Below are 55,522 nucleotides of genomic sequence, written 5' to 3' on the forward strand. Positions count from 1 at the left end.
TTATATATAAGATTAAGGAGATGTCAACGTTACATCTCATGTTTGACTTTAAAGGAAACCTCTGAGACACTCAAATGTAAGAAAAGGGTTCAAGCTGCCTTTTGTACAGAAAGGACTTACATTAGAAGAAAAAGAGGTGCAAGTTAATATGGAACTTCGCAAATTAACGATCGACGATTATGAGGCGTGTATGGCGCTTTCCGAGTACGCATTTCAATTTAAGTTAACAGAAGATCAGTTGGAGAAGCGGCGCAAGGAATTCGCTAAGCATAATGTGTTGGGTGTTTATGCGGATGGACAGGTTGGAGCCAAGCTTCAGATTATTCCTTTTCAAACGTATATTCACGGCAGGTCCTTCGAAATGGGGGGAATTGCAGGTGTAGCCACTTGGCCGGAGTACAGACGTAAGGGATGGGTCGCGGGATTGCTGAAATACGCACTAGAAGAAATGAATCGGTATAAACAAAGTGTATCTTTCCTGCATCCGTTTTCATTTTCCTTTTATCGAAAGTATGGCTGGGAAACCTACGTTGAATATAAGAAATATAGATTGTCTACAGCCCAACTGCCGGCCAAGAAGCTGACACCAGGCACGATCAAACGTGGAAATACCGAGCTTGCTGAATTGAAGCAGGTGTACGATGCGTATGCAACGCGCTATAATGGAACCCTCAATCGCAATGATGCATGGTGGGAAAATTCGGTTTATAGCAAAAAAGGTAGTCAGCGCGCTGTATATTATGATGAATCGGGAGCACCTCAAGGTTACGTCCTCTATGAAGTTAAGGAAAGCAAGTTTACCATAGGTGAGTTCGTTCATCTGAACGAAGAAGCGAGACAGGGGCTTTGGACGTTCATTGCCAATCATGATTCTATGATAGATGAAGTAACTTTACAGGCGCCTGCAAGTGATCTGCTTGCATTTCAGCTGGACAATCCGCGGATTAAGCAAGAGGTAGTTCCTTACTTTATGGCACGAATCGTGAGCGTGGAGCAGTTCATTTCGCAGTACCCTTTTGCAAGTCAGGACTCGCCCGTTCAGATTTGGCTTGATGTCGAAGATTCTTACGCTCCGTGGAACGAAGGAGTGTGGGAATTAAACGTGGCTATGAACGGAACCGCTTCAATATGGAAAAAGGCAAAATCGGATGGCGAGGCTCAGCTGAATCAGCCGATTCGTCTTAGTATTCAATCCCTTTCAGCCGTGTTAATGGGTTATCGCAGACCGGCAGAGATGGCACAGATCGGTAGATTGGAAGGGCCAGTGAGCGCAATCCAAGCGCTGGAAAAGGCAGTTCCCAAACGCGAAACCTACTTGCTTGATTTCTTTTAAGCAACAATCTACATCGAATACAACTTCATTCGAGCAGATCCGAAGCGTAATTGGAAGCAATCAGAACTTCTCCCGATGTCTGGGAGAGGTTTTTTTGTGTCAGGCGAATATTTCGTGTAAAATCGTAAAAAATGAATAGTGCCCCCACTTGGCAAAACAGCAAAATATGCTATAATGTATATAAAGTCAAAGAAAGTCAAAGTCAACTCAAGGTTAAATTCGTATGATTTTAATTCTGGAATACGTGTTACTTACCTACGATATGACGTTAGCTTTCTTACTGTTCTCTGATGAAAAGTACCGTAAGTTGGAACACATCATTGGAAGATCAAGGGGATATTCAAGGACCTTCGTGCTTCCTTTGTTCTCCTGTTTAACACTTGAGGTAGCAAGATTCGCTGTTTCTCTGAGTGGTTAAATGGGTGGAGAAGGTGTACTCTGTGGGGGCGTGTGGTCCTTATTGACTTAACGTTTCAGACAGTGGAGGATGATTGGATGCGTAATATCTCTGATATTATTGAACGATATCTGAAGGGTATTTTGCATGAAAGTCCCGAAGGAATGATTGAAATTCAGCGTAATGATCTGGCAGATCAGTTTTCATGTGTACCTTCCCAGATCAATTATGTCATTAGCACCCGTTTCACTCTTGAAAAAGGTTATCTCGTCGAGAGTAAACGTGGCGGTGGTGGATATGTTCGCATACAACGCATTGAATTACCTGCCCAATCCGCCCTGCACAACCATCTGCATCACAGTATTGGTGACGAGATTGGACAGACTGCTGCGGAAGGCTTGATTTATCAACTGGAAGAAGCGCGTTTTTTAAGTAAGCGGGAAGCCGGGTTGATGCGTGCGGCTGTGTCGAGAGAGGTTCTTATGGTCAAACTTCCTTACCGGGATCAAATTCGTGCCAGAATGTTGAAGGCAATGCTAATATCTTTGCTCGGTAAATGAAAACTATCGGGATCAAAGGAGGTACATCTATATGCTGTGCCAAGAATGTAATAAACGTCCGGCTACGCTTCATTTCACGAAAATTGTAAATGGAGAGAAGACGGAATTTCATATTTGTGAATCATGTGCCCGTGAGAAGGGAGAGATGATTCCTGGAACAGCAGGAGGATTTTCCATTCACAACCTGCTATCAGGAATACTTGATTTTGATCCGGCAGGCAAGAGTTCAGGTGCTTCCCCTGCCAAAACGCTGCAATGTGAAGAATGTGGCATGACGTATGCCCAGTTCAGCAAAGTTGGTCGTTTTGGTTGTAGCTCCTGTTATAAATACTTTGACAGCCGTCTGGACCCTTTGTTCAAGCGAGTGCATGGTAGTACATCGCATGTAGGTAAAGTTCCTGCCAGAGCAGGCGGGCGTATTAAGGTGAAGCGGCAAATTGCCGATCTGAAGCAAAATCTGCAGCAGAGCATTGCTCAAGAAGAGTTCGAAGAGGCCGCTCAGATTCGTGACCAGATCCGGGAACTTGAAAAAGAAATAGCTCAAGAGTAAAGTTTGTCATAAGTAGGAGGGAAGCATGATGCCTAATCTGCGTTTTACAGAGAAGGCGCTCAGTGACTGGATGCGCAGTGATGCTACTGATTCGGAGATCGTGATCAGCAGTCGTGTCCGGATCGCACGTAACCTTCAGCATATCCCGTTTCCAATGCTGGCTTCGAGTGAGCAATCGGAAGAGGTGCTGAATAAGCTGAGCGAAGTACTTCAGTACGATGACGTACACGCCTTTGGTGATTTTACTACACTCGATCTGATCGATATTGATGAACTCGACAAGCGTGTGCTGGTGGAAAAACATTTGATTAGTCCAAGTCTGGCGAATGAATCGACCAACGGAGCCGTGATCCTTAGTGAGGATGAATCGGTAAGTATTATGATCAATGAAGAGGATCATTTGCGTATCCAGTGCCTCTATCCGGGGTTCCAGGTCAAAGAGGCCTGGGAGAAAGCTTCCGCAATAGATGATGCTTTTGAAGCGCACGTGGATTATGCGTTTGATGATCGGCGAGGGTATCTGACGAGTTGCCCAACGAATGTTGGAACGGGTGTCAGGGCATCTGTTATGATGCATCTTCCTGCATTGGTCATGACACAGCAGATCGGCCGTATTCTTAGCGCCGTGTCCCAAGTGGGATTAACGGTGCGAGGGATTTATGGAGAGGGTAGCGAGGCGATGGGCAACTTGTTCCAGATTTCCAATCAGATTACACTTGGACAGACGGAACAAGAAGTGATCGATAACCTCCACGGTGTTGTTTTACAGATGATTGGTCATGAGCGTACTGCAAGAGAACGGCTCATTACCGATTCCAGACTGCGTATTACGGATCGAGTGATGCGTTCCTACGGGATTTTGTCTCATGCAGCGATTGTAGACACGAAGGAAGCGGCACAGCGCTTGTCGGATGTGCGGCTCGGCGTAGATCTTGGATTGTTGGAAGGCTTATCGATCCCAGTGATGAATGAGTTGAATGTGATGACTCAGCCAGGTTTTTTGCAAAAAACGTTTGGGGATATGCGTACGGATGAGCGCGACATCTACCGGGCTCAGTTAATTCGTGATACGATCAATGCAGCCAAAAGTTCTGGGTAAACTTTCCTTTAAGCGTTAATATGGGTTTCATGCCGTATCTGCGGCTTTTATATAATAAGCTTCCATCTAGACTGAAGCTACCAATGATTTTATTCGCAGCATGGCTGCAAACAAAAGTGATATGAAGAATACGAAGGGGTATTCAGTTAGATTGGAATCCCTCGTTTTATCCAAAACCATGGAGGTGCAGGAAATATGATGTTTGGAAGATTTACGGAACGGGCCCAAAAGGTGCTCGCACTCGCGCAGGAAGAAGCTGTCCGTCTCGGTCACAATAACATCGGTACGGAGCATATTTTGCTCGGCCTCATTCGTGAAGGTGAAGGCATTGCTGCCAAAGCACTGATCGGCCTGGGACTCGGATTGGAAAAAATTCAGGATGAAGTAGAAACGCTAATTGGCCGTGGCCAAGAGCAACCTACGAACATTGCATATACGCCACGTGCGAAAAAAGTAATTGAATTGTCGATGGATGAGGCGCGTAAACTCGGCCACACCTATGTTGGCACAGAACACATTCTTCTCGGATTGATTCGTGAAGGTGAAGGTGTTGCGGCACGTGTGCTCAATAACCTGGGCATCAGCTTGAACAAAGCACGTCAGCAAGTACTGCAATTGCTCGGTAGCAGCGAAGCTGTTTCCAGCCACAATGGCACACCTGCCAATGTAAGCACACCAACACTGGACAGCCTCGCTCGTGATTTGACGGCGTATGCCAGAGAGAATAACCTTGACCCGGTTATTGGCCGTAGCAAGGAAATTGAGCGTGTTATTCAAGTATTGAGTCGTCGTACCAAAAATAACCCGGTATTGATCGGTGAACCTGGTGTAGGTAAAACAGCAATTGCTGAGGGGCTTGCTCAGAAAATTATTGCAAACGAAATTCCCGAAACATTGCGTGATAAACGTGTAATGACGCTGGATATGGGTTCGGTTGTTGCTGGAACCAAATATCGTGGTGAGTTCGAGGATCGATTGAAAAAAATCATGGATGAGATTCGTCAGGCGGGCAACATTGTCCTGTTCATTGATGAGTTGCACACGCTGATTGGTGCAGGTGGCGCTGAAGGCGCGATTGATGCATCGAACATCTTGAAGCCGGCTCTTGCTCGTGGAGAATTACAGTGCATCGGTGCAACGACACTGGATGAGTACCGCAAATACATCGAGAAGGATGCTGCGCTAGAGCGTCGTTTCCAACCGATTACAGTGGATCAACCATCACCGGAAGAAGCCATTCAAATTTTGCATGGTCTGCGTGATCGTTACGAAGCGCATCACCGCGTGAAAATTACAGATGAAGCGATTGTGCAAGCTGTAAAATTGTCGGATCGTTATATTACAGATCGTTTCTTACCGGATAAAGCGATCGACTTGATCGATGAAGCGGGATCAAAAGTAAGATTGAACTCCTATACAATTCCGCCAAACCTGAAACAATTGGAGAGCCGTCTGGAAGATATCCGTAAGGAAAAAGACGCCGCGGTTCAGAGTCAAGAGTTCGAAAAGGCAGCGGCACTGCGTGATACGGAACAAAAAATCCGTGAAGAGCTTGATACAACGAAAAATCAATGGAAAGAAAAACAAGGTCGTACCGATTCCGAAGTCACTCCAGAGGATATCGCTCAAGTGGTAGCCAACTGGACAGGAATTCCGGTGAACAAGCTGAAAGAAGAAGAGACACAGCGTCTGATGAATCTGGAATCCATTCTTCATGAACGTGTAATCGGTCAGGATGAGGCAGTTAAATCAGTTAGCCGCGCCGTTCGCCGCGCACGTGCAGGACTTAAAGATCCGAAACGTCCAATGGGTTCATTTATCTTCCTTGGCCCTACGGGTGTAGGTAAAACCGAGCTGGCTCGCGCACTTGCTGAAGCAATGTTCGGTGATGAAAATGCCGTAATTCGGATTGACATGTCCGAGTATGGGGAGAAACACTCCACAGCACGACTGGTCGGAGCTCCTCCAGGTTATGTTGGATACGAAGAAGGCGGTCAGTTGACAGAGAAAGTTCGTCGCAAACCGTACTCCGTTGTCCTGCTGGATGAAGTAGAAAAAGCTCACCCGGAAGTTTTCAACATCTTGTTGCAAGTGCTGGAAGATGGTCGTCTGACGGATTCCAAAGGCCGTGTTGTTGACTTCCGTAATACATTGATCATTCTCACATCCAACGTGGGTGCAGAAGCGATCAAACGTAATTCTACTCTTGGGTTCACAGCTGTTGTGGATGCAGGTGCAGATTACGATAATATGAAGGGCAAAGTGATGGATGAGCTGAAGAAAAGCTTCCGTCCTGAGTTCTTGAACCGGATCGATGAAATCATCGTATTCCACTCGCTCGAAGAGAAACACATTGCTGAGATTGTTACTCTTATGAGTGAGGATCTACGTAAACGTCTTAATGAGTACGAGGTTGATTTTGAGCTCACAGATAACGCCAAGGCCTTCTTGGCGAAAGCCGGATTTGATCCTGCTTACGGTGCACGTCCGCTACGCCGGGCGATCCAGAAGCACATCGAAGACAAATTGTCTGAAGAGTTGCTTACAGGTAATGTGACCAAAGGGGATTCCTTACTCATCGACGAAGAGAATGGTGCATTGTCTGTAACGAAAAAGGAAGTAGCAGTTCCATCCAATGAGGAAATTGAAACAAAATAAATATGACGTATGTGGCCGAATGAATTCAGCTAGTCGCATATATAGAAGCTCCCTGGCTTTGGCCGGGGAGTTTTTTTCGTATGTACGAATATATAAAGGGATGTGTGAAGATTTGATTGAGATGAAGCGATATGGATGAGGAACATGTGTAAAGTTTGCGATAATCCTTTACGAAAAATCTCAAACAATGGTAAACTTTTAGTATCCCTGTATGTCAGGGCAACGAGTAAATTTTGTCGAATAATGCAAAATGTTGCTATAAAATAAAAAATCAATAGGAGTGCTGAAGTGGCCAAAGTAAAAACCAAGTTTCAATGTACGGAATGCGGCTATGAAGCCCCCAAATGGTACGGGAAATGTCCTGGCTGTCAGTCCTGGAATTCGATGATAGAAGAAACTGAAACGGTAGTCAAAACACAAGGGAGAAATTCTCCTCTGTTTGACAGTAAAGATAAACCGCTTCCTATCATAGATATAGATAGCGGTCAGGAGCCGCGTGTACAGACTGGAATCGGTGAACTGAACCGTGTATTGGGCGGCGGCATTGTGCCAGGTTCGCTTGTTCTGGTGGGGGGCGACCCGGGGATTGGAAAATCAACGTTGATGCTACAGACTTCTCATGCGCTGACCCACTCGGGGCTACGAGTGTTATATGTGTCTGGAGAAGAATCCGTAAAGCAGACGAAGCTGCGCGCAGACCGTCTCGGTGCTCTTTCGCCGGAGCTGTATGTGCTCTGTGAAACCAATATGGAGCGGGTAGAGGAAGCGGTGGATCAGATCCAGCCGCATTTTCTTGTCATCGACTCCATTCAGACGGTATATCTGCCCGAAGTTACCAGCGCACCAGGAAGTGTAGCGCAGGTAAGGGAATGCACGTCCAGATTCATGCGGATTGCGAAAGGCCGTGGCATTGCAACGGTTCTTGTAGGGCATGTTACCAAAGAAGGTGCCATCGCTGGTCCGCGTATGCTGGAGCACATGGTGGACTGCGTGCTTTATTTCGAAGGAGAGCGGCATCATACGTATCGTCTCCTTCGTGCGGTGAAGAACCGTTTCGGTTCCACGAACGAGATTGGCATATTTGAAATGGGGGAAGATGGCCTTCGTGAAGTGGGTAATCCCTCCGAGTTATTTTTATCTGAACGTCCACTAGGGGTAGCGGGATCTACCGTTGTGGCGAGTATGGAAGGCACACGTCCAATGCTTGTAGAATTACAGGCTTTGATTTCCACGACACACTTCCCCTCTCCTAGGCGGATGGCAACAGGTATCGATCATCATCGATTAAATCTAATTATAGCGGTGCTTGAAAAACGCATGGGTATGTTCCTGCAGACACAGGATGCCTATTTGAACGTGGCTGGAGGGGTGAGGCTGGATGAGCCAGCGATCGATCTGGCTGTGGCAGTCAGCATTGCCTCCAGCTTGAGAGATGTGCCAACCAAGCCGGATGATGTCATCTTTGGCGAGATTGGCCTGACGGGTGAAGTTCGTGCCGTATCGAGGGCAGAACAACGTGTGAAAGAAGCCGCGAAGCTGGGCTTCAAACGAGTTATTTTACCAGAAAAAAGCTTAAAGGGCTGGAAACATCCTCGCGGGATACAACTGATCGGTGTGAATACCGTGGCAGATGCACTAGCGGTTGCTTTAGATTAGGGGGCATAACAAGATGAAGGATTCAAGCCAACTGGACAATATGAATGATTTGTTAAGGCTGATCGCACCAGGTACACCTTTCCGCGAAGGTCTGGAAAATGTGCTGCGCGCCAAGACGGGCGCACTGCTTGTTGTAGGATACAGCCCTGAAGTCATGGAAGTGGTAGACGGGGGATTTTCGATTAACTGTGATTTCTCCCCGAACTACCTGTATGAGCTTGCCAAAATGGACGGTGCCATTATTCTGAGTGAGGATTTGAAGCGGATTTTGTATGCCAACACACAGCTGATTCCGGATTCATCCATCTCTTCCTCAGAGACGGGCATTCGTCACCGGACCGCAGAGCGGGTGGCAAAACAAACCGGTAAGCTGGTTGTTTCCATCTCACAGCGCCGGAATATTATTACCCTGTACCAGGGAACCCTTCGATATTCGCTTAAGGAAATCGGGGTGATTTTGACCAAAGCCAATCAGGCGATTCAAACGCTCGAAAAGTATAAAGCGGTGCTCAAGCAGTCCCTTACGAATCTGAGTGCTTCCGAATTCGAGGAACTCGTTACGATTCCCGAGGTGGTTAATGTTATTCAGCGCACGGAAATGGTACTACGGATCAAAACCGAGATTGAACGATATATTGATGAGTTAGGTAATGAAGGAAGGCTCATTTCGATGCAAATGGAAGAGCTTGTGGGTACTACAGAGGAAGAAGCCTGGTTGCTGTATAAAGACTATGCTCGTGATGACAGTGATGACAAGATTCGCGATATTATCGTGGGCTTAAAAAGATTGTCGGACGATGAGTTGCTTGATGCACATCATATTGTCCGATTGCTTGGTTATCCTTCATCTGCGGCAACATCTGAAGATTCGGTTGCCCCTCGCGGATATCGGGTATTAAATAAGATCCCTCGTCTGCCTAATGTAATTATCCATAACCTGGTGGATCAATTTGAGCAATTACCTCATGTCATCATGGCAACGATTGAAGAACTTGATGAAGTAGACGGCATTGGCGAGGTTCGTGCCCGTACCATCAAGGAAGGTCTCAAACGTTTGCAAGAGCAGATGTTTATTGACAGACAGATGTAGGGATTGCTTATAACGGCTTCTAATGAATGAGGTGAAACAACATGTTAACCAGATTCATTCCAAATCTTTTTACCCTAGGTAATCTGTTTCTGGGTATGCTGGCCATTTTGCTGGCGATTAACGGAAAATACAGTTCGGCTGCGATTATGGTTATCGTTGCAATGCTGCTCGACGGTCTGGATGGACGGGTGGCAAGAGCACTGAATGCACAAAGTGAATTCGGCAAGGAGCTTGATTCGCTATCGGATATGGTTTCATTTGGTGCGGCGCCTGCATTGATTATTTTCATGGTGTCTTTTCAGGATTCCATGCCGATCTTTGCCTGGATCGCAACGGCGGCTTTTCCGATCTGTGGTGCGATTCGTTTAGCAAGATTTAACGTTCGGCCGGGCATTCCGGGGTATTTCACTGGCTTGCCCATTCCCGCTGCAGGCGGTGTGCTGGCTACGCTGTCCCTGTTTCACAAGGATATCGGACCCATTAGCATGATGATTGCTACATTGCTGTTGTCTTATCTGATGGTCAGCTCACTGAAATATCCCAATTTCAAAAAAGTCGGACTTCCCCGCAAGGCGATCTGGATCGCTCCGTGGGTTGTGTTACTTGCGGTTGCACTGGCTGTTTTATTCCCGGATCAACTCTCCAAGCTGATTTTTATTCCGCTGGTGTTATATGCCCTGTATGGCATGAGATACAGTGTAAGAACGGCAGCTTCCCGCAATCGCGCTAAGAAACGCAAGGACAAGAAATCATCACGGTCTTCTGACAAGTAGAATAGGTAGGTACTTAAGTACCTACCACTCGGCAAACTATAAGATCCCTATGAACTCAAAAAATAAAAAAAGCACGTACATTTTTCCTAACAAGGAGTGTACGTGCTTTTTATTTGTATTCTTTGATCTATGACGAAGTAACGAAAGACGATTAGCTAAGACAGATTAAACATCCCAAGCGTCGAACATTTCTGTGATTCGTGAGTTACGACCTCTTCCATGTTGATGTCCAGCAGATTGCAAAGTGCAGACATATAGAACAGGTTCCGCCCCAGCTCGGAGCTGATCACCTCTTTGCAATTCTCACACAATTCACCTTCCACATGCGTTTCCAGCAGGCCCTTGGCTTGAGAAATATCACTCTCGGGGGCATATTTCTGTTTGGTGGCGTGCAGCTCAATACAGCCGCATTCGGTAATGGCTTTGGACACAGCGCGGTTAACAGAGGCTCCGGCTTGTCCCGTTTTCGACAGTACATCAATCAGGCTGCGATGGCGCAGCAACAGTTCGGAAACTTGATCCTGAAAAGCCTGTAAACTTAGCGTACTCATTTTGCCACTCACCTCGGATATGAATTGAATTCATTATATGCCAATAAAAGTCTTACTTTCAACTGACGAGTACAAGATTTCCAAAAACTTCATGCTGACGCGATTAGGTTTTGGATAATTGGATCATACTGGATATGAAAATGAAGAATGATTTGAGGAGGTGCAGGAACTCATGTGGAGAAAAGGCATTTTAACTTTTACTGGATTGTGCGGCGCATGGTTCGGGTACACGGCTTATCATCTGGCAGGCAAGTCCATTCCTTGGATGGCTGAATGGATTCAATCAGCGGGACTGCTGGGTGCGGGTGTATCAACACTGCTGGGAGCAGTACTTTTTATGTCCGTATGCACGATCGGCGGCACAATGATGGCTAACAGATTAAACAGCGGTATTGATTCTTTAGCCAGAATACCCATGAACGAGCTTGCTGCTGGCGCAACAGGCATCGTGGCTGGATTACTCGTAGCATTACTGATGTATCCTTGCCTGGCTTGGCTCGGAACCGCAGGAGAGGTGCTACAAGTGGCCCTCACGGTGATCGCTGCATATTCGGGTTATAGCTTGGCCATGGCCAAGAAAGACGATCTGGCGGCATTCTGGAAGTCGGGACGATGGGGGCACCCTGAGCCTGAAGAAGAGCGAAGACTGGAAGAACATAAAATTTTGGACACCAGCGTCATTATTGACGGCAGAATCGCAGATATCTGCAAAACCGGATTCATCGAAGGCACGATTGTCATCCCGGAATTTGTACTGGAAGAGCTGCAACATATTGCAGACTCGTCGGATCTGCTCAAGCGCAACCGCGGGCGCCGTGGGCTGGACATTTTGAATAAAATCCAGAAGGAGCTTGATGTACAGGTATTGATTTACGAAGGCGATTTCGAAGAAATCTCCGAGGTGGACAGCAAACTGGTAAAGCTCGCTAAAGTATTACAAGGCAAAGTGGTTACCAACGATTTTAACCTGAATAAGGTTTGTGAGCTCCAGGGCGTATCCGTACTTAACATTAATGACTTGGCAAACGCGGTGAAACCAGTTGTACTGCCGGGGGAAGAGATTATGGTACAGATTATCAAAGACGGCAAAGAGCATGGACAAGGCGTAGCCTATTTGGATGATGGAACGATGATCGTGGTGGAAGGTGGACGCGAGTATATCGGCATGATGATGGAAGTGCTGGTGACGAGTGTGCTACAGACGTCTGCGGGACGAATGATTTTTGCCAAGCCGAAACTGTTGGAAAAAGCCCAATAAAAGCGGTATGATGGGTAGTGTATCGTTGTACGATGATGGATATCGATGGAGATATGAATTGTCGCCCGGCGATAAACTGACAGACAAGGCAGGGATTGCGGCATGGATAAAGGGTGGGGCGTTGTCATTGTGGCGGCAGGCCGGGGAACCCGAATGGGAACGACCGAGAGCAAACAGTTTTTGCTGCTGCAGGACAAGCCCGTTTTCATACATACGCTTGAAGTATTTGCGGCTCTGGACGAGATCCGTGAGATGATTCTGGTTACAGGTGCTGCAGATGTTGAACGATGCCTGGAATGGGTAAAAGAATACCAACTGGAAACGCGTGTCCGCGTGATCCCCGGAGGGAAAGAGAGACAGCATTCGGTTCATGAAGGCCTTCGGGCGCTCAGTACCGATGGGGTTCTCGTTCACGACGGGGTGCGTCCTTTTGTGACCCGCGAGCAGATTAGAGAATGTATGGCTGCCGCCGAATCAGGCGAAGGTGCTGTGCTGGCTGTGCCGGTGAAGGATACGATCAAACAAGTGAATGCGGAAGGTATCGTTACAGCGACGCCGGAGCGCAGCAGTCTGTGGAGCATTCAAACCCCGCAGGCTTTTCGTCTTTCTTCCCTGCTGGAGGCTTACGAATCCGCGGAACGCGACGGGTTTCTGGGGACGGACGATGCCATGCTGGCTGAGCGCCAGGGAATGTCGGTTAAGGTTGTGGAAGGCAGTTATACCAACATCAAACTAACGACACCGGAAGATTTACAGTATGCCGCGTTTTGGCTTGAGGGAGAGAAGAAGCGATGATACGTGTAGGACAAGGATTTGACGTGCACCAGTTGGTGGAAGGTAGACCTTGTATTATTGGCGGGGTAACGATTCCTTATGAAAAAGGGCTGCTGGGTCACTCGGACGCAGACGTGCTGCTGCACGCCATCAGCGATGCTATTCTTGGCGCGCTGGCACTTGGGGATATCGGCAAGCATTTTCCGGACACCGACCCGGAATTCAAGGATGCAGATAGCTTGAAACTACTAGAGCATGTATGGCAGCTTGTGAAGGATCGCGGCTATAAGCTTGGGAATATTGATTCAACGATTATTGCCCAGAAGCCAAAGATGGCACCGTATATCCCGCAGATGGCTGAGGTCATTGCCAAAGCGCTGGAAGCGGATGTAACACAAGTGAACGTAAAGGCAACAACAACCGAGCAATTAGGTTTCCCAGGACGGGGAGAGGGGATTGCCGCCCAATCCGTTGTATGCCTGGTACGTGTGTGATATCATCAATCAATTAGAGACGGAGGGAATCATATGAGCACAGAAATTCGGGTGCGCTACGCGCCAAGCCCAACGGGACACCTGCATATCGGGAACGCTCGTACGGCGCTGTTTAACTACTTGTATGCCAAACACAATAACGGAAAATTTATCATTCGTATCGAAGATACGGACGTGAAGCGCAACATTGCGGGCGGAGAAGAAAGCCAGCTGAAATACTTGAAATGGCTCGGGATCGAGTGGGATGAGAGTATTGATGTAGGCGGAGAATACGGGCCGTACCGTCAGACGGAGCGTCTGGATCTGTATCGTAAATACACGCAGGAACTGCTGGACAAAGGTCTGGCTTATCGCTGCTACTGCACGGAAGAAGAACTCGAACAGGAGCGCGAAGAGCAGTCGGCTCGCGGAGAGACCCCGCGTTACTCCGGCAAACACCGTGACCTGACACCAGAGCAGATCGAGGCATTTGAAGCTGAAGGCCGTGTGGCGAGCATTCGTTTCCGTGTACCGGCAGATCGCACATACACATTTAACGACATGGTCAAAGGTACAATCTCGTTCAACAGCAAGGAATCAGGCGACTTTGTCATTGTGAAAAAAGATGGCATTCCCACGTACAACTATGCCGTTGCCGTGGACGATCACTTGATGAAGATCTCCCACGTGTTGCGGGGGGAAGATCATATCTCCAACACACCGCGTCAGCTGATGATCTATGAAGCGCTTGGCTGGGAGCCGCCGCAATTCGGTCATATGACGCTGATCGTGAACGAAAACCACAAAAAACTGAGTAAACGCGATGAATCCGTCATTCAGTTTATTGAGCAATATGATCAGCTCGGCTATCTGCCAGAAGCGATGTTTAACTTCATCTCCCTGCTTGGCTGGTCGCCAGAAGGAGAAGAAGAAATCTTTTCACAAGAGCAGTTGATCTCCATCTTTGATACGAAGCGTCTATCCAAGAGCCCGGCCGTATTTGATACACATAAGCTGGCGCACTTGAATAACCATTACATCAAAAATGCGGACCCTGCACGGATTGCCGAGATGGCTATTCCGCATCTGCAAAAAGCAGGACGTCTGCCTGCGGACCTGTCTGCGGAGCAAAAAGAGTGGGCGTATACGCTCGTACATCTCTATCAGGAGCAGATGAATGCGGCATCCGATATCGTAGAACTGTCCGAAGTGTTCTTCCGTTCCGAAGTTGAACTGGAAAGCGAAGGCGCTGCGGTACTTGCTGAAGAACAGGTTCCAACTGTGCTGAAAGCATTTGCGGATAAAGTACAAGCTAGTGATGAGTTCACGCCAAGCAAAATGGCTGCATTGATCAAGGAAGTGCAGAAGGAAACAGGCTTTAAGGGCAAACAGCTCTTTATGCCAATCCGCGTTGCTTTGACGGGGCAGACCCATGGACGTGATCTCAATCAGACCATTGTGCTACTGGGACGGGATACTGTCACCCAGCGTTTGCTGGCACGAGTGTAACTATTCATTACCTCGACTTATGTAGTTGGATTCTGCTGGTTGTCAGTGCGAAGGCTTTTCGCTATAATAGCAACACAAGGTTGAATTGTCATAATACGTTCATATAGAACAGCAAAGACTGGGAGAAGTAAGCTGATTTGGACAGATCCAGAGAGGATGGCCCCACACAAGAACAGAGATTATATCTGTTCAAGCAAGTGGAGGCTGCGAGTCATCCACTGTCCGGCAGTCTGAAATGCACCCGTGAGCTGCACCGTCGAATCCGGCCCCGCTTCTATTCATCGAATAGAGGAAAACGTCAGGATAGATGGCGACGACTGGTTCCCGTTACCGAGCCGCCAGAGGGCTCATTCCTTTTATTTAAGAGGTGGAATGAGCCAAGCAGAGTGGGACCGCGATTAACGCCTCTGCAGCTTCGTGCTGCAGGGGCGTTTTTTGTTTAGGCGAGTGCGCAAGTATACTACCAAGGAACACGCCGTCCGGCGAACCCGGAGGACGAGAACCGGAACAAGAGGGGAACGAGCATGTTCAAAAAGATCAGATCCGATATCCAGACGGTCTTTGAAAATGATCCGGCCGCCCGGAGTTGGTTTGAAGTCGTATTTACGTATTCAGGGTTACATGCCATATGGGCCCATCGATTTGCTCACAATCTATACAAACGAAGATGGTACTCGCTCGCCCGGTTCGTATCACAGGTTAGCCGGTTTATGACAGGGATAGAGATTCACCCTGGAGCTACAATTGGGGATCGTTTGTTCATTGACCATGGTATGGGTGTTGTTATTGGAGAAACCTGTGAGATTGGTGACGATGTCGTGATCTACCAAGGAGTAACTCTTGGGGGAACAGGGAAAGAAAAAGGAAAGAGACACCCCACGATTGGTAATAATGTGGTTATCTCATCTGGCGCAAAGGTTCTGGGATCATTTCGTGTGGGGGATCAGAGCAACATCGGAGCAAACTCCGTTGTGCTGAAAGAAGTTCCTGCAAATAGCACGGTGGTGGGCATTCCAGGTAGAATCGTCAAACAGGATGGACGAAGAGTGGATCGTCTTAATCAACAATTGCCCGATCCAGTTATCGACTCTTTGCGTAGCATGCAACGCGAAATAGAACGGTTGCAGGAAGAAGTGCGAAATTTGCAAAATACACGGGAATCTGAGAAATGCACATAACTCCATCGATCAACATAAACCATGGAATCAAGTAAAAGTAGTTTAGAATGAAAGGAAAAGTGACTATGACGCTTCAGATTTATAATACGATGAGTCGCACCAAAGAGGAGTTTGTTCCACAAGAGCCTGGCAAAGTAAAAATGTACGTGTGCGGACCAACCGTCTATGACTACATTCATATCGGCAATGCACGTCCGGTGATCTTTTTCGACACGGTTCGTGGATATCTGGAGCAGATCGGACATGAAGTGAATTATGTCGTGAACTTCACCGATGTCGATGACAAACTGATTCGCAAAGCAGAGCAGTTGGGCACCGACGTACCGCATGTGGCTGAAAAGTTTATTGCCGCTTATTACGCGGACCTGGAAGGACTCGGTATTCCTAAAGCGAGCAGCAATCCCCGGGTAACGGAGAATATGCCGCTTATTATCGATTTTATCCGTGAACTGGTTGAAAAAGGTTTCGCATATGAAAATGGCGGTGACGTATATTATCGAACAGGCAAGTTCGAAAAATACGGTCAATTGTCGAAACAGAACTTACAGGAGTTGCAATTCGGTATTCGAATCGGTGTAGACGAGCGGAAGGAACACCCGGAAGATTTTGTGCTCTGGAAAGCAGCCAAACCAGGCGAGATCTTCTGGTCTAGCCCATGGGGGGATGGTCGTCCTGGATGGCATATCGAATGCTCCGCCATGGCAAGAGAATACCTTGGTGACACGCTGGACATTCACGGGGGTGGACAGGATTTACAGTTCCCTCACCATGAATGCGAATGCGCACAGTCCGAGGCAATCACAGGCGCGCCTTTGGCGAATTACTGGATGCATAACGGTTTTATTCGTATTGATAACGAAAAAATGTCGAAATCCCTCGGCAACGGTGTTCTGGTAAAAGACCTGCGTAATCAGTACAAACGTGAAGCGATTCGTTACTTTATGTTGTCCACCCACTATCGTAACCCACTCAACTTCACAGAAGATACGATGGAACAGGCGCAAAACAGCGTGGATCGGATTGCGAATGCAGTAGGTAACCTGAGACATCGCCTAGGAGCTGTGTCTGTTAATCAGGAGGCTACACCGGAATTTTCAGCAAGGCTAGACCAGATTCGACAACAATATCATGAAAAAATGCAGGATGATTTTAATACACCGGATGCAATCACGGCGTTGTTCGAATGGGCAGCGGAAGCGAACCAGTTGTTGCAACAAGATGTGGTTAATGCTACTGAGATTCATGCATTGCTTGAACTATTTGGAGAACTTAATGCTGTGCTTCGAATCTATACAGACATTGAACCAGAGCTTCTCGATGAGGACATTGAACGCTTGATCCAAGAGCGCGTGGAAGCACGCAAGTCTAAAAACTGGGCGCGTGCAGATGAAATCCGTGATGAACTATCTGCTCAAGGGATTCTGCTGGAGGATACCGCACAGGGAATGAGATGGCGGCGCAAATGAGTGGAGAAAAAGAGAATGTTTTGTCTGGTTCTGTCGAGCGGGCTGAACAGGCCGAGCAAATAGTAACTAGTAATCAGGTTAATGGACTTGAGGGGGGATGGTTCCCATATCCACCCTCAAGACCTGCACGATTGATCCCGCCTATCGCGCTGGCTTACATCGGTGATGCAGTATATGAGGTTGCCGTGAGACAGTATCTGTTATCCAAAGCGAACATGCGTCCTAACCATCTGCACCGCAGTGCAACCAAACTGGTATCTGCCAAAGCACAAAGCCGGATACTGACAAGTATTGAGGCTGAACTGACTGAAGAAGAGCAAGATGTTGTGCGGCAAGGGCGGAATGCCAAATCGGGCAGTGTTCCCAAGAATGCAGATGTGCTGGAGTACAGACATGCAACGGCGTTTGAATGTCTTGTTGGTTATCTGTATAGCAGTAGTCAGCACGATCGCATGATTCAACTGATCGGGCTGGGTATTGAGCTGGCGGAACAAGCATCTGCATCAACGTCAAAATAGCTTCAGGGTTGAAATATATATAACAAGCAATACAGAGAGGAACGAATGAGGATGGAAGAAGAATGGATTGCCGGTAAACACTCCGTAACGGAGGCGTTGCGATCAGGCCGGACCATTAATAAAATATGGATTGCTGATACAGCACAGAAACATTTGACGCAACCGATTATTGCGGAAGCCAAAAAACAGGGGATTGTCATTCAGCATGTGGACAAGCGCAAGCTGGACCAGACGGTTCCTGGTATTCAACACCAGGGTGTAGTTGCGCAGGCGGCGCCCTATGCCTATGCAGAGGTTGAAGATATTTTGGAAGCAGCCAAATCTAAAAATGAACATCCGTTTTTAATTTTGCTTGATGAGATTGAAGACCCTCATAATCTGGGTTCTATCTTGCGTACAGCGGACTGCACAGGAGCTCACGGCGTTATTGTTCCCAAACGGCGCTCAGCGGCTGTAACTGCAACAGTGTCTAAGACATCAGCAGGTGCAGCTGAGTATGTTCCAGTCGCTCGTGTAAGCAATCTGGCGCAGACGATTGATCGTTTGAAAGAAGAAGGCGTATGGGTTGTAGGTACAGATGTTACCGCGCGTGAAGGTGTATTTGGCAATGGAGTATTTACAGGGCCGGTCGCACTCGTCATCGGGAATGAAAATAAAGGTATGGGACGTCTTATTCGTGAGAAATGCGATGTACTGGTCAAATTGCCTATGCAAGGCCAGATTAATTCCCTGAATGCCTCTGTGGCAGCTGGTGTTGTTATGTATGAGGTGCTTCGTGCTCGCCAAGAGCAGGAATAGATGATATGGCTGATTCCCGTGATGTGCTTCTTGTAGACGGGTATAACATGATTGGCGGCTGGCCTGAATTATCCAAACTAGCCGAAAGTGGATTGGAAGAAGCGCGGAACAGGCTCCTCTTTCGTCTTGCGGACTATCAGGCTTTCTCCGGCCGCCGAGTCATTGTTGTGTTTGACGCCTACCTTGTGCCAGGACTCGGTAAATCCTTTACACAGAGCAAAGTGGAAGTTCATTTTACAAAGGAAAAAGAGACGGCAGACGAATGTATCGAGAGACTCGTTCGGGAACTAAGCATGCGAAGACGCCAAATCTATGTAGCTACCAGCGATATGGTAGAGCAACATGTTATCTTTGGACAGGGAGCGTTGCGCGTATCTGCCAGAGAGCTGCTGATTGAAGTGGAACAAAATGAAAAGGAATTGCAACAACGGCTTGCAGAGGATCAGGCAAGATCAACCCGGAATACAATCGGGGGCAAATTAAGCCCGGATATTTTAAAGCAATTTGAACGCTGGAGACGAGGCTGACAGCAGGTTTCTTACAATTTTTTCAATATTGAAACTATTGACAATTATGTTATAGCTGTTCTTTTTTAGGGATGCCGTGGTTGACGGTGGGAGGTACCATCATATATACTGTTCGTATATTTCATAGAGTAGAGTAACGGGGTACCTTGCGTTGCAGCCGGAGGGATTGTCTGTGAGTGTCGACCTCAAAGATATCATGTTATCCAAGTATGATTACCAAAGTGACGAAGACATTGTCGAAGCGGTCCGTGAAGGCGAAAGCGAAGCGCTGGAGTTTTTGATCAACAAGTATCGCAACTTTGTACGCGCCAAGGCAAGATCTTATTTTTTGATCGGAGCTGACCGGGAAGATATTATTCAAGAAGGAATGATTGGCCTTTACAAATCCATTCGTGATTTCAAAGGGGACAAGCTAGCTTCTTTCAAGGCATTTGCCGAACTGTGCATTACGAGACAGATCATTACGGCGATCAAGACAGCCACACGTCAGAAGCATATTCCGCTTAATTCTTATGTATCTCTGGACAAGCCCATTTATGATGAAGAGTCTGATCGTACGCTACTCGATGTGATTTGTGGAACTCAGGTCAGTGATCCGGAAGAGTTGATTATTAACCAGGAGGAGTTCGTAGGCCTGGAAGATAAAATGTCCGAGATTTTGAGTGACCTGGAACGTAAAGTACTGATGTTGTACCTAGACGGGAGATCTTATCAAGAGATTGCAGTGGATTTGGATCGTCATGTAAAGTCTATCGATAATGCATTGCAGCGTGTAAAGCGCAAACTTGAAAAGTACCTGGAAGTTCGAGATAATTGAACAAAGGTTGTCGTCGTTGATGAAAAAGGCTCGGTGTTTGAGTCTTTTTTTATTGTCTGTAGTTTATATTGTTAAGGTTTGATAAATACTAGTAATCGCTCGGTTCATACTGGAGCAGTGAAAAAATCAGAGATGAGAGATACGTTGCGTTTCGTGCGGAATTAATACCCAACGATGAAAGGTTATTCTTTCGTTGACATGCTTATACCCTTGTGATAAAGTGTTTTAGGTAGGCCTATTTTACGGCTTTTTTTTCAGGATCAATTTAGAGACTCTGCTTCAATGTGGAAGTCTTCGGGAGGTGTACATCATGCGGGTAATTATTACTTTGGCTTGTACGAACTGCAAACAAAGAAATTACACTACGACAAAAAACAAGCGTAATCACCCCGACCGCATGGAGATGAAGAAATTTTGCAAGTTTTGTAACGAGCAGACTTCTCATCGCGAAACCAGATAGTTTTTTGGAGGTGTAGTCGGCGTGAAACGTAGTTTCAAATCTCTGATTTCCTTTTTCTCTGAAAGCTGGGCTGAACTTAAAAAGGTTCGCTGGCCTAATCGTAAAGAGCTGACGAACTACACGTTAATCGTACTTGGTACTGTTGTGGTTATGACGCTGTTTTTTTGGGTCGTAGATATCGGCATCTCCGCTGTGATCGAAGCGATTATTTAAGAAGGGTCCCAGGTGGCTTGATATGGAAAAAAGATGGTACGTCGTTCATACCTATTCAGGGTATGAAAATAAGGTCAAAGCCAATTTGGAAAAACGCGTAGAGTCCATGGGCATGGAAGACAAGATTTTCCGCGTTCTTGTTCCGATGGAAGAAGAAGTGGTGAACAAAGACGGTAAGAAAAAGACCGTTATGCGTAAAGTTTACCCCGGTTATGTCTTGGTCGAAATGGTTCAGACGGATGATTCTTGGTATGTTGTTCGCAATACACCAGGTGTTACCGGCTTTGTCGGTTCGACAGGTTCCGGTTCCAAACCAACAGCCTTGTTGCCAGAAGAAGTGGAACAAATTCTGAAGCACATGGGTATGGTTGAACCTAAGCCTAAAATTGAATTCGATATTAAGGAATCCGTGCGTATTAAAGTCGGTCCTTTTGCGAATTTTGTGGGCTCCGTGGAAGAGATCTTGGTAGACAAGAGCAAGCTTAAGGTACACGTTAACATGTTTGGACGGGAAACGCCGCTTGAGTTGGAATACACCCAAGTGGAGAAGATATAGTTTCTTCAAGTTTCTTGTGGGAGGGCTGCGAGGCCCGTTAACCACTATTTTGCAAGGAGGTGTCTATCATGGCAAAAAAGGTAATCAAAATGGTAAAACTGCAGATTCCAGCAGGTAAAGCAAATCCAGCACCACCAGTAGGTCCGGCATTGGGTCAAGCAGGTGTCAACATCATGGCATTCTGTAAAGAATTCAACGCTCGTACAGCTGACCAAGCAGGATTGATCATTCCAGTTGAGATCTCTGTATTCGAGGACCGTTCCTTTACATTCATCACTAAAACTCCACCTGCAGCAGTTCTGTTGAAAGTGGCAGCGAAAGTTGAAAAAGGATCCGGCGAGCCGAACAAGAAAAAAGTTGCTACCGTTAAACGTGACGCGGTACGTCAAATCGCGGAAACAAAAATGCCTGACCTGAATGCTGCTGACGTTGAGTCCGCAATGCGTATGGTTGAAGGTACTGCCCGCAGCATGGGTATCACCATCGAAGACTAATTTTCACACGAAACATGGCTTCGTAAAGCCGGCCGATTCGCGGCCGGTCAATGTGGGAGGTATATCCGCTAAAACCACAAAGGAGGAATATAACATGGCTAAACACGGTAAAAAATACCTGGAAGCTGCTAAGCTGATCGACAGCGAAGCAACTTACGAGCCTTCAGAAGCTGTAGAGCTTGTGAAAAAGGCAGCTACTGCAAAATTCGATGAAACGATCGAAGCAGCAGTTCGTTTGGGCGTAGACCCTCGTAAGCAAGACCAGGCAGTACGTGGTGTTGTTGTCTTGCCACACGGTACAGGTAAAACACAACGCGTATTGGTATTTGCAAAAGGTGACAAAGCGAAAGAAGCGGAAGCGGCTGGCGCGGACTATGTTGGTGATGCAGACATGATCAACAAAATCCAACAAGGCTGGTTCGAATTCGACGTCTGCGTAGCGACACCGGATATGATGAGTGAAGTAGGTAAATTGGGCCGTCTGCTCGGCGGTAAAGGTCTCATGCCTAACCCTAAAGCCGGAACGGTAACTTTCGATGTAACTAAGGCTGTTCAAGAAATCAAAGCCGGTAAAATCGAATATCGTCTGGATCGTGCAGGTCAAATTCATGCACCGATCGGTAAAGCTTCTTTCTCTTCCGAGCAATTGAATGAGAACCTCAAAGCTCTCATGGATGCTCTGAACCGTGCTAAACCGGCGGCAGCTAAAGGTGTTTATCTGAAGAACGTAAGTCTTTCTTCTACGATGGGCCCTGGTGCACGCGTGAACGCAGCAGCTTTTAGATAAAATATTCTTGACAGGTTCGCCCTGTTCTGATATTCTATAAAAGTTGTGAGTCCGAGTGACTGACCGTTGACATTTGAATATGCTTGCCGTAGACAGTAGGTGCCATATGGCTTAATTTCCTACCGAGGTGTGATTATACAACTTGAACGATGCAAATCGGTTGCGAGTATATATCAAGCCTTCGTGATTCTACGGAGGCTTTTCTTAATGGGATAAATTTGATCAGGAGGTGTACAGATTGGCAAACGCAAAAGTGATTCAAGCAAAACAAGAGTCCGTTGATGTTGTAACAGCAAAATTGCGCGAAAGCGTGACAACAGTTGTTGTTGACTACCGCGGATTGAACGTTGCCCAAGCTACTGAACTGCGCAAGCAGCTTCGTGAAGCCGGAATCGAATTCCAAGTGCTGAAAAACACATTGCTTCGCCGTGCAACTGCTGCAGCAGAATTGACAGAACTCGATAGCGTTCTGACAGGTCCTACTGCGATTGCATTCAGCGGAGAAGATGCTGTAGCTCCAGCCAAAATTCTGAACGACTTCGCTAAGAAGAACGATGCACTGAAATTGAAAGGTGCTGTCGTAGAAGGTCGTGTAATTGGAGAAGCAGAAGTTAAAGCGTTGGCAGAACTGCCATCCCGCGAAGGTCTCCTCTCCATGCTCCTCAGCGTGCTTCAAGCGCCAGTTCGCAACTTCGCGCTTGCGGTTAAAGCTGTTGCAGACAAAGAAGAACAAGGCGCGTAAGCTACTTGATCTGAATACTGCCTAGCAGTAATGAAATAACAAAAAAATAAAATTATATATGGAGGTTCAATCATGAGTAAAGAGCAAATCTTGGAAGCAATCAAAGGCATGACTGTACTGGAACTGAACGATCTTGTTAAAGCAATTGAAGAAGAATTCGGCGTAACTGCTGCAGCTCCAGTAGCTGCTGTAGGTGGCGGCGCAGCTTCAGCTGAAGCTGAGCAATCCGAGTTCGACGTAATCTTGGCAAGCGCTGGCGCTTCCAAAATCAACGTTATCAAAGCAGTTCGCGAAATCACTGGTCTTGGCTTGAAAGAAGCTAAAGAAGTAGTTGACAACGCTCCAAAAGCATTGAAAGAAAAAGTTTCTAAAGAAGAAGCAGAAACAATCAAAGCTAAGCTTGAAGAAGCTGGCGCTACAATCGAAGTTAAATAATTTAGCTTATCCAAGCTGAATGAACAAAACAACAAACCCCTTGACTTATATCAAGGGGTTTGTTGCTGTAAATGTAACTATGGAAAGTGAGTGAGGACATGTCCAATCATTATTATTCGGACAAACCACAAGTGGCACATGATCGCAAGGCTGCGGAAGCGGTACTCCGCGGAATTAGTCTGCGATTGGTGACGGATGCTGGTGTTTTTTCCAAAAATGGAATCGATTACGGCAGCAGAGTATTGATTGATGCGATGGAACTGCCGTCAGGCGCTCATGTTCTCGATGTGGGATGTGGTTACGGGCCAATCGGGCTTACAGCAGCAAAACTTGTACCGGATGGGCATGTCACCATGATCGATATCAACGAAAGAGCGGTTGAGCTTTCCAAAGAAAATGCCAAAGGTAATGGTATTGCTAATGTTACTATAATGCAGAGTAATCTACTGGCTGAAGTAAAGAAGCGGGATTTCGACGTGATTTTGACTAATCCTCCAATTCGAGCTGGCAAAGAAACGGTTCACACGATTTTTGAGCAGGCGTATGACCATTTGAAGATAGGCGGAGCGTTATGGATTGTCATTCAAAAGAAACAAGGAGCACCTTCTGCGAAAGCGAAGTTGGAATCGTTGTTTACAAGAGTGGATGAAGTGACGAAGGATAAGGGCTACCGAATATTCAAAGCGGTGAAAGAAGAGTAGAGGAAATGCGGGAGATACATTCGAATTTGTAAAGTAAGCAGGGGATCATTTTTTTTGCAATAGGACTATTGACTTGAAATTCAAGGCGTGGTATAGTTGTAAAATGTCAGTATTAAGATGCCCTACTTGGCTTTAGCTAACTAAAAATGTCAACCTTTTTTACGCCGAACCGGGCTTATTATGCCTATGTTTGGCGTATAATATGTACATTTTGGGCAAACTGGGGATAAGAATGATTTGGAAAGACATCCGCCGATCAAAGTTGCTCTTTTATCGAACGACATTTCGAATAAGGGCTTTTCTTTATTTGCGGGTGCATTGCTTTGCTCTGTATGTGTACCATTATAAGGTTACAAACAGAGGTTCGCAACGAAATTTTTAAAGTGAGTAGACATTGAGGGGTGAGTTTAAGTTGGCAGGACATCTTGTTCAATATGGTCGACGCACTCGGCGCAGTTATGCACGAATTAACGAGATACTCGAAGTTCCGAACCTGATTGAAATCCAACAGAAATCGTATGATTGGTTTTTGGAGGAAGGGTTGCGCGAAATGTTCCAGGATATCTCGCCGATCCAGGATTTTACAGGTAACTTGATTTTGGAATTTATCGATTACAGTCTCGGAGAACCGAAGTATACAGTAGACGACGCGAAAGAGCGTGACGTTACTTATGCAGCACCACTTCGGGTGAAAGTCCGGCTCATTAATAAGGAAACCGGAGAAGTCAAAGAGCAGGAAGTATTCATGGGAGATTTCCCGCTGATGACCAGCACCGGCACATTTATTATTAATGGTGCTGAACGGGTTATTGTCAGCCAGTTGGTTCGCTCTCCTAGCGTTTACTTCAGTACCAAAGTAGATAAGAACGCGAAAAAAACGTATACCGCTACAGTAATTCCTAACCGCGGCGCTTGGCTGGAGCTGGAGATGGACGCGAAGGATGTTGTTTACGTCCGGATCGACCGTACGCGTAAAATACCGGTTACGGTTCTCCTGCGTTCCCTTGGTTTTGGCACAGACGCCGAGATTCTGGATTTGCTTGGTAATGACGAATATATCCGTAATACACTGGACAAAGACAACACGGATTCCACCGAGAAAGCCCTCATCGAGATCTATGAGCGCCTTCGTCCGGGCGAGCCACCTACGCTGGATAACGCGAAGAGCTTGCTCGTTGCACGTTTCTTTGATCCAAAACGTTATGACCTTGCAAACGTAGGTCGTTACAAAATCAACAAAAAACTTCACATCAAAAACCGTTTGTTTAATCAGCGTTTGGCTGAGTCTTTGATCGATGCTGAAACAGGCGAAATTATTGCAGAAGCAGGTCAGATGGTTGACCGTCGTTTGCTCGACGAAATCATGCCTTACCTGGAGAAAAGCGTTGGATTCCGCACATATCACGTGGGGAACGGCGTTTTGGATGCCAATGATATCCCTATGCAAACGATTGATGTGTTTTCACCAATCGAAGATGGTAAAGTGGTTAAGCTGATTGCCAATGGCGACATTGACAAGTCCGTGAAAAACATCACGCCAGCCGATATCATCTCTTCCATCAGTTATTTCCTGAACTTATTGCACGGCATTGGAAGCACGGATGATATCGATCACCTGGGTAACCGTCGTCTGCGTTCTGTGGGTGAACTTTTGCAAAACCAATTCCGTATCGGTCTATCCCGTATGGAACGTGTGGTTCGTGAAAGAATGTCCATCCAGGATGCGAACGTCATTACACCACAGGCATTGATCAACATCCGTCCGGTCATTGCATCGATTAAAGAGTTCTTCGGTAGCTCCCAATTGTCACAGTTTATGGATCAAACAAACCCGCTGGGTGAGTTGACGCATAAACGTCGTCTGTCCGCACTCGGACCGGGCGGTTTGACTCGTGAGCGTGCCGGCATGGAAGTCCGGGACGTCCATCCATCCCACTATGGCCGGATGTGCCCGATCGAGACACCAGAGGGACCAAACATTGGTTTGATCAACTCCTTGTCGACGTTTGCGCGTGTGAACGAATATGGCTTCATTGAAGCTCCATATCGTTGGGTTGATCCGAAGACTGGTGTTGTCACCGAGCAAATTGATTACCTGACAGCAGACGAAGAGGACAACTATGTTATCGCTCAGGCGAATGCGAAGCTGAACGAAGATAGCACTTTTGCAGAAGATGCGATCATTGTACGTTACAACAAACAGTCGGATAACATCCTTACGATGCCGAGTGAACGAGTGGACTACATGGACGTATCTCCTAAGCAGGTTGTATCCGTCGCTACAGCGCTCATTCCGTTCCTTGAGAACGATGACTCCAACCGTGCCCTCATGGGATCAAACATGCAACGGCAGGCGGTTCCGCTCTTGATTCCTAAAGCTCCGCTTGTAGGAACGGGTATGGAACATAAAGCTGCGAAAGACTCCGGTGTATGTATTGTTGCCGATTACGACGGAATTATTGAACGTTCCTCTGCGAACGAGATCTGGCTTCGTCGTGTAGAAGAGGTTGATGGTCAGGAAGTCAAAGGCGATATCGTTAAATATAAATTACACAAATTTATGCGTTCTAACCAAGGAACATGCATCAACCAACGTCCGATCGTAAAAAGAGGCGCTGCTGTTAAAGCAGGCGACATCCTTGCCGACGGTCCTTCGACGGAAATGGGTGAACTTGCTCTTGGACGCAACGTAGTTGTTGCCTTCATGACATGGGAAGGTTACAACTATGAGGATGCGATCCTGCTCAGCGAAAAACTCGTTAAGGAAGATGTATACACATCCATCCATATCGAGGAATATGAGTCGGAAGCTCGTGATACGAAGCTCGGACCTGAAGAAATCACACGTGATATTCCTAACGTTGGGGAAGAAGCGCTGCGTAATCTGGATGAGCGTGGTATTATCCGCATTGGTGCCGAAATTGCTGCTGGCGACATTCTCGTTGGTAAAGTTACACCAAAAGGGGTAACGGAACTGACTGCAGAAGAACGCCTCTTGCACGCAATCTTTGGTGAAAAAGCACGTGAAGTACGTGATACATCTCTGCGTGTACCTCACGGTACCGATGGTATCGTCGTTGACGTGAAAGTATTTACCCGTGAAAACGGAGATGAACTGCCACCAGGTGTTAACCAGCTCGTTCGTGTTTATATTGCCCAAAAACGGAAAATTTCCGAGGGTGATAAAATGGCCGGACGTCACGGTAACAAAGGGGTCGTGGCCCGCATCTTGCCGGAAGAGGATATGCCTTTCCTGCCAGACGGTACACCGGTTCAGATCGTTCTTAACCCGCTGGGCGTACCTTCGCGTATGAACATCGGTCAAGTACTTGAAGTTCACTTGGGTATGGCAGCAATGCAACTCGGTATCCACGTAGCAACACCTGTATTCGACGGAGCGAAGGAGTATGATGTCTTCGATACGATGGAAGAAGCAGGTATGCAACGTAACGGTAAAACCGTGCTGTATGATGGCCGTACGGGTGAAGAGTTTGAACGTGAAGTTACCGTTGGTGTCATGCACATGATCAAACTGGCACACATGGTTGACGATAAAATCCATGCCCGTTCCACAGGTCCTTACTCACTTGTTACGCAACAGCCGCTGGGTGGTAAAGCCCAATTTGGTGGACAGCGTTTCGGGGAGATGGAAGTTTGGGCGCTTGAGGCTTATGGCGCCGCTTATACTCTGCAAGAAATCCTGACGGTTAAATCCGATGACGTTGTTGGTCGGGTGAAAACGTACGAGTCCATTGTCAAAGGCGAGAATGTTCCGGAACCGGGTGTTCCTGAGTCGTTCAAAGTATTGATCAAAGAGCTGCAAAGCTTGGGTATGGACGTTAAGATTTTGAGTGAAGATGAGCAAGAGATTGAAATGAAAGAAATGGACGATGAAGATGACGCTGCGAGCGATAAGCTCAGCCTCAACCTTGAGGGTTCAGAGGTCGGAGCGGAATAATCGCTCCGGGCGCATGATGACCGGCGTTTTTCATCAGGCTCACGTCATGCTCCGGCTACAGCTGGGGCATGCGTAACCTAGAATACAGGAATTGGTTAAGGAGGGTTGCTCCTTGTTGGACGTCAACAATTTCGAATACATGAAGATCGGGCTTGCTTCCCCAGAGAAAATTCGTTCTTGGTCCCGCGGAGAAGTGAAAAAACCGGAAACGATCAACTATCGTACGTTGAAACCGGAAAAAGAAGGGCTGTTCTGCGAAAAGATTTTTGGCCCTACAAAAGACTGGGAATGTCATTGCGGTAAATACAAACGCGTTCGTTATAAAGGCGTTGTCTGTGATCGCTGTGGCGTTGAAGTAACACGTGCGAAAGTCCGTCGTGAACGGATGGGCCATATTGAGCTTGCTGCTCCGGTATCGCATATCTGGTACTTCAAAGGTATTCCGAGCCGTATGGGTCTCGCATTGGATATGTCTCCGAGATCTCTGGAAGAGATCATCTATTTTGCATCATATGTAGTAACTGATCCAGGAGAAACTCCACTGGAGAAAAAACAGCTGTTGTCCGAAAAAGAATACCGCAGCTACCGTGAAAAATACGGTTATGGCTTCCAAGCAGGCATGGGTGCAGAAGCAGTTAAAAAATTGCTTCAAGACCTTGATGTAGAGAAAGAGCTTGAATTCCTGAAGGAAGAGCTCCGTACTGCACAAGGACAACGTCGTAACCGTGCAATTAAACGTCTGGAAGTAATTGAAGCATTCCGTAACTCTGGGAATAACCCGGAATGGATGATCATGGATGTACTTCCTGTCATTCCGCCGGAACTTCGTCCGATGGTACAGCTGGATGGTGGACGTTTTGCTACGTCTGACTTGAATGACTTGTACCGCCGTGTAATTAACCGGAACAACCGTCTGAAGCGTCTACTTGACTTAGGCGCGCCAGATATTATCGTGCAAAATGAAAAACGGATGTTGCAGGAAGCCGTCGACGCTTTGATTGATAACGGCCGTCGTGGACGTCCAGTAACAGGTCCGGGTAACCGTCCTTTGAAATCTCTCAGCCACATGCTGAAAGGTAAGCAAGGTCGTTTCCGTCAGAACTTGCTCGGTAAACGTGTTGACTACTCCGGCCGTTCCGTTATCGTTGTCGGACCTTACCTGAAAATGTATCAGTGCGGTTTGCCTAAAGATATGGCACTCGAACTGTTCAAGCCTTTTGTTATGAAAGAGCTTGTGAATAAAGGTCTTGCTCACAACATCAAGAGCGCGAAACGTAAAGTTGAGCGTGTAAGTCCTGAAGTATGGGATGTTCTTGAAGAAGTTATCAAGGAGCATCCGGTTCTCTTGAACCGTGCCCCTACGCTTCACCGTCTCGGTATCCAGGCATTTGAACCGATACTGGTTGAAGGTAAAGCGATTCGTCTTCACCCACTCGTATGTACGGCATACAATGCCGACTTTGACGGTGACCAAATGGCCGTGCACGTTCCGTTGTCTGCGGAAGCTCAAGCAGAAGCACGTATCCTGATGCTGGCATCAGGTAACATTTTGAACCCGAAAGACGGTAAACCGGTTGTAACTCCTTCCCAGGATATGGTTCTTGGTTCGTACTATCTGACGATGGACAACAAAGAAGAGAAGGGTACAGGTATGGTTCTGCGGACAGTCAATGAGGCTGTGTCTGCATACCAACGGGGTACTGCTGGACTGCATGCACGTGTAGCTATTCCGGTTAAGGCGCTTGGTAAAACAAGCTTCACGGAAGAGCAACAAAAAGGTATGTTGTTGACAACGATCGGTAAAATTATCTTTAATGAAATTTTCCCGGCAAGCTTCCCTTATATCAATGATGCGACTCGCGCGAACCTGTATCAAGGTACAGCGGATCATTCATTTGTTTATGAGAAAGGTACTGACTTGAGAGAAGCCATCATGAATGCTCCTCAAGCTGGTGGTGTCGGCAAAGAATATCTCGGTTCGATCATCGCTCGTTGCTTTGAAATTTATCACACAACCGAAACTGCGGTTATTTTGGATAAAATCAAACAACTTGGATTCACGTACTCGACGCGTGCTGGTATTACCGTAGCCGTGTCCGATGTTGTCGTTCCACCAGAGAAATTCGAAATTTTGAGACAGTCCGAAGATAAAGCTCAGATCGTTACAAATCAGTATCGTCGTGGTTTGATTACGAATGAAGAGCGCTATGACCGTATCATTGATATCTGGTCAAAATCCAAAGATGACATCACGGATATCCTGATGAAGTCCATGGATCGTTACAACTCGATCATGATGATGGTTGACTCCAAAGCACGGGGTAACAAATCACAAATCACTCAATTGGGTGGTATGCGTGGTCTGATGGCCAACCCATCCGGTCGTATTATCGAACTCCCAATCAAATCAAACTTCCGTGAAGGTCTGACAGTACTCGAGTACTTTATCTCCACTCACGGTGCGCGTAAAGGTCTCGCGGATACAGCCCTGCGTACAGCCGACTCAGGTTACCTGACTCGTCGTCTCGTAGATGTAGCCCAAGACGTAATTGTGCGTGAAGACGATTGTGGTACAGATAAAGGCTTTACGGTTAGTCGTATCCAGGATGGTAAAGAGGTTATTGAAGATCTCTACGACCGTATTGAAGGCAGATACTGCTTCGAAACTGTTCGTCATCCGGAAACAAAAGAAATTATCGCTGGCCGCAATGAGTTGATCGACTCTGACAAAGCAGAAGCGATTATCAAAGCTGGCGTAACCAAATTGCAAATCCGTTCCGTTCTCAGTTGCCGTGCAAGTCATGGTGTCTGCAAGAAGTGTTACGGTCGCAACCTTGCGACTGGTAAACACGTTGAGATTGGTGAAGCGGTTGGTATCATTGCCGCACAATCCATTGGTGAGCCGGGAACACAGCTTACAATGCGTACGTTCCATACCGGTGGTGTAGCCGGAGACGACATCACGCAAGGTTTGCCTCGTATCCAGGAGTTGTTTGAGGCCCGTAATCCTAAAGGTCAAGCAACAATCAGTGAGATTGACGGTGTGGTTAAAGAGATTCGCGAAGCGAAAGATCGTCGTGAAATCGAAATTCAAGGTGAAGCAGAATCTAAAGTATACTCTGTTACTTACGGTTCCCGTGTCCGCGTAAGCGAAGGCATGGAAATTGAAGCGGGTGACGAGTTGACGGACGGTTCTATCGATCCGAAAGAAATGCTACGCATCAAAGGCGTACGTGGCGTGCAGAACTACATTTTGCAGGAAGTACAGCGCGTATACCGTAACCAAGGCGTAGAAATCAATGACAAACACGTTGAAGTTATGATTCGTCAAATGCTGCGTAAAATCCGTATCGTTGATGCGGGAGATACAACGCTGTTGCCGGGATCATTTGTAGATACGCATGAGTATGAAAGAGCGAACAAAATTGCGATTCTGAGTGATAAAGAGCCAGCGGTTGCAAAACCGATCTTGCTCGGTATTACAAAAGCATCGCTTGAAACAGACTCCTTCCTCTCTGCGGCATCGTTCCAAGAGACAACACGTGTACTGACGGATGCAGCGATCAAAGGTAAAGTGGATCAGTTGCTCGGTCTGAAGGAAAATGTTATTATCGGTAAGTTGATCCCTGCTGGTACGGGTATGAACCGTTACCGCAGTATCAAATTTGCTGAGCCTGAAGATGGCCAATCTTCTGTAGAAGAACTGGAGCCAGTTTCGGTAGACTAATATAGATTTCCTCGTTCTGAGGAAGTAAAGAATGTGTATGTCAGGACGCGACGTTTGTAATATCCAAGCGGACGAATCCTGATGTACACAAACTTTATAAAAACTTTTTGGAATAGCATTGACAATGCTTGCGCTAGATGCTAATATATCAAAGGTGCGTGGGCAGCTGATTGTAATTGGTCCTATTCGGAGGAATGTATGATGTCTAATGAAAAAGGCTTGCAAGATGCTCATGTCAAGATTGGTACCAAACAGACCATGCGGACAGTGCAGACAGGAATGGCTTCAGAAGTCTATGTCGCAGAAGATAGTGATCCGCAGCTCACTTCCAAAATCATTGCCTTGTGCGAACAGCACAATGTGAAGTACACGAAAGTGGATACAATGAAAAATCTCGGCAAAGCGTGCGGGATTGGAGTGGGAGCAGCGATGGCTGCTGTCGTAAAATGATACGGTTAAGGAACGTTTTTGTCCGAGAACATTTAAGGATTCTCCAAGGCAAAAACTTTTCATTTGTCTTTTTATGAACCGCCTGGGTCTGTGGGCTTAGATAAAGGTTTGTAAAGAAACATGAATAATTGAGGAAGGGGGTGGCAATCACATGCCAACTATTAACCAACTGGTTCGTAAAGGACGTCAAGCTAAAGTTGAGAAGTCAAAATCACCAGCTTTGCAAAAAGGGTTCAACGCTTTGAAGCGTGAATCCACTAACATCAGTGCCCCACAAAAACGTGGTGTCTGCACTCGTGTAGGTACAATGACTCCACGTAAACCGAACTCTGCACTTCGTAAATATGCCCGTGTTCGTTTGACGAACCGTCTCGAGGTAACAGCTTATATCCCGGGAATCGGACATAACCTTCAAGAGCACAGTGTGGTATTGATCCGTGGAGGTAAAGTAAAAGACCTTGCAGGGGTTCGTTATCACATCGTTCGTGGAGCTCTCGATACTGCAGGCGTGAACAACCGTATGCAAGCTCGTTCCAAATACGGCGCGAAACGTCCAAAAGCTAAAAAAGCCTAAATTATGATAAGCAGATTGCCTGAAAACCTTCTGGCTTAGGTCTGGAAGGTACAGGGACTGCTGAACAAGAAAGAAAGGGGGATATCCATGCCACGCAAAGGTCCAGTTACGAAAAGAGACGTGTTGCCAGATCCGGTATACAACTCCAAGTTGGTTACTCGTTTGATCAATCGCATCATGCTCGATGGAAAACGCGGTGTTGCTCAAAGCATTCTGTATAATTCGTTCAAGTTGATTCAAGAACGTACGGGTAATGACCCGATGGAAGTATTTGAAGCAGCAATCAAAAATATCATGCCAGTCCTGGAAGTTAAAGCTCGCCGTGTCGGCGGTTCCAACTACCAAGTACCAATCGAGGTAAAACCAGAGAGACGTACTTCTTTGGGATTACGTTGGCTCGTGAACTACTCCCGCAACCGCGGTGAGAAAACAATGGAAGAGCGTTTGGCGGCTGAGATCATCGACGCTTCCAACAACACAGGCGCTTCCGTTAAGAAACGTGAAGATACGCACAAAATGGCTGAAGCGAACAAAGCGTTTGCTCACTACCGTTGGTAGGATTCAGTTCACAAAAATAAACTTCAATTTTGAAGGGAGACCCATTTCATGGCTAGAGAGTTCTCCTTGAAAAATACACGTAATATCGGGATCATGGCTCATATTGATGCGGGTAAAACCACGACAACTGAGCGGATCTTGTTTTACACAGGACGTACGCACAAAATCGGTGAAGTACACGAAGGCGCTGCGACAATGGACTGGATGGAACAGGAACAGGAGCGCGGAATTACGATTACTTCCGCTGCGACTACCGCTGCTTGGAAAGGCCACCGCGTAAATATCATTGATACCCCGGGACACGTTGACTTCACTGTTGAAGTTGAACGTTCCCTTCGTGTATTGGACGGAGCAGTAGGTGTATTCAGTGCGAAAGAAGGCGTTGAGCCTCAGTCTGAAACTGTATGGAGACAGGCTGACAAGTACGGCGTACCTCGTATTGCATATGTAAACAAAATGGATATCATCGGTGCTGACTTCTTGAACGTTGTATCTGACATGCGTGATCGCCTTCAAGCGAACGCTGTTGCGATTCAACTTCCAATCGGCGCAGAAAATGATTTCAAAGGTATCATTGATATCGTTGCTCAACGGGCTCATATGTACAAAGATGACCTGGGACAAGATATCGAAGAAACTGATATTCCTGCGGAATTTGTTGAACAGGTTGAAGAACTTCGCAACGAATTGATTGAGCGTGTTGCAGAACTCGATGAAGAATTGACAATGAAATACCTGGAAGGCGAAGAAATCACTATTGATGAGATTAAATCCGCTCTCCGTAAAGGTGTTGTAGATGTTAAGATCTTCCCAGTTATCTGTGGATCCTCATACCGTAACAAAGGTGTTCAACTGATGTTGGATGCTGTTATCGACTACTTGCCAGCTCCAGTTGACGTTCCGGCAATCAAGGGTCTCCTTGAGGATGGAACTGAGGCAGTTCGTAAGTCTTCCGATGAAGAGCCTTTCTCTGCATTGGCCTTCAAAATCATGACTGACCCTTACGTTGGTAAATTGACATTCTTCCGCGTATATTCCGGCGTACTTCAATCCGGATCTTATGTGTTGAATGCAACTAAAAACAAACGTGAGCGTATCGGTCGTATCCTTCAAATGCACGCAAACAGCCGTCAAGAAATCACTGAAGTTTACTCCGGTGATATCGCAGCAGCTGTTGGTTTGAAAGATACAGGTACAGGTGATACACTATGTGATGAGAAACATCCGGTTATCTTGGAATCGATGAACTTCCCTGATCCGGTAATCGAAATCGCTGTTGAACCTAAAACCAAAGCTGACCAAGATAAAATGGGTGTGGCTCTCGGTAAGTTGACGGAAGAGGATCCAACTCTTCGCGCTCATACTGACGAAGAAACAGGCCAAACAATCTTGGCAGGTATGGGTGAGCTTCACCTTGATATCATCATCGACCGTATGCGTCGTGAGTTCAAGGTTGAAACTACTGTGGGTAAACCACAAGTAGCTTACCGCGAAACATTCCGTGCTCCAGCGCGCGTTGAAGGTAAATTCGTACGTCAATCCGGTGGTCGTGGTCAATACGGTCACGTATGGGTTGAATTCGAACCTCTCGAGCCGGGTACAGGCAGCCAGTTCGAAAGTAAGGTTGTCGGTGGATCCGTGCCAAGAGAATACATTCAACCTGCACTGTCAGGGATTGAAGAGCAAATGAAAAACGGCGTTATCGCAGGCTTCCCGCTTGTAGACGTTAAGGCTACTATCGTAGACGGATCTTACCATGATGTCGATTCCAACGAGATGGCATTTAAAATTGCCGGATCTATGGCGCTGAAAGCAGCGAAAGACAAATGTAGTCCAGTTCTGCTTGAGCCTATCATGAAAGTAGAAGTAACTGTTCCGGAAGAGTACATGGGTGACGTAATGGGTATGTTGAACTCCCGTCGTGGCCGCATCGAAGGTATGGATTCCCGTAGTGGAGCTCAAATCATCCGTGCTAAGGTACCTCTCTCTGAGATGTTTGGTTACTCTACAACTCTTCGTTCCGGTACTCAAGGACGCGGCGTGTTCTCCATGGAACTCTCACACTATGAAGAAGTTCCTAAGAGCATCGCTGAAGAGATCGTTGCTAAAACAAAAGGCACCGAGTAGTTTTCTCACACTGAATGCTTGTGCTTGAAACCTGGTTTGAAGCACCGCATTCAGTGAAAACATAAAATTATAAATTTTAAGGAGGCCACGTTCAAATGGCAAAGGCTAAATACGAACGTAATAAACCACACGTTAACATTGGTACTATCGGTCACGTCGACCATGGTAAAACAACTCTGACTGCAGCAATCACAACTGTATTGTCCAAAACTTACGGTGGTGCTGCTGTAGCATTCGACCAAATCGACAAAGCTCCAGAAGAGCGCGAGCGCGGTATCACAATCTCCACAGCTCACGTTGAGTACGAAACTGACACTCGTCACTACGCTCACGTAGACTGCCCAGGTCACGCCGACTATGTTAAAAACATGATCACTGGCGCGGCACAAATGGACGGAGCTATCTTGGTAGTATCCGCAGCTGACGGCCCAATGCCACAAACTCGTGAGCACATCTTGCTCTCCCGTCAAGTAGGCGTACCTTACATTGTTGTTTTCTTGAACAAATGTGACATGGTTGAAGACGAAGAGTTGTTGGAACTGGTTGAGATGGAAGTTCGCGACCTTCTTAACGAATACGAGTTCCCAGGTGATGACACTCCAATCACTCGTGGATCCGCTCGTGAAGCTCTGCAAAACCCTGATGGTGAGTGGGCTCAAAAAATCGTTGAGATGTTCAAAGAAATCGACACTTACATCCCACTTCCTGAGCGTCAAACTGACAAGCCTTTCTTGATGCCTGTCGAGGACGTATTCTCCATCACTGGTCGTGGTACCGTTGCTACAGGTCGTGTAGAGCGTGGTACTGTTAAAGTCGGCGAAGAGATCGAGATCGTTGGTATCACTGAAGAAACTAAAAAATCCGTAGTTACGGGCGTTGAGATGTTCCGTAAATTGTTGGATTCCGCACAAGCGGGTGACAACATCGGTGCATTGTTGCGTGGTGTTGACCGTACTCAAATCGAGCGTGGTCAAGTACTTGCTAAACCAGCATCTGTTAAACCACACACAGAATTCACTGCTCAAATCTACGTTTTGACTAAAGAAGAGGGTGGCCGTCACAAGCCTTTCTTCACTGGATACCGTCCACAGTTCTACTTCCGTACAACTGACGTAACTGGTATCATCAACTTGCCAGAAGGTACTGAAATGGTAATGCCTGGTGACAACATCACGGTTACTGTTCAACTGATCTCTCCAATCGCGATCGAAGAAGGAACTAAGTTCTCTATTCGTGAAGGTGGACGTACAGTTGGTGCGGGTTCCGTAGCAACAATCCAAAAATAATTTGGCTCATGCCAAATGAGTATAAGCAACAGTGTACTGGAACGAGTAACATTGTATTGTAACGAAGCTTCGGAAGAGTTCTTTATCCGACATCGGATAAAGAACTCTTTTATTATGTCAACGTTTCGGAACCTGCGTCATCTAAATCGAACAAGATTCATCTTATAGATTGATAGGTTAGGCAGCCTGGATATGAGGAAAAACATTGAGCTAAATTGAGTCGATTCTTTTGAAAAGATCAATTTAAATGTTTTTTTTAAATATGCTTGCAATATGCCCATCTTTTCTATATAATAATGAATGTTGTTCTTGTGACGTTGCGATGATGTGAGAGGTTACTGACACACCCGGCCCCTTTGCCATGGGAGGGTGGTTAGAAAATTTTCACGGAGTATGTCCGATAAAAAATTGGGCGATAGAAGGAGGGACTAAAATGGCAAAGCAAAAAATTCGTATTCGTTTGAAAGCTTACGACCACAGAATTCTTGATCAATCCGCGGAGAAAATCGTTGAAACAGCAAAACGTTCGGGTGCAGGTGTATCCGGTCCGATTCCGCTTCCTACTGAAAAACAAATCATTACTATTCTTCGTGCGGTGCACAAGTACAAGGATTCTCGGGAGCAATTCGAGCAACGCACTCACAAGCGTTTGATCGATATCGTTAACCCGACTCCACAAACTGTGGATGCCTTGATGCGCTTGGATCTGCCGTCCGGTGTAGATATCGAAATTAAATTGTAATATATAGCAACAAACAAGACCACGTATAAAGGAAAAGAGGTGTCAACATGAAAGGTATCTTAGGAAAAAAACTTGGAATGACTCAAGTGTTTACCGCTGAAGGTAATGTAGTTCCAGTAACAGTTATCGAAGCAGGTCCTTGTGTTGTTTTACAAAAGAAAGATATTGAGAACGATGGCTACGAAGCAGTTCAAATCGGTTTCTCCGATAAGAAAGAGAAAAATGCTAACAAGCCAGAAGCAGGACACGCTAAAAAAGCGAATACTGCACCTAAGCGCTACGTTCGTGAGCTTCGCGGCATCAACATCGCGGAATATGAAGTTGGCCAAGAATTGAAAGCTGACATTTTCGCTGAAGGCGAGTTCGTTGACGTAACAGGTATTTCTAAAGGTAAAGGTTTTGCCGGCGTTATCAAACGTTGGGGACAAAGCACTGGACCTATGTCACACGGTTCGCGTTACCACCGTGGCCCAGGTTCAATGGGTTCGATCCAAGCTAACCGCGTTCCTAAAGGCAAACGCCTGCCAGGACATATGGGACATGATACTGTTACAATCCAACGTCTCGAAGTTGTCAAAGTAGACGCTGAACGTAACGTGATTCTCGTGAAGGGTTCCATTCCTGGACCGAAGAACAGTCTTGTAAAAGTTAAAGAAACGGTGAAAAAATAACCACTGAAGAAAGGAGGAACACAAAATGCCAAAAGTATCAGTTTACAATGTAGATGGTAGCCAAGTAGGTGAGGTTGAACTGAATGATGCAGTATTCGGTATTGAGCCGAATCAACACGTTCTGTACGATGCAGTTCTTATGCAACGCGCTTCCCTTCGTCAAGGTACCCACAAAGTAAAAGGACGTTCTGAAGTACGTGGCGGTGGACGTAAACCTTGGAAACAAAAAGGTACAGGTCGCGCTCGTCAAGGTTCGATTCGTTCTCCACAATGGAAAGGCGGCGGTATCGTATTTGGTCCGACTCCACGGAGCTATGCGTACAAACTGCCTAAGAAAGTTCGCCGTTTGGCGATCAAATCTGCCCTTTCATCCAAAGTGCAAGACAATGACATTATCGTTTTGGATGCTCTGACATTGAGCTCACCTAAAACTAAAGAATTTGCAGCTATCTTAAATAACCTTAAAGTAGGCCGCAAAGCTTTGATCGTAGCGCCTAGCTATGATGATAATGTAGCTCTTTCCGCACGGAATATTCCTGGCGTGAAATTCGTAGCTGCTGACGGCATTAATGTTCTTGACGTGCTTGGGCACGACAAACTGATCATTACGAAAGAAGCAGTTCAGAAGGTAGAGGAGGTGCTCGCGTAATGAAGGATCCTCGTGATATTGTAAAACGTCCGATTATTACGGAACGTACTGCTGACATGATGAACGACTTGAAATATGTATTTGAAGTCGATATCCGTGCAAACAAAACCGAGATCAAAAAAGCGGTAGAAGCTATTTTCGGCGTAAAGGTGAAAAACGTGAACACACTTCGTGTTCCAGCTAAACCGAAACGGTACGGACGTTATTCCGGATACACAAGCGAATGGAAAAAAGCGTTTGTAACATTGACGCAAGACAGCAAATCGCTTGAGTTTTTTGAAACTGTATAATTGAAATCTTTGAAGTAAGGAGGGAAAACTAGTGCCAATCAAAAAGTATAAACCAACATCCCCGGCAAGACGGAACATGTCCGTTTCTACATTTGAGGAAATCACCACAGATAAGCCGGAGAAATCGTTGTTGGCCCCATTGAGCAAACAAGCAGGCCGCAACAACCAAGGTAAAATTACAGTTCGTCACCACGGTGGTGGACACAAACGTAAATACCGTATCATCGACTTCAAACGTACTAAAGATGGAATACCGGGCCGCGTTGCTACAATCGAGTACGACCCGAACCGTACTTCCAACATCGCATTGATTCACTATGCTGATGGTGAGAAGCGTTACATCATCGCTCCTAAAGGTCTGAAAGTTGGAGATCAAGTATTCTCTGGTCCTGACGCAGACATCAAAATCGGTAACGCACTGCCACTTGAAAATATTCCAGTAGGTACCGTTATCCACAACATCGAGTTGAAACCAGGTAAAGGCGGACAATTGGTTCGTGCTGCTGGTACAGAAGCTCAATTGCTTGGTAAAGAAGAAAAATACGTTTCCGTTCGTCTCTCTTCCGGAGAAGTTCGTCGTATTTTGAAAGTTTGCCGTGCAACAATCGGATCCGTTGGTAACCAAGACCACGAGCTCATCAAAATCGGTAAAGCCGGTCGTAGCCGTTGGTTGGGTCAACGTCCTGAGGTTCGTGGTGTGGTAATGAACCCTAACGATCACCCTCACGGTGGTGGTGAAGGTCGTGCTCCAATCGGACGTAAATCGCCAATGTCACCATGGGGTAAACCTACTCTTGGTTACAAAACGCGTAAGAAAAATAAAGCTTCTGATAAATACATCATCCGTCGCCGCACGAAGTAATACACACTGTGCATAACTTCGTGAGGCATCTACGGATGCATAAAAGCTATGTTTGAAGGGAGGATCTCCACATGAGTCGCAGTTTGAAAAAAGGGCCATTCATTGATGGCTACATGCTCAAGAAGGTAGAAGAGATGGAAGCATCAGGCAAGAAGAACGTTATCAAAACCTGGTCCCGTCGCTCTACAATTTTCCCACAATTCATCGGACACACATTTGGCGTTTACGACGGTCGTAAACACGTGCCAGTGTATGTAACTGAGGACATGGTTGGACACAAACTGGGTGAGTTCGCTCCAACCCGTACGTACAAAGGCCATACTGATGATGACAAGAAAACTAGAAGATAAATGAACATCTCTAATGTTTGAGAGGAGGTTACACAATGGAAGCAAAAGCACATGCTAAGTTTATCCGGATTGCTCCTCGTAAAGTTCAACTCGTTGTTGACTTGATTCGCGGCAAGCAAGTAGGTGAGGCGGTTGCCATTCTCCGTCACACTCCGAAATCCGCTTCTCCAGTTGTTGAGAAGTTGCTTAACTCCGCTATTGCGAATGCGGAACATAATTATTCTTTGGATGTTAATAACTTGGTGATCTCGCAAGCTTACGTAAACCAAGGACCAACGATGAAACGTTTCCGCCCTCGTGCAATGGGACGTGCAAGTCGTATTAACAAACGTACTAGCCACATCACTTTGGTGGTATCTGAAAAGTAGAAGGAGGGAAAACGTGTGGGCCAAAAGGTAAATCCAGTCGGACTTCGTGTCGGAGTTATCCGTGACTGGGAATCTAAGTGGTATGCAGGCAAAGACTTCGGCGATCTTTTGATGGAAGACGTGAAAATTCGTGAATTCCTGAAAAATAAATTGAAAGACTCCGCTGTATCTCGTGTAGAAATTGAGAGAGCGGCTAACCGCGTAAACGTAACGATTCACACTGCGAAACCAGGTATGGTAATCGGTAAAGGTGGATCTGAAGTTGAAAATCTTCGTAATCAAATTACGAAAATTGCTGGCGGTAAAAAAGTACACATCAACATCTCTGAAATTAAGAACCAAGACCTGGACGCGATCCTGGTAGCAGAAAGCATTGCACAACAATTGGAACGTCGTGTTTCTTTCCGTCGTGCTCTGAAACAAGCTATTCAAAGAACTATGCGCTCTGGTGCTAAAGGTATTAAAACTCAAGTAGGCGGACGTCTTGGCGGTGCTGAGATTGCACGTTCTGAAGGCTACAGCGAAGGAACTGTTCCACTGCACACACTGCGTGCTGACATTGACTATGGTACTGCAGAGGCTCATACTACTTACGGTCGTATCGGCGTAAAAGTATGGATCTATCGTGGAGAGGTTCTTCCTACGGCTAAGAAACAAGCTGCTAAGGAAGGAGGCAACTAATCATGTTGGTACCAAAACGTGTAAAACACCGTAAGCAACAACGTGGACATATGAAAGGCCAAGCAAAAGGCGGAACTACGCTGAACTTTGGCGAATATGGTCTGCAAGCTACGGAACCGGCTTGGATTACGAACCGTCAAATCGAAGCGGCTCGTATTGCGATGACTCGTTACATCAAACGTGGTGGTAAAGTCTGGATTAAAATTTTCCCTGACAAACCAATCACTCAAAAGCCTCTCGAGGTTCGGATGGGTAGCGGTAAAGGTAACGTAGAAAAATGGGTTGCAGTAGTGAAACCAGGTAAGATCATGTTTGAACTTGCTGGTGTACCGGAGGATATTGCACGCGAAGCGATGCGTCTTGCGGCTCACAAACTGCCAATCAAAACGAAGTTCGTGAAACGTGAAGAATTGGGTGGTGAAGCAAATGAAAGCTAGTGAATTTCGCAACCTAACCTCTGCTGAAATCGAGCAAAAGATTGCCGGATTTAAAGAAGAACTCTTTAACCTCCGCTTTCAACTCGCTACCGGTCAGCTGGATAACCCGACTCGAATCCGTGATGTGCGTAAAGAAATAGCTCGTGCTAAAACCATCATCCGTGAAAGAGAATTGGGAATCGGTTAATTAGAGGTCGGATATACATTCCGTCCGTAATCAGGAAGGAGGCCAACAATGAGCGAAGAACGTAATGCACGTAAAGTTCAAACTGGTAAAGTTGTCAGTGATAAAATGGACAAAACGATTGTTGTTGCTGTAGAAACCTACAAAAACCACAAATTGTACCATAAACGCATTAAGGTTACTAAAAAGTTCAAAGCGCATGACGAAGAAAACACTGCGAAAATCGGTGACACGGTGAAAATCATGGAGACTCGTCCGCTTTCGAAAGATAAACGCTGGAGACTTACTGAAGTCGTTGAAAAAGCGGTTATCATCTAATTGCATGATCAGCATAGCTGGAAGGAGGAATACTAAATGATTCAACCATTTACACGTTTGACTGTAGCCGACAACTCCGGTGCGAAGGAACTGATGTGTATCCGCGTACTCGGCGGTACGGGACGTCGTACAGCTCAAATCGGTGATCTGATCGTTTGTTCTGTAAAACAAGCAACACCAGGCGGCGTTGTCAAAAAAGGTGATGTAGTTAGAGCGGTTGTCGTTCGTACGAAGCGTTCTGTACGTCGTAAAGACGGTTCCTACATCGGTTTTGATGAAAATGCAGCTGTTGTTGTAAAAGACGACAGAAGCCCGCGTGGAACACGTATTTTCGGACCTGTTGCTCGTGAACTTCGCGAGAAAGATTTCATGAAAATCGTTTCCTTGGCCCCAGAGGTTATCTAATAGATTAAGCTCGTGATGTTTAGAAACAGGAGGTGTACGAAATGCCAAGAGTGAAAAAAGTTCTGGAATCCCATAACAACAAACTTCACGTTAAAAAGGAAGATACGGTTATGGTGATCAGCGGTAAAGACAAAGGTAAAAAAGGCCGTGTCATCGCTGCTTATCCTCGTGAAAACCGCGTCCTTGTGGAAGGTGTTAACATGGTGAAAAAACACCAGAAGCCTAACCAGCAAAACCCGCAAGGCGGCATTATCGAGAAGGAAGCTCCGATTCACGTTTCCAACGTGATGCACATCGATCCAAAGAGCGGAAAAGTAACCCGTATCGGTTACAAAGTGTTGGATAACGGTAAAAAAGTGCGCGTTGCAAAACGTTCCGGAGAAATTATCGACTAATTGAACCGAATGAGAAAGGAGGGCTATGATTCATGGCATCAAGAATGAAAGAACGTTACCTGCAAGAAATCGCTCCTGCTTTGATGCAGAAGTTTAACTATACAACGGTAATGCAAGTGCCGAAAATCGAGAAAATCGTTATCAACATGGGTGTGGGCGACGCTGTCCAAAACTCCAAAGTGTTGGATTCCGCAGTAAACGATTTGCAACTGATCGCAGGTCAAAAACCTGTAATCACTCGTGCGAAAAAATCAATCGCAGGTTTCAAACTGCGTGAGAATATGCCTATCGGTGTGAAAGTTACATTGCGCGGCGAGCGTATGTACTACTTCCTCGATAAATTGTTTAACGTAACACTTCCACGTGTACGTGACTTCCGCGGTGTATCGAGCAAAGCGTTCGATGGTCGTGGTAACTACACTCTGGGTCTGAAAGAGCAATTGATCTTCCCAGAGATCGAGTATGATAAAGTAGACAAAGTCCGCGGTATGGATATTGTCATCGTAACAACGGCGAAAACAGACGAAGAGTCCCGCGAATTGCTTACGCAACTGGGAATGCCTTTCGTTAAATAATGTTGGCATAAACGTTCCGGGTGTCTGGAAAGACTCCCTTTTCTCCGAAATTATTTAGGAGGTGTCAGGCTAAAGTGGCAAAAACTTCGATGAAAGTTAAACAACAACGTACACCAAAGTTTAAAGTACGTGCTTATACACGCTGTGAGCGTTGCGGTCGTCCACATTCGGTACTGCAAAAGTTCAAAATTTGCAGAATTTGCTTCCGTGAATTAGCTTATAAAGGCCAGATCCCTGGCGTGAAAAAAGCAAGCTGGTAAAAAGTCCTGAACGGGAAGGAGGTTAACTCACAATGACTATGTCTGATCCAATTGCAGATATGCTTACTCGTATTCGTAACGCGAACACTGTTCGTCACGAAACGGTAGAAATGCCTGCTTCGACAATGAAAAAACAAATCGCCGATATCCTGAAGCGTGAAGGTTTCATCCGTGACGCTGAATTTATCGAAGATAACAAACAAGGGATTATCCGTGTTTTCTTGAAATACGGTCAAAATAACGAGCGCGTTATCACTGGTCTGAAAAGAATCAGTAAACCAGGTCTTCGTGTTTACACGAAAAGCAATGAAGTACCTCGTGTACTTGGCGGCCTTGGAATCGCGATTATCTCGACATCCAAAGGTGTTATGACGGACAAAGAAGCTCGTCAATCGAAATCCGGCGGAGAAGTCGTTTGCTACGTTTGGTAATATAACGTCACAAGATAGGAGGTGCAACACATGTCTCGTATTGGTCGCAAACCAATTACAGTACCAAGTGGTGTAGACATCACTTTGGACAACACCGTTATTACGGTAAAAGGACCAAAAGGAACTTTAACTCGTGAACTTCACAAAGACATGAAGGTTACAGTTGAAAACAACGAAATTACAGTTGTGCGTCCTTCCGATAACAAAACTCACCGTTCTTTGCACGGTACTACGCGTAGCGTAGTCAGCAACATGGTGAGCGGCGTAACTGAAGGATTCGCTAAATCTCTGGAATTGGTTGGGGTCGGATATCGTGCAAGCAAATCCGGAGATAAAATCGTTCTGAACGTTGGTTACTCTCACCCGGTTGAAATTACACCGGAAGCGGGAATCGAATTCGAAGTACCTTCGAATACGAAAATCATTGTTCGCGGTATCGATAAAGAGCGCGTAGGTGCTTACGCTGCTAAAATTCGTTCCGTTCGTGAACCTGAGCCGTACAAAGGTAAAGGTATTAAATATGAAGGCGAGCGTATCATCCGTAAGGAAGGTAAAGCCGGTAAGAAGAAATAAGATTTCTCTTACCGCCTTTTCGCGGCTTTCGGCTTGCTTGCTTCGTGTGTTTCTAATATACCCCGTGGCTTCTGTTTTGAAGCCAGCGAGGTAACCTGAAAGGAGTGAATCCCTGAGATGATTACGAAACCAGATAAAAACAAGGCTCGTCTGAAAAGACACCTTCGTGTTCGTAAGAAAATCCAAGGAACGGCTGCACGTCCTCGTTTGAACGTTTTCCGTTCTGGTAAACATATGTACGCTCAAATCATCGATGATGTAGCTGGTGTAACAATCGCTTCCGCGTCTACTGTAGACAAAGAATTGAGCACTGACATCAAAAATGGTGCATCTGTTGAATCTGCTCGTAAAGTTGGCGAACTCGTTGCTAAACGTGCAAAAGATAAAGGTGTTTCCAATATCGTATTTGACCGTAGCGGATATCTGTATCATGGTCGTATCGCAGCTTTGGCTGAAGCGGCTCGTGAAGCAGGACTTGAGTTTTAAGATATTTTTCAAAAGGAGGTTAACGACTTGCGTGTAGATCCGAATACTTTGGAACTGTCTGAAAGAGTAGTAAACATTAATCGCGTAGCTAAAGTAGTAAAAGGCGGACGCCGTTTCAGCTTTAGCGCACTGGTTGTAGTCGGCGACGGCAACGGCTGGGTTGGAGCGGGTATCGGTAAAGCGGGCGAAGTACCTGATGCAATTCGCAAAGGTATTGAAGATGCTAAGAAAAACCTTGTACACGTTCCGCTCGTAGGAACTTCGATTCCTCACTTGGTAACAGGTAAGTTCGGCGCAGGACGCGTTCTGTTGAAACCAGCATCTGAAGGTACTGGTGTTATCGCTGGTGGTCCTGTACGTGCGGTTCTCGAACTTGCTGGTGTAGGTGACATTTTGACAAAATCTCTGGGTTCTTCGAATTCCATGAACATGGTCAATGCGACTTTGGAAGGTTTGTCCCGTTTGAAGCGTGCTGAAGACGTGGCTAAACTGCGCGGAAAATCCGTCGAAGAGCTTCTGGGTTAGGAGGGAATTCTCATGGCTAAATTAGAAATTACCCTCGTCCGTAGCTTGATCGGACGTCCGGAGACGCAAAGAACAACTGTGAAAACATTGGGATTGCGCAAAATCAACAGCAAAGTGATCCAAAACGATAATCCAGCCATCCGTGGTATGATTAACAAAGTAAGTCACTTGGTAGCTGTCAAAGAAGTAGAAGCTTAATAAACGGGTATACACCCACAAATCTTTAAGGAGGTGCAACGAACGATGAAGTTACATGAGCTTTCACCATCTCCTGGATCGCGTAAAGAACGCAAACGTGTTGGTCGCGGTCCAAGTAGTGGTACAGGTAAAACATCAGGTCGCGGTCATAAAGGACAAAACGCTCGTTCGGGCGGTGGTGTTCGTCCAGGCTTCGAAGGTGGACAAAATCCATTGTATCGTCGCTTGCCAAAACGCGGTTTCGTGAACCCAACTCGCAAAGAATATGCAGTTGTTAATATCGAAGACCTGAATAGTTTGCCTGCGGGTACTGAAGTAACTCCAGAATTCTTGATGACGAACGGCGTTGTTAAAAACGCTAAATCCGGAATCAAAGTCCTGGGTAACGGTGAAGTCACTGTGAAGCTGACTGTTAAAGCTAACAAGTTTTCTCAATCTGCGGTGGAGAAAATTGAAGCTGCCGGCGGTACAACCGAGGTGATTTAATGTTCAAGACCCTAAAGAATATCTGGCGGGTTGAAGATCTGCGCAAAAGGGTATTATTTACCCTTTTTGTACTGATCATTTACCGCATCGGCTCCTTTGTTCCCGTTCCAGGTGTTAACAAAGATGTGTTCGAAGCGACAAATTCTGCGGGTAAAGAAGTTTTTGGACTTCTCAATACGTTCTCGGGTGGAGCACTGTTCCAGTTCTCGATATTTGCACTCGGGATCGTTCCTTACATCACTGCGTCTATCATAGTACAGTTGCTTTCCATGGACGTTATTCCTAAATTAGCGGAGTGGGCAAAGCAAGGTGAACAAGGTAAGAAGAAATCGGCACAACTGACTCGTTATTTAACGATCGGGCTGGCATTGATTCAAGCGTTTGGTACGTCGATCGGATTCAACCGCTTGTACAATACAGACATGATCCCTAACGCTACGTTTGCTGATTATATCTTGATCGCGATTGTACTTACGGCCGGTACTTCATTCCTGATGTGGCTTGGTGAGCAGATCACCGAGAAAGGCATCGGAAACGGAATCTCGATTTTGATCTTTGCGGGTATCCTGGCAACAGTACCTAACATTATCAAACAAACGATCGAGTCCGACTTCATCCAACCTGATCAATTGTTCATGAACATCCTTAAAGGTGTAATCATCGCGATTGTCATCGTGCTGATTATCATCGGGGTCATTTACATTCAACAGGCGATTCGGAAGATTCCTGTACAGTACGCAAAACGTGTCGTAGGAAACAAAATGTACGGTGGACAGAATACACATATCCCGCTGAAGATTAATGCAGCTGGTGTTATCCCTGTCATCTTCGCATCATCGCTGTTGATGTTCCCAACGATTATCGCCAACTTCTGGGCTAATCATGGTTGGGCACAGTGGATCGGTCAAAACTTGACTACACACAAACCACTTGGTATGGTGCTGTATGTCGTGATGATCTTCGGATTCACATTCTTCTATACGTTTGTACAGATGAATCCACAGCAGATGGCTGATAATATGAAAAAGAACGGCGGTTACATTCCGGGTATTCGCCCAGGTAAAGCAACCGAGAAATATCTGACCCGTGTCATGACTCGTTTGACAATGGCCGGAGCCATATTCTTGGCAGTCATTTCCGTTCTGCCTGTATTCTTAGGGGCACTTTCTGGTTTGCCTCAATCAGCGCAAATTGGAGGAACTTCCCTCCTGATCGTTATCGGTGTTGCGCTGGATACGATGAAGCAAATCGAAAGCCAATTGATCAAACGCCACTACAAAGGTTTTATCAATAAATAGGCAATAGGTTCCGGTTGAGTAAAGATTTACTTGCCGGCACCTATTGTGCTGTTTGTTGATGTAGGGTAGTCTTGGAGGGAGTGACATAACGTGAACATCCTATTCATGGGCCCTCCGGGGGCAGGAAAAGGTACGCAAGCAGACGTCATTGTGAAAGAGTTCGGTATTCCCCATATTTCAACAGGCGATGCATTTCGTCTTGCGATTAAACAGGGAACTCCCATTGGCCTGAAAGCCAAGGAATATATGGATCAAGGATTACTTGTACCAGATGATGTTACCATCGGCATCGTTGAAGAACGATTGCAACAGTCGGACTGCAGAGAAGGTTTTCTCTTGGATGGTTTTCCAAGAACCCTGTCTCAGGCAGAAGCGCTGGATGGCATCCTGGAACGACTGAACTCAGGTCTTGATCATGTGATCAACCTGAAAGTGGATCGCAACAAATTGCTGGCTCGTTTGACGGGTCGTCGTATTTGTAAAAACTGTGGTTCGACTTATCATGTCGTATTTAATCCACCGAAGCAGGATGGTATCTGTGATAAATGCGGCGGCGAGTTGTACCAGCGCTCTGATGATAACGAAGAGAGCGTAGGCACTCGTTTGGACGAATATATCAACAAAACAGCACCACTCCTCACGTTCTACGAAACTAAAGGCCTCCTTCGTCAGATCGACGGAGAACAGGATATCGATCAAGTTTCCCAAGAAATCGTGTCCTTGATGAGAGGTTAATTGATGATCATTGGTAAGTCCGAAACGGAACTGGGTTTGATGAGGGAAGCAGGGAGAATTGTTGCGGAAACGCATCGTCTCTTGGCAGAGCACATTGTTCCTGGTATTACGACTGGTGAACTTGACCAACTGGCCGATCAATATATCCGCAGTCAAGGAGCTGTGCCGTCTTTCAAAGGTTATAACGGTTTCCCTGCCAGTGTGTGCGCTTCAGTGAATGAAGAGTTGGTACATGGATTTCCCGGCAAACGCAAGTTGAACGAGGGCGATATCGTTACGTTTGACATTGGCGCGCAGTACCAGGGGTATCATGGAGATTCTGCCTGGACCTATCCAGTCGGTCGTATTTCCGAAGAAGCTCGTCGTCTTCTGGACGTTACCGAGGCTTCATTATACGCAGGACTAGCGCTGGTAAAACCAGACGTTCGCTTGTTTACAATATCTCATGCAATTCAGAAATATATCGAAGATGAAGGGTTTTCCGTCGTTCGTGAATATGTCGGTCACGGTATTGGAGCGAATCTGCACGAGGAACCATCGATTCCGAACTATGGTCTTCCTGATCGTGGACCAAGGTTAAAGGCTGGTATGGTGCTAGCTATTGAGCCAATGGTTAACGCAGGCAGACGGTATGTGAAAACGTTGGAAGATAACTGGACTGTCGTTACAGCTGATGGATCGTTATGTGCCCACTTTGAACACACCGTAGCAGTTACACCTGAGGGTATGGAAATTTTCACAAAACTGAATGCGTAGGTGATTAGGCATGAACAATTCGTCGAATCCGCAGCTCGGTCAACTTGTGAAGATCCGTAAAGGCCGCAATGCGGACCAAGCCGCAGTAATTGTTGCTATAGAGGACAATAGGTTCGTATATATCGCGGATGGAGACAAACGTAAGTTTGACCAACCCAAGAAGAAGAATGTTCTTCATCTTGAACTTCAACCGATGATTAGCAGTGAGGTTGTAAACAGTTTAAACGAGAGTGGTCGGGTGACAAACGGAAAGCTCCGCTATGCGGTTCATTCGTTTCTGGAATCCACCAACATTCAAGCTGAAGAGAAAGGAGACTGACTAATGGCCAAGGAAGATGTCATTGAAGTGGAAGGCACGGTTCTTGAACCGTTGCCGAATGCAACGTTCAAGGTTGAGCTTGAGAATGGTCATCAAATTCTCGCTCACGTTTCCGGAAAATTGCGGATGCACTTCATCCGTATCCTGACTGGAGACAAAGTAGTTGTTCAGTTATCGCCTTATGATTTAACAAAAGGTCGTATAACTTACCGTAAATAGTAGTAGACAGTTGCAATGAACTGTGAAGCTTATGAAGCGGGTTTTGCCCGGCAAAACTTGCGAAAGCTTCGAAGCCGGTTTTACAATAGTAGAACGAGGTCAATGCTTACGAAGAGGGTTTTGCTAAGCAGAACTTTGAGGAGGTAATTCACATGAAGGTAAGACCTTCGGTCAAGCCGATTTGCGAAAAATGCAAAGTCATTCGCCGCAAAGGGAATGTAATGGTTATCTGTGAAAATCCAAAACACAAACAAAAACAAGGTTAATGAAGGGGGTGTAGCGTAAAATGGCACGTATAGCTGGTGTGGATTTGCCACGTGATAAGCGCGTTGAGATCGCCTTGACTTATATTTTCGGAATCGGTAAAACGACTTCCCAGAAAATCCTGAGCTCTACAGGCATCAATCAGAACACTCGTGTTCGTGATTTGACGGAAGATGAAGTCAGCAAATTGCGTGAAAGTATCGACAAAGAGGTCAAAGTAGAAGGTGACCTGCGTCGTGAAATCTCTTTGAATATTAAACGTTTGACGGAGATCGGTTGTTACCGTGGAGTTCGTCATCGTCGTGGTCTGCCTGTTCGTGGACAACGTACGAAAACGAATGCTCGTACTCGTAAAGGTCCTCGTCGTACTGTAGCAAACAAGAAGAAATAATAAGGGGGGATAAGAGAAAATGGCTAAACCGAAAAAAGTCGTACGTACTAAACGTCGTGACCGTAAAAATATTGAATCTGGCGTGGCACATATCCGTTCCACTTTCAATAATACTATCGTTACTATTACGGATCCTCACGGAAATGCAATTTCGTGGGCAAGTTCCGGCGGACTCGGGTACAGAGGTTCCCGTAAATCGACTCCGTTTGCTGCACAAATGGCTGCTGAGGCAGCTGCCAAAGCTGCAATGGAGCATGGGATGAAATCCGTTGAGGTTATGGTTAAAGGACCAGGCGCAGGCCGTGAAGCAGCGATCCGCTCTTTGCAAGCTGCTGGTCTTGAAGTTAACCTGATCAAAGACGTAACTCCAGTCCCGCATAACGGATGCCGTCCTCCAAAACGTCGTCGTGTCTAATGAGATTTGCCCCTGCGTGTGGTATACTTCCGGCACAATCTGCTAATAATGGTTGTTTAGGCATACTACTACATGTTTTCGCAAGAGAAGGTAAATGTTTCATAGAGGACCGACGTTTTGAAGGAGGGGTATTGCAGTGATAGAAATCGAAAAGCCGAAAATTGAGACGGTAGACGTCAACGATGATGGCACCTATGGGAAATTCGTAGTAGAACCGCTGGAGCGCGGATACGGTACGACGCTTGGAAACTCGCTTCGCCGAATCTTGCTCTCATCACTGCCGGGTGCGGCAGTGTCTTCGGTTCAAATCGATGGCGTTCTGCATGAATTTGCTACAGTTCCTGGCGTAATGGAAGATGTTACAGAGATTATCCTTAACCTGAAAGCTTTGTCGCTCAAAATTCATTCTGACGAGGAGAAAGTGCTCGAGATTGATGCTGAAGGCGAAGGAGCAATCACGGCTGGAGACATTCGTGCTGATTCCGATGTAGAAATCCTTAACCCGGATCTTCACATTGCTACGCTTGGACCAGGTTCGAGACTTCACATGCGTATTTTTGCCAATCGCGGTCGCGGCTACGTCCAGGCAGATCGGAATAAACGCGATGACCAGCCGATCGGCGTCATCCCTGTCGATTCCATCTTCACCCCGATCAGCCGCGTAAACTACGCTGTGGAAAATACGCGTGTAGGCCAAGTAACCAACTATGACAAGCTCACGTTGGAAGTTTGGACTGACGGAAGTATTCGTCCTGAAGAGGCTGTAAGCCTTGGCGCTAAAATTTTGACCGAGCATCTAATGCTCTTCGTGGGTCTTACAGACGAAGCGAAGGATGCAGAGATCATGGTTGAAAAAGAAGAAGACAAAAAAGAAAAAGTACTCGAAATGACGATCGAAGAGCTGGATCTCTCTGTTCGTTCTTACAACTGCCTCAAACGTGCTGGTATTAATACCGTACAAGAGCTGACTACGAAAACGGAAGAAGACATGATGAAAGTCCGTAACCTCGGACGCAAGTCTTTGGAAGAAGTTCAAGAGAAGCTTGAGGAGCTGGGTTTGGGACTACGTACAGAAGAATAGACAGCTGAGTGCTTGAAGTGAAGGAGGGAAAACAATGGCATACCAAAAGTTGGGCCGTAATTCCAGCGCACGTAAAGCTTTGTTCCGTGACCTGGTAACCGACCTGTTCTTATATGAGCGCATTCAGACAACTGAAGCGAAAGCAAAAGAGGTTCGCTCTATTGCTGAAAAACTGATCACTAAAGCGAAAAAGGGAGATCTTCATGCCCGTCGCCAAGTGGCAGCATATGTTCGCCGCGAAACTATCGATGGTGAGCAAGATGCAATCCAAAAACTGTTTAGCGAATTGTCCGGTCGTTACGCTGAGCGTCCAGGCGGATACACACGTATCCTGAAACTGGGACCTCGTCGTGGTGACGCAGCGCCTATGGTTTACTTGGAACTGGTAGACCGCGCGTAATACAGATGTGAGATGAGGAAAGGGGACAGAGTCCAAGATTCTGGGTAAACCCTTTTTTTCTCTTCATTTCGGAATTCGTGCTGTAAATGAAGCTCCGTAAGGGGCTTCTTTTGCTGTTCGGGATAGGGTTATGTATAGTATGGAACAAAGGTGTGGTAATATGCGCAACTTATGTATGACGGTAACTTACGATGGAACGGCCTACTACGGCTTTCAAGTACAGCCAGGAGGTAATACCATTCAGGACCACCTTGAGGATGCTATTCGTGCGTTGACTGGTGAGACGGTAAAAATCACGGGGTCAGGACGAACGGATGCAGGCGTTCATGCCCGCAGACAAATCTTCAATTTTCCTACAGCGTCCCAGATTCCGGTGGAACGTTGGTGTATTGCACTCAACTCCAGATTGCCATCTGACATTGTTGTTATTGATGCAATGGAGGTACCGCTAGATTTTCATTCTCGTTATGCGGCGAAAAAGAAAACCTATCGATATACGGTCAATGCAAACCAATTCCCGGATGTCTTTAACAGAAGACTGCAGCATCATCATCATGCCAAGCTGGACGTCGCTGCTATGGAAGAGGGCCTGCGTCATTTCATAGGCACATATGACTTTACTTCCTTTGCTTCACGCAAGTCTCAGAAAGAGAATCATGTACGTTCGGTATACGAAGCATGGATAGAAGTGGACCGTTCAATGTGCAGGGACCATCCTCGCGATCAGGGTGTCATTCACATTTATGTGAGTGGTAATGGCTTTTTGCAACATATGGTGCGGATCATTGTAGGGACACTGCTGGAGATCGGAGAGGGCAAGCGGAAAGCCTCTGATGTGCCGAATATGATTGCTGCATGCAACCGTTCTGCTGCGGGACCAACTGCAGTGAGTTGTGGTTTAATGCTCTGGGATCTTGAATACAAAAAAGATTAAATTTGGTGAGTAAAAAGCTCAAATAATACTTGCGATTTAGTCTCCTATCATGTAATATAAAAGTTGTGTTTTCTTAATGGCTTTCCCACAGCCCCAATTAAGATGTTCACATCGCAACAACTATCCATCAACACCTAAAGTTATCACTTAACGAACGAAGATAAATGAAAAATGATGATTTTGAACATTTAAGGAGGAACTTTTCATGCGTACTACGTACATGGCGAAGCCTAACGAAGTTGAGCGCCAATGGCACATCATTGATGCTGAAGGCAAAACCCTCGGACGTTTGGCGAGCGAAGCAGCTGCTTTGATTCGCGGCAAACATAAGCCACAATTCACTCCACATGTGGACACTGGCGATTTCGTTGTTATCATCAATGCAGAGAAAATTGTATTGACTGGTAAAAAAATGCAAGGTAAAAAATACTACCGTCACTCGATGCACCCAGGTGGTTTGAAAGTAACTACTGCAGAAGAGATGGTTAAAAACAAACCTGAACGTATGTTGGAATTGGCTGTTCGCGGTATGCTTCCTAAAACTCGCATGGGCGAGAAAATGAAGCTGAGACTTAAAGCGTACAGAGGCACTGAGCATCCACACGCAGCACAAAAACCAGAAGTTTACGAACTTCGCGGTTAATTAAAAGGAGGACAGTTTCATGGCACAAGTACAATACTATGGGACAGGTCGTCGTAAACATTCGGTAGCACGTGTTCGCCTTGTACCGGGTGAAGGACGCATTGTCATCAATAAACGTGATATTAATGAATACTTCGGTTTGGAAACACTCAAACTGATCGTAAAACAACCACTGACTTTGACAGAAACGCTCACTAACTATGACGTTTTGGTTATCGCTCATGGTGGCGGAATCTCCGGTCAAGCCGGCGCTATCCGTCACGGTATTTCCCGCGCTCTGCTCAAAGCAGATCCAGAATACCGTGCATCCCTGAAAAAAGCAGGATTCCTGACTCGTGACCCACGTATGAAAGAGCGTAAAAAATACGGTCTTAAAGCGGCTCGTCGCGCACCTCAGTTCTCCAAACGTTAAGATTTTCAAAGTCCTTGGCTTCGGCCAAGGACTTTTTTCGTTTTATTTACGAAGAGACTATGTGTATCATTTGTATATACTAACGTTAACGTAAATGCAATACGATTCCCATTGAGAGAAAGACAGGGCTCCAAGATAATAGATGTAGCATTAGTTTTGTATATCCTTGAATTTTAAGCTAATTCATATCTATATTAACTCCATATTTCGAATGAAATTCAAATTCATTAGTCTATGTCCATCCTCAATTTCCCTTTCTTAGCTTGATTATCTGTATAATCTAATCTTAATTATGCTCACACAAATCTTAGCCGTTTTAGTAATACCATTCTTCCAGATCATTATCATTTTCTCATGTCTGTGATATCAGTCTTTTTTATGAATACGATAAAGGGTTCTTACTTTTGTTATTAGACGGAGTTGTAGACCCAGGCTTTCAGTATGCTCAAAATGGGGATGGTGTTTAGACAGGATACGCTGTCTAATGATGCAAAATGTTTCTTCGATCATCCCAAGAATCCAACAATAGCAACGTTTTTTTCTCTTTAAGATCTCAAGTATTTTAAAGTTACGTTCATGAGGTTTTTGTATCGTTTTGCCTATATCTTATCTGGAAGCCTAATGAGCACTAAAAATTGAGTGTTTTTATGTTGCTTGTTGTGAGTAGAATTGATGTAATTTACCAGATGGCAGGCATTGACATCGCGAGTGAAAGA

69 protein-coding genes and 1 other annotated feature are annotated in these 55,522 nt (G+C 46.1%); of the genes, 68 read left to right on the forward strand and 1 reads right to left on the reverse strand.

Annotated features, from left to right (window positions below; all coding sequences use genetic code 11):
- Positions 1-148: 148 nt before the first annotated feature.
- The 8 genes from Q9R46_RS27150 to pssA all read left to right on the forward strand — a co-directional run bounded on the left by Q9R46_RS27150 (position 149) and on the right by pssA (position 10,116).
- A complete protein-coding gene (locus tag Q9R46_RS27150; protein WP_311282473.1) occupies positions 149-1,333 on the forward strand; it encodes a GNAT family N-acetyltransferase in 1,185 nt (394 codons plus the stop codon).
- Between the two features lie 495 nt (positions 1,334-1,828).
- Positions 1,829-2,290, forward strand: coding sequence for a CtsR family transcriptional regulator (locus Q9R46_RS27155; RefSeq protein ID WP_090924702.1), 462 nt, complete (start codon positions 1,829-1,831; stop codon positions 2,288-2,290).
- 31 nt (positions 2,291-2,321) lie between these two features.
- Positions 2,322-2,840: a protein-arginine kinase activator protein McsA gene (mcsA, locus tag Q9R46_RS27160; RefSeq protein WP_145336502.1), complete on the forward strand. Its 519-nt coding sequence runs from the start codon at positions 2,322-2,324 to the stop codon at positions 2,838-2,840.
- 28 nt (positions 2,841-2,868) lie between these two features.
- Positions 2,869-3,939 carry a protein-arginine kinase McsB gene (gene mcsB, locus Q9R46_RS27165; RefSeq protein WP_154892124.1) on the forward strand — a complete coding sequence of 357 codons (1,071 nt, stop codon included), beginning with the start codon at positions 2,869-2,871 and terminating at the stop codon, positions 3,937-3,939.
- A 195-nt stretch (positions 3,940-4,134) separates the two neighbouring features.
- A complete protein-coding gene (locus Q9R46_RS27170; RefSeq protein WP_090924699.1) occupies positions 4,135-6,597 on the forward strand; it encodes an ATP-dependent Clp protease ATP-binding subunit in 2,463 nt (820 codons plus the stop codon).
- A 288-nt stretch (positions 6,598-6,885) separates the two neighbouring features.
- Positions 6,886-8,253 (forward strand): DNA repair protein RadA, encoded by a 1,368-nt coding sequence (gene radA, locus Q9R46_RS27175; protein WP_311282474.1) that lies wholly within the window; start codon positions 6,886-6,888, stop codon positions 8,251-8,253.
- Positions 8,254-8,266: 13 nt separating this feature from the next.
- The gene (disA, locus tag Q9R46_RS27180; protein ID WP_090924697.1) at positions 8,267-9,343 is read left to right on the forward strand and encodes a DNA integrity scanning diadenylate cyclase DisA; all 1,077 of its coding nucleotides are present in this window, start codon (positions 8,267-8,269) and stop codon (positions 9,341-9,343) included.
- Between the two features lie 41 nt (positions 9,344-9,384).
- Positions 9,385-10,116, forward strand: a complete 732-nt coding sequence (gene pssA / locus Q9R46_RS27185) for a CDP-diacylglycerol--serine O-phosphatidyltransferase (RefSeq protein ID WP_311282475.1) — start codon at positions 9,385-9,387, stop codon at positions 10,114-10,116.
- Between the two features lie 155 nt (positions 10,117-10,271).
- Here the strand turns inward: pssA and Q9R46_RS27190 are convergent, their stop codons facing one another.
- Complete coding sequence (locus tag Q9R46_RS27190) at positions 10,272-10,667, reverse strand: nucleoside triphosphate pyrophosphohydrolase family protein (RefSeq protein ID WP_311282476.1); 396 nt, start codon at positions 10,665-10,667, stop codon at positions 10,272-10,274.
- Between the two features lie 172 nt (positions 10,668-10,839).
- Here Q9R46_RS27190 and Q9R46_RS27195 point away from each other — a divergent pair, with 172 nt between their 5' ends.
- The 60 genes from Q9R46_RS27195 (at position 10,840) to rpsI (ending at position 54,806) form a co-directional block, all read left to right on the forward strand.
- Positions 10,840-11,925 carry a PIN/TRAM domain-containing protein gene (locus Q9R46_RS27195; RefSeq protein ID WP_145336498.1) on the forward strand — a complete coding sequence of 362 codons (1,086 nt, stop codon included), beginning with the start codon at positions 10,840-10,842 and terminating at the stop codon, positions 11,923-11,925.
- A 102-nt stretch (positions 11,926-12,027) separates the two neighbouring features.
- Positions 12,028-12,720, forward strand: a complete 693-nt coding sequence (gene ispD, locus Q9R46_RS27200; RefSeq protein WP_145336496.1) for a 2-C-methyl-D-erythritol 4-phosphate cytidylyltransferase — start codon at positions 12,028-12,030, stop codon at positions 12,718-12,720.
- Positions 12,717-13,193, forward strand: a complete 477-nt coding sequence (gene ispF / locus Q9R46_RS27205; protein ID WP_017692052.1) for a 2-C-methyl-D-erythritol 2,4-cyclodiphosphate synthase — start codon at positions 12,717-12,719, stop codon at positions 13,191-13,193. The genes ispD and ispF overlap by 4 nt, the downstream gene beginning before the upstream one ends.
- Positions 13,194-13,226: 33 nt before the next feature.
- Positions 13,227-14,681, forward strand: coding sequence for a glutamate--tRNA ligase (gene gltX / locus Q9R46_RS27210; RefSeq protein WP_145336494.1), 1,455 nt, complete (start codon positions 13,227-13,229; stop codon positions 14,679-14,681).
- 137 nt (positions 14,682-14,818) lie between these two features.
- A complete protein-coding gene (locus tag Q9R46_RS27215) occupies positions 14,819-15,124 on the forward strand; it encodes a hypothetical protein (protein WP_311282477.1) in 306 nt (101 codons plus the stop codon).
- 81 nt (positions 15,125-15,205) lie between these two features.
- Entirely contained in the window at positions 15,206-15,859 is a 654-nt protein-coding gene (gene cysE / locus Q9R46_RS27220) for a serine O-acetyltransferase (RefSeq protein WP_145336489.1), read from the forward strand.
- A gap of 65 nt (positions 15,860-15,924) precedes the next feature.
- A complete protein-coding gene (cysS, locus tag Q9R46_RS27225; protein WP_311282478.1) occupies positions 15,925-17,325 on the forward strand; it encodes a cysteine--tRNA ligase in 1,401 nt (466 codons plus the stop codon).
- The gene (locus Q9R46_RS27230; protein ID WP_260989984.1) at positions 17,322-17,843 is read left to right on the forward strand and encodes a Mini-ribonuclease 3; all 522 of its coding nucleotides are present in this window, start codon (positions 17,322-17,324) and stop codon (positions 17,841-17,843) included. The genes cysS and Q9R46_RS27230 overlap by 4 nt, the downstream gene beginning before the upstream one ends.
- A 51-nt stretch (positions 17,844-17,894) precedes the next feature.
- The gene (gene rlmB, locus Q9R46_RS27235) at positions 17,895-18,641 is read left to right on the forward strand and encodes a 23S rRNA (guanosine(2251)-2'-O)-methyltransferase RlmB (protein WP_090924688.1); all 747 of its coding nucleotides are present in this window, start codon (positions 17,895-17,897) and stop codon (positions 18,639-18,641) included.
- Positions 18,642-18,646: 5 nt separating this feature from the next.
- Positions 18,647-19,168, forward strand: a complete 522-nt coding sequence (locus tag Q9R46_RS27240) for an NYN domain-containing protein (protein ID WP_145336486.1) — start codon at positions 18,647-18,649, stop codon at positions 19,166-19,168.
- 172 nt (positions 19,169-19,340) lie between these two features.
- Entirely contained in the window at positions 19,341-19,985 is a 645-nt protein-coding gene (gene sigH, locus Q9R46_RS27245; protein ID WP_024633601.1) for an RNA polymerase sporulation sigma factor SigH, read from the forward strand.
- 310 nt (positions 19,986-20,295) lie between these two features.
- Positions 20,296-20,445 (forward strand): 50S ribosomal protein L33, encoded by a 150-nt coding sequence (gene rpmG, locus Q9R46_RS27250; RefSeq protein WP_072735843.1) that lies wholly within the window; start codon positions 20,296-20,298, stop codon positions 20,443-20,445.
- A gap of 21 nt (positions 20,446-20,466) precedes the next feature.
- On the forward strand, positions 20,467-20,658 hold the full coding sequence (gene secE, locus Q9R46_RS27255) for a preprotein translocase subunit SecE (RefSeq protein ID WP_024633600.1): 192 nt from the start codon (positions 20,467-20,469) through the stop codon (positions 20,656-20,658).
- Positions 20,659-20,680: 22 nt separating this feature from the next.
- Complete coding sequence (gene nusG / locus Q9R46_RS27260; protein ID WP_024633599.1) at positions 20,681-21,214, forward strand: transcription termination/antitermination protein NusG; 534 nt, start codon at positions 20,681-20,683, stop codon at positions 21,212-21,214.
- A gap of 68 nt (positions 21,215-21,282) precedes the next feature.
- A complete protein-coding gene (gene rplK / locus Q9R46_RS27265; RefSeq protein ID WP_017692062.1) occupies positions 21,283-21,708 on the forward strand; it encodes a 50S ribosomal protein L11 in 426 nt (141 codons plus the stop codon).
- A 94-nt stretch (positions 21,709-21,802) separates the two neighbouring features.
- Entirely contained in the window at positions 21,803-22,495 is a 693-nt protein-coding gene (gene rplA, locus Q9R46_RS27270) for a 50S ribosomal protein L1 (RefSeq protein WP_090924686.1), read from the forward strand.
- A 68-nt stretch (positions 22,496-22,563) separates the two neighbouring features.
- Positions 22,564-22,710, forward strand: a sequence feature (ribosomal protein L10 leader region).
- Between the two features lie 23 nt (positions 22,711-22,733).
- On the forward strand, positions 22,734-23,237 hold the full coding sequence (gene rplJ, locus Q9R46_RS27275) for a 50S ribosomal protein L10 (protein WP_090924685.1): 504 nt from the start codon (positions 22,734-22,736) through the stop codon (positions 23,235-23,237).
- A gap of 72 nt (positions 23,238-23,309) precedes the next feature.
- A complete protein-coding gene (rplL, locus tag Q9R46_RS27280) occupies positions 23,310-23,672 on the forward strand; it encodes a 50S ribosomal protein L7/L12 (protein ID WP_145336480.1) in 363 nt (120 codons plus the stop codon).
- A gap of 98 nt (positions 23,673-23,770) precedes the next feature.
- Entirely contained in the window at positions 23,771-24,373 is a 603-nt protein-coding gene (locus Q9R46_RS27285; RefSeq protein WP_311282480.1) for a class I SAM-dependent methyltransferase, read from the forward strand.
- A 412-nt stretch (positions 24,374-24,785) separates the two neighbouring features.
- On the forward strand, positions 24,786-28,331 hold the full coding sequence (gene rpoB / locus Q9R46_RS27290; protein WP_311282481.1) for a DNA-directed RNA polymerase subunit beta: 3,546 nt from the start codon (positions 24,786-24,788) through the stop codon (positions 28,329-28,331).
- A gap of 112 nt (positions 28,332-28,443) precedes the next feature.
- Positions 28,444-32,058, forward strand: coding sequence for a DNA-directed RNA polymerase subunit beta' (gene rpoC, locus Q9R46_RS27295; RefSeq protein WP_145336476.1), 3,615 nt, complete (start codon positions 28,444-28,446; stop codon positions 32,056-32,058).
- Between the two features lie 201 nt (positions 32,059-32,259).
- Positions 32,260-32,508, forward strand: a complete 249-nt coding sequence (locus tag Q9R46_RS27300; RefSeq protein ID WP_090924680.1) for a ribosomal L7Ae/L30e/S12e/Gadd45 family protein — start codon at positions 32,260-32,262, stop codon at positions 32,506-32,508.
- 151 nt (positions 32,509-32,659) lie between these two features.
- Positions 32,660-33,082 carry a 30S ribosomal protein S12 gene (rpsL, locus tag Q9R46_RS27305; RefSeq protein ID WP_017692070.1) on the forward strand — a complete coding sequence of 141 codons (423 nt, stop codon included), beginning with the start codon at positions 32,660-32,662 and terminating at the stop codon, positions 33,080-33,082.
- An 87-nt stretch (positions 33,083-33,169) separates the two neighbouring features.
- On the forward strand, positions 33,170-33,640 hold the full coding sequence (gene rpsG / locus Q9R46_RS27310; RefSeq protein WP_311282482.1) for a 30S ribosomal protein S7: 471 nt from the start codon (positions 33,170-33,172) through the stop codon (positions 33,638-33,640).
- A 48-nt stretch (positions 33,641-33,688) separates the two neighbouring features.
- Positions 33,689-35,767: an elongation factor G gene (fusA, locus tag Q9R46_RS27315; RefSeq protein WP_154960498.1), complete on the forward strand. Its 2,079-nt coding sequence runs from the start codon at positions 33,689-33,691 to the stop codon at positions 35,765-35,767.
- A 95-nt stretch (positions 35,768-35,862) separates the two neighbouring features.
- On the forward strand, positions 35,863-37,053 hold the full coding sequence (tuf, locus tag Q9R46_RS27320) for an elongation factor Tu (RefSeq protein WP_090924678.1): 1,191 nt from the start codon (positions 35,863-35,865) through the stop codon (positions 37,051-37,053).
- 433 nt (positions 37,054-37,486) lie between these two features.
- Positions 37,487-37,795 (forward strand): 30S ribosomal protein S10, encoded by a 309-nt coding sequence (rpsJ, locus tag Q9R46_RS27325; protein WP_017692074.1) that lies wholly within the window; start codon positions 37,487-37,489, stop codon positions 37,793-37,795.
- 47 nt (positions 37,796-37,842) lie between these two features.
- Positions 37,843-38,466: a 50S ribosomal protein L3 gene (gene rplC / locus Q9R46_RS27330; RefSeq protein ID WP_123067253.1), complete on the forward strand. Its 624-nt coding sequence runs from the start codon at positions 37,843-37,845 to the stop codon at positions 38,464-38,466.
- A gap of 25 nt (positions 38,467-38,491) precedes the next feature.
- Positions 38,492-39,115 carry a 50S ribosomal protein L4 gene (gene rplD / locus Q9R46_RS27335; protein ID WP_110899280.1) on the forward strand — a complete coding sequence of 208 codons (624 nt, stop codon included), beginning with the start codon at positions 38,492-38,494 and terminating at the stop codon, positions 39,113-39,115.
- Positions 39,115-39,405 (forward strand): 50S ribosomal protein L23, encoded by a 291-nt coding sequence (gene rplW, locus Q9R46_RS27340; RefSeq protein WP_090924675.1) that lies wholly within the window; start codon positions 39,115-39,117, stop codon positions 39,403-39,405. The genes rplD and rplW overlap by 1 nt, the downstream gene beginning before the upstream one ends.
- A gap of 31 nt (positions 39,406-39,436) precedes the next feature.
- On the forward strand, positions 39,437-40,267 hold the full coding sequence (gene rplB / locus Q9R46_RS27345; RefSeq protein ID WP_076292169.1) for a 50S ribosomal protein L2: 831 nt from the start codon (positions 39,437-39,439) through the stop codon (positions 40,265-40,267).
- Positions 40,268-40,338: 71 nt separating this feature from the next.
- Positions 40,339-40,617, forward strand: a complete 279-nt coding sequence (rpsS, locus tag Q9R46_RS27350; RefSeq protein WP_056697694.1) for a 30S ribosomal protein S19 — start codon at positions 40,339-40,341, stop codon at positions 40,615-40,617.
- A 35-nt stretch (positions 40,618-40,652) separates the two neighbouring features.
- The gene (rplV, locus tag Q9R46_RS27355) at positions 40,653-40,985 is read left to right on the forward strand and encodes a 50S ribosomal protein L22 (RefSeq protein WP_090924674.1); all 333 of its coding nucleotides are present in this window, start codon (positions 40,653-40,655) and stop codon (positions 40,983-40,985) included.
- A gap of 15 nt (positions 40,986-41,000) precedes the next feature.
- On the forward strand, positions 41,001-41,666 hold the full coding sequence (gene rpsC / locus Q9R46_RS27360) for a 30S ribosomal protein S3 (protein ID WP_110899283.1): 666 nt from the start codon (positions 41,001-41,003) through the stop codon (positions 41,664-41,666).
- Between the two features lie 2 nt (positions 41,667-41,668).
- Complete coding sequence (gene rplP / locus Q9R46_RS27365) at positions 41,669-42,103, forward strand: 50S ribosomal protein L16 (protein WP_076292170.1); 435 nt, start codon at positions 41,669-41,671, stop codon at positions 42,101-42,103.
- A complete protein-coding gene (rpmC, locus tag Q9R46_RS27370) occupies positions 42,093-42,290 on the forward strand; it encodes a 50S ribosomal protein L29 (protein ID WP_017692083.1) in 198 nt (65 codons plus the stop codon). Before rplP ends, rpmC begins: the two co-directional genes overlap by 11 nt.
- Before the next feature lie 48 nt (positions 42,291-42,338).
- Positions 42,339-42,605 carry a 30S ribosomal protein S17 gene (gene rpsQ, locus Q9R46_RS27375; protein WP_056697701.1) on the forward strand — a complete coding sequence of 89 codons (267 nt, stop codon included), beginning with the start codon at positions 42,339-42,341 and terminating at the stop codon, positions 42,603-42,605.
- 36 nt (positions 42,606-42,641) lie between these two features.
- Positions 42,642-43,010 carry a 50S ribosomal protein L14 gene (rplN, locus tag Q9R46_RS27380; protein WP_024633579.1) on the forward strand — a complete coding sequence of 123 codons (369 nt, stop codon included), beginning with the start codon at positions 42,642-42,644 and terminating at the stop codon, positions 43,008-43,010.
- 41 nt (positions 43,011-43,051) lie between these two features.
- A complete protein-coding gene (gene rplX, locus Q9R46_RS27385) occupies positions 43,052-43,405 on the forward strand; it encodes a 50S ribosomal protein L24 (protein WP_090924672.1) in 354 nt (117 codons plus the stop codon).
- Between the two features lie 32 nt (positions 43,406-43,437).
- Complete coding sequence (gene rplE, locus Q9R46_RS27390) at positions 43,438-43,980, forward strand: 50S ribosomal protein L5 (RefSeq protein WP_111271027.1); 543 nt, start codon at positions 43,438-43,440, stop codon at positions 43,978-43,980.
- 74 nt (positions 43,981-44,054) lie between these two features.
- Positions 44,055-44,240 (forward strand): type Z 30S ribosomal protein S14, encoded by a 186-nt coding sequence (locus tag Q9R46_RS27395; RefSeq protein WP_013312154.1) that lies wholly within the window; start codon positions 44,055-44,057, stop codon positions 44,238-44,240.
- Positions 44,241-44,272: 32 nt separating this feature from the next.
- Positions 44,273-44,671 carry a 30S ribosomal protein S8 gene (gene rpsH, locus Q9R46_RS27400; RefSeq protein ID WP_123067254.1) on the forward strand — a complete coding sequence of 133 codons (399 nt, stop codon included), beginning with the start codon at positions 44,273-44,275 and terminating at the stop codon, positions 44,669-44,671.
- Between the two features lie 30 nt (positions 44,672-44,701).
- Positions 44,702-45,244: a 50S ribosomal protein L6 gene (gene rplF, locus Q9R46_RS27405; protein WP_090924669.1), complete on the forward strand. Its 543-nt coding sequence runs from the start codon at positions 44,702-44,704 to the stop codon at positions 45,242-45,244.
- A gap of 117 nt (positions 45,245-45,361) precedes the next feature.
- Positions 45,362-45,730, forward strand: a complete 369-nt coding sequence (gene rplR, locus Q9R46_RS27410) for a 50S ribosomal protein L18 (protein ID WP_017692090.1) — start codon at positions 45,362-45,364, stop codon at positions 45,728-45,730.
- A gap of 27 nt (positions 45,731-45,757) precedes the next feature.
- Positions 45,758-46,255: a 30S ribosomal protein S5 gene (gene rpsE, locus Q9R46_RS27415; RefSeq protein ID WP_024633574.1), complete on the forward strand. Its 498-nt coding sequence runs from the start codon at positions 45,758-45,760 to the stop codon at positions 46,253-46,255.
- A 12-nt stretch (positions 46,256-46,267) separates the two neighbouring features.
- Positions 46,268-46,453: a 50S ribosomal protein L30 gene (rpmD, locus tag Q9R46_RS27420; protein WP_090924668.1), complete on the forward strand. Its 186-nt coding sequence runs from the start codon at positions 46,268-46,270 to the stop codon at positions 46,451-46,453.
- Between the two features lie 45 nt (positions 46,454-46,498).
- Positions 46,499-46,939, forward strand: a complete 441-nt coding sequence (gene rplO / locus Q9R46_RS27425) for a 50S ribosomal protein L15 (RefSeq protein ID WP_090924667.1) — start codon at positions 46,499-46,501, stop codon at positions 46,937-46,939.
- Positions 46,939-48,237 (forward strand): preprotein translocase subunit SecY, encoded by a 1,299-nt coding sequence (gene secY / locus Q9R46_RS27430; protein WP_311282485.1) that lies wholly within the window; start codon positions 46,939-46,941, stop codon positions 48,235-48,237. Before rplO ends, secY begins: the two co-directional genes overlap by 1 nt.
- A gap of 90 nt (positions 48,238-48,327) precedes the next feature.
- The gene (locus Q9R46_RS27435) at positions 48,328-48,972 is read left to right on the forward strand and encodes an adenylate kinase (protein WP_145336466.1); all 645 of its coding nucleotides are present in this window, start codon (positions 48,328-48,330) and stop codon (positions 48,970-48,972) included.
- 3 nt (positions 48,973-48,975) lie between these two features.
- Complete coding sequence (gene map / locus Q9R46_RS27440) at positions 48,976-49,728, forward strand: type I methionyl aminopeptidase (protein ID WP_311282486.1); 753 nt, start codon at positions 48,976-48,978, stop codon at positions 49,726-49,728.
- A 10-nt stretch (positions 49,729-49,738) separates the two neighbouring features.
- Complete coding sequence (locus tag Q9R46_RS27445) at positions 49,739-50,047, forward strand: KOW domain-containing RNA-binding protein (RefSeq protein WP_311282487.1); 309 nt, start codon at positions 49,739-49,741, stop codon at positions 50,045-50,047.
- Positions 50,048-50,050: 3 nt separating this feature from the next.
- Complete coding sequence (gene infA, locus Q9R46_RS27450) at positions 50,051-50,266, forward strand: translation initiation factor IF-1 (protein WP_017692098.1); 216 nt, start codon at positions 50,051-50,053, stop codon at positions 50,264-50,266.
- 152 nt (positions 50,267-50,418) lie between these two features.
- Entirely contained in the window at positions 50,419-50,532 is a 114-nt protein-coding gene (rpmJ, locus tag Q9R46_RS27455) for a 50S ribosomal protein L36 (RefSeq protein WP_003333770.1), read from the forward strand.
- 20 nt (positions 50,533-50,552) lie between these two features.
- Positions 50,553-50,921, forward strand: a complete 369-nt coding sequence (gene rpsM / locus Q9R46_RS27460; protein ID WP_056697730.1) for a 30S ribosomal protein S13 — start codon at positions 50,553-50,555, stop codon at positions 50,919-50,921.
- A 19-nt stretch (positions 50,922-50,940) separates the two neighbouring features.
- The gene (gene rpsK, locus Q9R46_RS27465) at positions 50,941-51,336 is read left to right on the forward strand and encodes a 30S ribosomal protein S11 (RefSeq protein WP_123067258.1); all 396 of its coding nucleotides are present in this window, start codon (positions 50,941-50,943) and stop codon (positions 51,334-51,336) included.
- Between the two features lie 136 nt (positions 51,337-51,472).
- Positions 51,473-52,417: a DNA-directed RNA polymerase subunit alpha gene (locus Q9R46_RS27470; RefSeq protein WP_024633566.1), complete on the forward strand. Its 945-nt coding sequence runs from the start codon at positions 51,473-51,475 to the stop codon at positions 52,415-52,417.
- 34 nt (positions 52,418-52,451) lie between these two features.
- Positions 52,452-52,817 (forward strand): 50S ribosomal protein L17, encoded by a 366-nt coding sequence (gene rplQ, locus Q9R46_RS27475; RefSeq protein WP_017692102.1) that lies wholly within the window; start codon positions 52,452-52,454, stop codon positions 52,815-52,817.
- 160 nt (positions 52,818-52,977) lie between these two features.
- Positions 52,978-53,751 carry a tRNA pseudouridine(38-40) synthase TruA gene (gene truA, locus Q9R46_RS27480; RefSeq protein ID WP_145336462.1) on the forward strand — a complete coding sequence of 258 codons (774 nt, stop codon included), beginning with the start codon at positions 52,978-52,980 and terminating at the stop codon, positions 53,749-53,751.
- A 205-nt stretch (positions 53,752-53,956) separates the two neighbouring features.
- The gene (rplM, locus tag Q9R46_RS27485; protein WP_024633564.1) at positions 53,957-54,394 is read left to right on the forward strand and encodes a 50S ribosomal protein L13; all 438 of its coding nucleotides are present in this window, start codon (positions 53,957-53,959) and stop codon (positions 54,392-54,394) included.
- Positions 54,395-54,413: 19 nt separating this feature from the next.
- Positions 54,414-54,806: a 30S ribosomal protein S9 gene (gene rpsI, locus Q9R46_RS27490; protein WP_090924661.1), complete on the forward strand. Its 393-nt coding sequence runs from the start codon at positions 54,414-54,416 to the stop codon at positions 54,804-54,806.
- Positions 54,807-55,522 lie beyond the last annotated feature (716 nt).

This window comes from Paenibacillus sp. RRE4 (assembly GCF_031844205.1).
Classification (GTDB): domain Bacteria; phylum Bacillota; class Bacilli; order Paenibacillales; family Paenibacillaceae; genus Paenibacillus; species Paenibacillus xylanexedens_B.

What these genes read in the sequence shown, in the direction of transcription:
- Q9R46_RS27150 (WP_311282473.1), top strand. Translation starts at nt 149, where the DNA reads ATGGAACTTCGCAAATTAACGATCGACGATTATGAGGCGTGTATGGCG.
- Q9R46_RS27155 (WP_090924702.1), top strand. Translation starts at nt 1,829, where the DNA reads ATGCGTAATATCTCTGATATTATTGAACGATATCTGAAGGGTATTTTG.
- mcsA (WP_145336502.1), top strand. Translation starts at nt 2,322, where the DNA reads ATGCTGTGCCAAGAATGTAATAAACGTCCGGCTACGCTTCATTTCACG.
- mcsB (WP_154892124.1), top strand. Translation starts at nt 2,869, where the DNA reads ATGCCTAATCTGCGTTTTACAGAGAAGGCGCTCAGTGACTGGATGCGC.
- Q9R46_RS27170 (WP_090924699.1), top strand. Translation starts at nt 4,135, where the DNA reads ATGATGTTTGGAAGATTTACGGAACGGGCCCAAAAGGTGCTCGCACTC.
- disA (WP_090924697.1), top strand. Translation starts at nt 8,267, where the DNA reads ATGAAGGATTCAAGCCAACTGGACAATATGAATGATTTGTTAAGGCTG.
- pssA (WP_311282475.1), top strand. Translation starts at nt 9,385, where the DNA reads ATGTTAACCAGATTCATTCCAAATCTTTTTACCCTAGGTAATCTGTTT.
- Q9R46_RS27190 (WP_311282476.1), bottom strand. Translation starts at nt 10,667, where the DNA reads ATGAGTACGCTAAGTTTACAGGCTTTTCAGGATCAAGTTTCCGAACTG.
- Q9R46_RS27195 (WP_145336498.1), top strand. Translation starts at nt 10,840, where the DNA reads ATGTGGAGAAAAGGCATTTTAACTTTTACTGGATTGTGCGGCGCATGG.
- ispD (WP_145336496.1), top strand. Translation starts at nt 12,028, where the DNA reads ATGGATAAAGGGTGGGGCGTTGTCATTGTGGCGGCAGGCCGGGGAACC.
- ispF (WP_017692052.1), top strand. Translation starts at nt 12,717, where the DNA reads ATGATACGTGTAGGACAAGGATTTGACGTGCACCAGTTGGTGGAAGGT.
- gltX (WP_145336494.1), top strand. Translation starts at nt 13,227, where the DNA reads ATGAGCACAGAAATTCGGGTGCGCTACGCGCCAAGCCCAACGGGACAC.
- cysE (WP_145336489.1), top strand. Translation starts at nt 15,206, where the DNA reads ATGTTCAAAAAGATCAGATCCGATATCCAGACGGTCTTTGAAAATGAT.
- cysS (WP_311282478.1), top strand. Translation starts at nt 15,925, where the DNA reads ATGACGCTTCAGATTTATAATACGATGAGTCGCACCAAAGAGGAGTTT.
- Q9R46_RS27230 (WP_260989984.1), top strand. Translation starts at nt 17,322, where the DNA reads ATGAGTGGAGAAAAAGAGAATGTTTTGTCTGGTTCTGTCGAGCGGGCT.
- rlmB (WP_090924688.1), top strand. Translation starts at nt 17,895, where the DNA reads ATGGAAGAAGAATGGATTGCCGGTAAACACTCCGTAACGGAGGCGTTG.
- Q9R46_RS27240 (WP_145336486.1), top strand. Translation starts at nt 18,647, where the DNA reads ATGGCTGATTCCCGTGATGTGCTTCTTGTAGACGGGTATAACATGATT.
- rpmG (WP_072735843.1), top strand. Translation starts at nt 20,296, where the DNA reads ATGCGGGTAATTATTACTTTGGCTTGTACGAACTGCAAACAAAGAAAT.
- nusG (WP_024633599.1), top strand. Translation starts at nt 20,681, where the DNA reads ATGGAAAAAAGATGGTACGTCGTTCATACCTATTCAGGGTATGAAAAT.
- rplK (WP_017692062.1), top strand. Translation starts at nt 21,283, where the DNA reads ATGGCAAAAAAGGTAATCAAAATGGTAAAACTGCAGATTCCAGCAGGT.
- rplA (WP_090924686.1), top strand. Translation starts at nt 21,803, where the DNA reads ATGGCTAAACACGGTAAAAAATACCTGGAAGCTGCTAAGCTGATCGAC.
- rplL (WP_145336480.1), top strand. Translation starts at nt 23,310, where the DNA reads ATGAGTAAAGAGCAAATCTTGGAAGCAATCAAAGGCATGACTGTACTG.
- Q9R46_RS27285 (WP_311282480.1), top strand. Translation starts at nt 23,771, where the DNA reads ATGTCCAATCATTATTATTCGGACAAACCACAAGTGGCACATGATCGC.
- Q9R46_RS27300 (WP_090924680.1), top strand. Translation starts at nt 32,260, where the DNA reads ATGTCTAATGAAAAAGGCTTGCAAGATGCTCATGTCAAGATTGGTACC.
- rpsL (WP_017692070.1), top strand. Translation starts at nt 32,660, where the DNA reads ATGCCAACTATTAACCAACTGGTTCGTAAAGGACGTCAAGCTAAAGTT.
- rpsG (WP_311282482.1), top strand. Translation starts at nt 33,170, where the DNA reads ATGCCACGCAAAGGTCCAGTTACGAAAAGAGACGTGTTGCCAGATCCG.
- fusA (WP_154960498.1), top strand. Translation starts at nt 33,689, where the DNA reads ATGGCTAGAGAGTTCTCCTTGAAAAATACACGTAATATCGGGATCATG.
- tuf (WP_090924678.1), top strand. Translation starts at nt 35,863, where the DNA reads ATGGCAAAGGCTAAATACGAACGTAATAAACCACACGTTAACATTGGT.
- rpsJ (WP_017692074.1), top strand. Translation starts at nt 37,487, where the DNA reads ATGGCAAAGCAAAAAATTCGTATTCGTTTGAAAGCTTACGACCACAGA.
- rplC (WP_123067253.1), top strand. Translation starts at nt 37,843, where the DNA reads ATGAAAGGTATCTTAGGAAAAAAACTTGGAATGACTCAAGTGTTTACC.
- rplD (WP_110899280.1), top strand. Translation starts at nt 38,492, where the DNA reads ATGCCAAAAGTATCAGTTTACAATGTAGATGGTAGCCAAGTAGGTGAG.
- rplW (WP_090924675.1), top strand. Translation starts at nt 39,115, where the DNA reads ATGAAGGATCCTCGTGATATTGTAAAACGTCCGATTATTACGGAACGT.
- rpsS (WP_056697694.1), top strand. Translation starts at nt 40,339, where the DNA reads ATGAGTCGCAGTTTGAAAAAAGGGCCATTCATTGATGGCTACATGCTC.
- rplV (WP_090924674.1), top strand. Translation starts at nt 40,653, where the DNA reads ATGGAAGCAAAAGCACATGCTAAGTTTATCCGGATTGCTCCTCGTAAA.
- rplP (WP_076292170.1), top strand. Translation starts at nt 41,669, where the DNA reads ATGTTGGTACCAAAACGTGTAAAACACCGTAAGCAACAACGTGGACAT.
- rpmC (WP_017692083.1), top strand. Translation starts at nt 42,093, where the DNA reads ATGAAAGCTAGTGAATTTCGCAACCTAACCTCTGCTGAAATCGAGCAA.
- rpsQ (WP_056697701.1), top strand. Translation starts at nt 42,339, where the DNA reads ATGAGCGAAGAACGTAATGCACGTAAAGTTCAAACTGGTAAAGTTGTC.
- rplN (WP_024633579.1), top strand. Translation starts at nt 42,642, where the DNA reads ATGATTCAACCATTTACACGTTTGACTGTAGCCGACAACTCCGGTGCG.
- rplX (WP_090924672.1), top strand. Translation starts at nt 43,052, where the DNA reads ATGCCAAGAGTGAAAAAAGTTCTGGAATCCCATAACAACAAACTTCAC.
- rplE (WP_111271027.1), top strand. Translation starts at nt 43,438, where the DNA reads ATGGCATCAAGAATGAAAGAACGTTACCTGCAAGAAATCGCTCCTGCT.
- rpsH (WP_123067254.1), top strand. Translation starts at nt 44,273, where the DNA reads ATGACTATGTCTGATCCAATTGCAGATATGCTTACTCGTATTCGTAAC.
- rplF (WP_090924669.1), top strand. Translation starts at nt 44,702, where the DNA reads ATGTCTCGTATTGGTCGCAAACCAATTACAGTACCAAGTGGTGTAGAC.
- rplR (WP_017692090.1), top strand. Translation starts at nt 45,362, where the DNA reads ATGATTACGAAACCAGATAAAAACAAGGCTCGTCTGAAAAGACACCTT.
- rpmD (WP_090924668.1), top strand. Translation starts at nt 46,268, where the DNA reads ATGGCTAAATTAGAAATTACCCTCGTCCGTAGCTTGATCGGACGTCCG.
- rplO (WP_090924667.1), top strand. Translation starts at nt 46,499, where the DNA reads ATGAAGTTACATGAGCTTTCACCATCTCCTGGATCGCGTAAAGAACGC.
- secY (WP_311282485.1), top strand. Translation starts at nt 46,939, where the DNA reads ATGTTCAAGACCCTAAAGAATATCTGGCGGGTTGAAGATCTGCGCAAA.
- map (WP_311282486.1), top strand. Translation starts at nt 48,976, where the DNA reads ATGATCATTGGTAAGTCCGAAACGGAACTGGGTTTGATGAGGGAAGCA.
- Q9R46_RS27445 (WP_311282487.1), top strand. Translation starts at nt 49,739, where the DNA reads ATGAACAATTCGTCGAATCCGCAGCTCGGTCAACTTGTGAAGATCCGT.
- infA (WP_017692098.1), top strand. Translation starts at nt 50,051, where the DNA reads ATGGCCAAGGAAGATGTCATTGAAGTGGAAGGCACGGTTCTTGAACCG.
- rpmJ (WP_003333770.1), top strand. Translation starts at nt 50,419, where the DNA reads ATGAAGGTAAGACCTTCGGTCAAGCCGATTTGCGAAAAATGCAAAGTC.
- rpsM (WP_056697730.1), top strand. Translation starts at nt 50,553, where the DNA reads ATGGCACGTATAGCTGGTGTGGATTTGCCACGTGATAAGCGCGTTGAG.
- rpsK (WP_123067258.1), top strand. Translation starts at nt 50,941, where the DNA reads ATGGCTAAACCGAAAAAAGTCGTACGTACTAAACGTCGTGACCGTAAA.
- rplQ (WP_017692102.1), top strand. Translation starts at nt 52,452, where the DNA reads ATGGCATACCAAAAGTTGGGCCGTAATTCCAGCGCACGTAAAGCTTTG.
- truA (WP_145336462.1), top strand. Translation starts at nt 52,978, where the DNA reads ATGCGCAACTTATGTATGACGGTAACTTACGATGGAACGGCCTACTAC.
- rplM (WP_024633564.1), top strand. Translation starts at nt 53,957, where the DNA reads ATGCGTACTACGTACATGGCGAAGCCTAACGAAGTTGAGCGCCAATGG.
- rpsI (WP_090924661.1), top strand. Translation starts at nt 54,414, where the DNA reads ATGGCACAAGTACAATACTATGGGACAGGTCGTCGTAAACATTCGGTA.